The organism is Pseudomonas gebzensis (assembly GCF_034427815.1).
Taxonomy (GTDB): Bacteria; Pseudomonadota; Gammaproteobacteria; order Pseudomonadales; family Pseudomonadaceae; genus Aquipseudomonas.
Window position 1 is genome coordinate 284,633 of the sequence record NZ_JAXQNS010000007.1, and the last position, 57,671, is coordinate 342,303.

Genomic DNA, 57,671 nt, shown 5'->3' on the forward strand with positions numbered 1-57,671 from the left:
GGCGGCAGGAAATACACCACGCTGCCCAGCGGGCGCAATAGCGCGCCGCGGCTCAGGGCGTGCTCGAAGACTTTCATGCCGCGCCGTTCCTGCCAGGGGTAACCAGCCTTGGTGGACTTGTCCTGGACCATCTCGATGGCCAGGGCCATGCCGGTCTGGCGGATTTCTCCGACATGGGCATGGTCGGCCAGGTGCGCCGTGGCGCTGGCCATGCGGCTGGCCAGGGCCTTGTTGGCCTCGATCACGTTGTCTTGTTCGAAGATGTCCAGGGTGGCCAGGGCCGCCGCGCAGGCCAGCGGGTTGCCGGTGTAGCTGTGCGAGTGGAGGAAGGCGCGCAAAGTCGGGTAGTCGTCGTAGAAGGCCTGGTACACCGTGTCGGTGGTCAGGCACGCGGCCAGCGGCAGGTAGCCGCCGGTGAGCGCCTTGGACAGGCAGAGGAAGTCCGGGCGGATGCCGGCCTGCTCGCAGGCGAACATCGTCCCGGTGCGGCCGAAGCCGACGGCGATTTCGTCGTGGATCAGGTGCACGTCATAGCGGTCGCAGGCCTCGCGCAGCAACCTGAGGTACACCGGGTGATACATCCGCATGCCGCCAGCGCCCTGGATCAACGGCTCGACGATCACCGCGCTGATCGTGGCGTGGTGCTCGGCCAGGGTCTGCTCCATGGCCGCGAACATCGTGCGTGAATGGTCTTCCCAACTCACGCCGTCCGGACGGTGGTAGCAGTCCGGGCTCGGCACCTTGAGGGTGTCGAGCAACAGGGCCTTGTAGGTTTCGGTGAACAGCGGCACATCGCCCACCGACATCGCCGCAATGGTTTCGCCGTGGTAGCTGTTGGTCAGGGTGACGAAGCGTTTTTTCTGCGGCTTACCGGTGTTGTGCCAGTAGTGGAAGCTCATTTTCAGCGCCACTTCGATGCACGACGAGCCGTTGTCGGCATAGAACACCCGGTCCAGACCAGCAGGCGTCAGGGCCACCAGGCGCTCGGACAGCTCGATCACCGGCTGATGGCTGAAGCCTGCAAGGATCACGTGTTCGAGCTGATCGACCTGATCCTTGATGCGCTGGCCGATTCGCGGGTTGGCATGGCCGAACACGTTGACCCACCAGGAGCTGACCGCATCGAGGTAGCGCTTGCCCTCGAAGTCCTCGAGCCAGACACCTTCACCGCGCTTGATCGGGATCAGTGGTACGTGCTCGTGGTCTTTCATCTGGGTGCAGGGGTGCCACAGGACCTTGAGGTCGCGTTGCATCCACTGTTGGTTGAGCCCCATGGGCGCTTCTCCTGGCGGTAAGGCGTGTAAGAGCGCGTAAGCCTAAGAGAACAGGCCCGTAGGAACAACCCGCTAGTGGCGCTGGCAGGGCAGCCAGGGCTCACGTATTCTAGGCGGCTCTCTACGAGGGGGCAGTCCGCGCCCTCGCTTCTTCACGTTTTTTCTGATCTGGAGTTCGCCTCAATGGCTGCTGCTTGGGTGCGCGTGTGCGCGGTGATCATGATTGGCCTGTCCAGCACCGCTGCACAGGCGCAGGGCAAGACCCCGACGGCGATCGTCGTCGGTGGCGGCCTGGCCGGCCTGACGGCGGCCTACGAGCTGCAGAACAAGGGCTGGCAAGTGACCCTGCTCGAAGCCAAGGCTGGCGTGGGTGGGCGTTCGGGCCTGGCCACCAGCGAGTGGGTCGGCAACGACAAAGTCCAGCCCGCGCTCAACCAGTACCTGCAGCAGTTCAAGTTGCAGACGCTGCCGGCTCCGGAGTTCGTGCGCACCCCTGGCTACCTGATCGATGGCGACTATTTCAGCGAAGCGGATCTGGCGCTCAAGCAGCCTGCCACCGCCGAGGCCATGAAGCGCTACGAGAAGACCGTCGATGACCTGGCGCGCTCGATCGATGATCCGCTCAACCCGGCAGCCAACAGCACATTGTTCGCGCTGGATCAGATCAACGTTGCCAATTGGCTCGACCGTCTGCAACTGCCGACCACCGCGCGTCAGTTGATCAACCAGCAGATCCGCAGCCGCTACGACGAACCGTCGCGCCTGTCGCTGCTGTATTTCGCCCAGCAGAATCGGGTTTACCGTGGCGTGGATGACCACGACCGTCGTGCGGCGCGCCTGCCTGGCGGCAGCCCGGTGCTGGCTCAGGCCTTCGTCAAACAGATCAAGACCATCAAGACCAACGCGCCGGTCAGCTCTGTCGTGCAGGACAAAAATGGTGTCACGGTCAAAGTCGGTAGCGTTGGCTATTCGGCGGATTACCTGGTCATGGCCGTGCCACTGCGGGCGCTGGCCAAGATCCAGATGACCCCGGCGCTGGACAACCAGCACATGGGCGCCATCAAGGGCACCAACTACGGGTGGCGCGACCAGATTCTGCTGAAGTTCAAGCAGCCGGTGTGGGAAAGCCGCGCGCGGATGTCCGGTGAAATCTTCAGTAACGCCGGGCTCGGCATGCTGTGGATCGAGCCGGCGCTCAAAGGTGGGGCCAATGTGGTGATCAACCTGTCGGGCGACAACGCGCGTCTGCTGCAAGCCTTCGGTGACAAGCAGATGGTCGACCAAGTGCTGATTCGCCTGCACGCTTTCTACCCCAAGGCCCGTGGCGCCTTTACCGGTTACGAAGTGCGTCGTTACAGCACTGACGCGGGCACTGGCGGATCCTACCTGGCGTATGGCCCGGGGCAGATCAGCAAGTACTGGCGGCTGTGGGAGCGGCCCGTGCAACGCGTAGCCTTTGCAGGTGAACACACCGACGCGCTGTACCCCGGTACCCTGGAAGGCGCGTTGCGCAGTGGCCAGCGCGCGGCCAGCCAGGTGCAAGACCTGGCGGCGGGCAAATCCTTCGACCCGGTCAAGGTTGTGCCAGCCACGGCAGCGGCCGCAGCCGGCGCTGTGGCGGCGAAGAAGCCAGGCTTCTTCGCCAATCTGTTCGGCACTGGCGACAAGGCTGAGAAGGCCGCAGCCGCGCCCGAGAACAAGGCGCAAGCGGCGCCTGCTGAACCTGCCAAGGCGGGCTTCTTCTCGCGCTTGTTCGGTGGTGGCGACAAGGCAGAGAACGCCCAGCCCGCTCCTGAGAGCAAGGCGCAGCCGGGTGCTGAGCCGGCGGCCAAACCTGGTTTCTTCTCGCGCCTGTTTGGAAGAGGCGAGCAGCCTGCGGCCAAACCTGCCGAGGTGAACACGCCTGTGGAGGCTGCGCCAGCACCCGCCGTTGCACCGCAGCCGGCGCCAGCCCCAGCCCCAGCCCCAGCCAAACCGGCAGCGCCGACCAGCAAGGCTGCCGCGCCGGCCAAGCCTGCAACCAGCAAGGCGGCAGCGCACAAGGCCCAGCCTGCGCACAAGAAGACCCAGCCTGTACCGGCGAAAAAACCTGCACAGCCCGCCCAGAAGAAACCGGCTGCAAAACCCGCGCCGGCCAAGCAGCCAGCGGCGACGGACACTTCCGCCACCCACTGACAGCCGCGCCAGCCCTGCACGTTCCCGTGCAGGGCTGGCTGCTGGACACGTATCCCTTCGAAAATGCATGACTCGATTCATGCACAACCCTGTGTGGCGTCAGCCGCGCTGTTTCCAGTGCTGCCTGGTGGCTGATCCCACGCGATTGCCGTCACTCGCGCTGCGTCTTGGCTCATCGCAGCTAACGCCCCACAGGGATCTCACCCGGGCAGAAGGCCCTGTCTGCGCGGCCGCGCAGCGTCTTGCGCCAGACGGATGGTAAAAATAAGTCTAGGGTTAACGTTTCCTTAATAGTTCGTGCTGAGAATTACCATCGGCTAATTCGATATATCGCAGCAGTTTTTTCCGCTTTTATCCGATACGTTACGCGGTAGTCTTGGCACAGCTCTTCACGGGGAATCACAGCATCATGCAACTGCGCAATTCATCTTCTCGCTACGGTGTGGTCAGCATTGCGCTGCACTGGGGTGTGGCGTTGACGGTCTTCAGCCTGTTCGGGCTGGGGTTGTGGATGGTCGGGCTGGACTACTACGACCCCTGGCGCAAAGCCGGGCCCGACCTGCACAAGAGCATCGGTCTGGTGCTGCTGGCGGTGATGGCCCTGCGCGTACTGTGGCGCTTGGTCAGCCCGCCGCCACCCGCGCCGGCCACCCACGGGCGCTTGACCCGCGTAGCGGCGACCCTCGGCCACCTGGGGTTGTATGCGGGGCTGTTCGCCGTGATGCTCGCCGGTTACCTGATTTCCACCGCCGATGGCGTAGGCATCCCGGTGTTCAATCTGTTCGAGGTGCCGGCACTGGTGAGCAACCTGCCCGATCAGGCAGACCTCGCCGGCGAGGTTCATTACTACCTGGCCTGGGGGTTGGTGATCTTCGCCGGCCTGCATGGCCTGGCAGCACTCAAGCACCATTTCATCGACCGTGATGCGACCTTGCTGCGAATGCTCGGGCGCAAAGCATGAACCACCCACTCAATTGCAACGGAAGGAATCAAAGGATGTTGAAAAAGACCTTTGCCGCATTGGCGCTCGGTACTGCCCTGTTCGCTGCGGGCCAGGCGATGGCCGCTGACTACACGATCGACAAGGAAGGCCAGCACGCGTTCGTCGACTGGAAGATCAGCCACCTGGGCTACAGCTTCATTCACGGTACCTTCAAGGATTTCGCCGGTAACTTCAGCTGGGACAGCGCCAAGCCTGAAGCGAGCAAGATCAACGTCGACCTGAAGACCGCAAGCCTCTGGTCCAACCACGCTGAGCGCGACAAGCACATCGCCAGCGCCGATTTCCTCGACGTGAAGAAATACCCCGACGCCAAGTTCGTCTCCACCGCTGTCAAATCGACGGGCGAGAAGACCGCCGATGTGACCGGTGACCTGACCCTGCACGGTGTGACCAAGCCGGTGACCTTCAAGGCCACGTTCAACGGCGAGGGTAAAGACCCGTGGGGCGGCGAGCGCGCAGGCTTCAACGCCACCACCACGCTGACCTTGAGCGACTTCGGTATCAAGGGCCCTGGCCCAACGTCGCAGACCCTCGATCTGGACATCAGCCTCGAAGGCACGAAGAACAAGTAATGCGTACGGTGCAATGACAACGGCTGCTCAAGGCCGTCGTTCGACACAAAAAAACCGATGCCAGCGATGGCATCGGTTTTTTTGATCCCGCTCGCGAAACGGTCTTTCGAATCGACGGCGACAGCGATCTCAGAGACATGCAGTGACAGGGTGGGGCGGGTGACCGAGCCTGGCGGGGTGTGATGCTGTGCTGTAAACCGAAACGCCGCTTGCTCGTGATGAGCAAGCGGCGTTTCTCTGGGCTTCAACGATACCGACGGTCAATCGGTTGGCTCGCTAACCGCCCAAGCGCGTGACCGTTCAGGCGGGCATCAATCGCCTTTGCGGGTCAGCAGTGCCGGGCGTTCGCCACGCGGACGGCTAGGCACGTCTTCGAGCTGCTCGGGGGTCGGGTAGCGATCGAGCTTGGATTCCTTGCGGATGATCACCGGCTGGTTCTGCGGCTCGCGCGGATTGCGCACGGCAGGCTCCTGGCGAGGTGCGTCGTCGCGACGGACGCGGCTACCGCCCCCATCACGGCGTGCGCCGCCGGTGTTGCTGCCACTGCGTGGGCGTTTGTCTGCGCCAGCACCTGAACCGTTGGCGCGCGGTTGCCCGGCGCCTTGGGTGCGGCCTTGGCCCTGGCTGGGTGACTGACCCGGCGTGGACGCACCTGGACGGCGATTGCGGCCCTGGTTTTTGGCGTTCTGGTACGGGCTGACGTAGTCAGCGCGGTTGCCGAAGTTGTCGACGTCGTCGTCGAGAAAGGTTTCAGGATCACGGTTGCCGTCGGACTGCGGCTTGCTGGCCGGGGTCGACGCCTGCGAGCGGGGTTTCTGCTCACGCGGCTTGCGCGGCGGCTGCGCCTGGCGCTCGCCAGACCTGGCGTTCTCGGCGGGCTTTTCAGCAGCAGGCTGGCGTGCTTTGCCTTTGTCCTTGCCTTTGTCCTTACGGCCACCGCTGCCAGCATTGGCACCTTCGCCACGGGTCTGGCCGTTACGGCCGCCGCGGGCGTTGGGCTGGGTGCGCTCGCGCACTTCGGGCTTTTCAGCTTCGACCTGGCTGGCGTCAAAGCCCATCCACTCGCCGTCGGCGATCTTCTGCCGAGTGACGCGCTCGATGCTCTTGAGCAGTTTCTCTTCGTCTGGCGCAACCAGCGAAATCGCTTCGCCGGAGCGGCCGGCACGGCCGGTACGGCCAATACGGTGAACGTAGTCTTCCTCGACGTTGGGCAGCTCGAAGTTGACCACGTGCGGCAGCTGGTCGATGTCCAGGCCACGGGCGGCGATGTCGGTGGCGACCAGTACCCGCACGCTGTTGGCCTTGAAGTCGGCCAGGGCCTTGGTGCGCGCGTTCTGGCTCTTGTTGCCATGGATCGCGGCGGCGCTCAGGCCATGCTTCTCAAGGTACTCGGCCAGGCGGTTGGCGCCGTGCTTGGTGCGGGTGAACACCAGCACCTGTTCCCAGGCACCCTGGGTGATCAGGTGAGCCAGCAGTGCGCGCTTGTGCCCCGACGGCAGGCGATACAGGCGCTGTTCGATACGCTCGACGGTGGTGTTGGGCGGCGTGACCTCGATGCGCTCGGGGTTGTGCAGCAGTTTGCCGGCGAGGTCCGTGATGTCCTTGGAGAAGGTGGCCGAGAACAGCAGGTTCTGGCGCTTGCTCGGAAGACGCGCGAGGACCTTCTTGACGTCATGGATGAAGCCCATGTCGAGCATGCGGTCGGCTTCGTCGAGCACGAGGATTTCAACATGGGACAGGTCGATGCTGCCCTGGCCGGCGAGGTCGAGCAGGCGGCCTGGGCAGGCCACCAGCACATCGACGCCCTTGGCCATGGCCTGGACCTGCGGGTTCATGCCGACACCGCCGAAAATGCAGGTGCTGACCAGGCTGAGGTCACGGGCGTACAGCTTGAAGCTGTCGTGGACCTGGGCGGCCAGTTCGCGGGTTGGGGTCAGGACCAGCACGCGCGGCTGGCGCGGGCCGTGACGCTGGGATTTGTCCGGGTGGCCGGCGGGGAACAGTCGTTCCAGGATCGGCAGGGCGAAACCGCCCGTTTTACCCGTACCGGTCTGGGCGGCGACCATCAGGTCGCGGCCCTGCAACGCGGCGGGAATAGCCCGCTGTTGCACGGGAGTGGGCTGGGTGTAGCCCGCGGCCTCGATAGCGCGGACGAGTGCCTCGGAGAGACCGAGGGAAGCAAAGGACATGGGCAATCCTGTTCTGGTGTGGGCTGAGCCCTTTGGGGTGATCTGCCTGGCGCGACGGGCATTTTGAGTAATGCGATCGCGTCCGGTCCAGCTGGGCATGCACTTCGCATCGAGCAAGCGACGTAGAGGCACCGGAGTGCGTTCATGTCGATCGGGATGCCTGTTACGAGGCCGAGCGTCCGGGCGTGAGCCTGGCGGGAAGGCCCGAGTATAGCAGAGCAATCAACGTGTGCTGTCTTCGTGTTGCTCAACGGTGTCGGGAAAGGTCAGATGGGTCTTGGCATACCGCGCTACGATCGCAGCATAGGCCGGTTCGCGCTTGAACTGCCGAAGGGCCTGGGCAAAGGCTTGGGCCAAGCGCTCATGCCCCTGTTTGCGCGCCAGGCCGAGGTATTGCGGTTCGTTGCCGATCATCAGCGGCAGCGGCTCGATCTGCTGCTCGAGGTTCAGGCGCCGCAGCAGATAGCGGCCCGCATTCAGGTCCGTCACCACCAGGTCGACGCGCCCCAGCGCCAGCTTGCCCAGGTTGGCGGCATGGGTGGGGCCGGGTTCTCGGCGAAAGTAACGGGCTGTGTTGAATGCAGAGCTGTAGTTGTAGCCCGGTGATGTGCCAACCGTAAGGCCCTTGAGGTCTTGCAGGGTGTTGACCGAGTGGGGCCGGGCGCGGGCCTGGAACAGCACGAACTGGACCTGCGACAGCGGTTCGTCCGGATAGAGGATGAACGCTTCGCGCGCTGGCAGCTTGAACAGGCCGAGTATGCCATCCACCTGGCCTTGCTCGATCATCGCCAGGCAGCGCTTCCACGGCATGAACACCCAGTCCACATCGATATTCAGCCGCTTGAAGACCTCGTTGGCCACCTCGAAGTGCAGGCCTTTGGGCTGACCGTTTTCCTGATAGATGTAAGGTGCCCAGTCGTCACTGACAATACGCAAACGCTCGGCCTGAGCCAGCGGGCTCAGGCAAACGAGCAGCAGGATGCCAAGCAGGGTGATGAATTTGGGCATGGCGGCAGATTACGCGGCTGATCTGTCGATGACCAGATGCTGCGCAAGCGCACGTGTCAGCCGTGTGAACGGGCCAGCAAAAGCCTCTCGACATCCCGGCGGTGGCTGTCGAGGTCAGGCGCGGACCTCGCTGCGCAAGGTGCGCTCGCACAGGCGCTAGCCGCTGCAGCGGCAAAGGGCGGAAACGGTGTCGGTGTCGATCAGTACCGCCAGCGGATAGTTGCTCAAGCAGGTGGCGTGGCGCAGTCTGCTGGCTGCGTGAAGGCTAGCCAAGGCGCGAGCGCATCGGCCCCGTCTTGGCTATCGGTTCACCCAGGTGGCACAGGCCTCAGGCAAGGGTGCTCAGCGTGGCAGTTGCAGATTCTTCCACACCGCCAAACTCGCTTCAGCCTGGTTCAGCGTATAGAAATGCAGCCCCGGCGCGCCGCCGGCCAGCAGCTGCTCGCACATCCGGGTAATGACCTCTTCGCCGAATGCCTGAATGCTGGCGCTGTCGTCGCCATAGGCTTCCAGCTGCTTGCGCACCCAGCGTGGCAGTTCAGCGCCGCAGGCGTCAGAAAAGCGCGCCAGCTTGCTGTAGTTGGTGATCGGCATGATGCCCGGCACCACGGGAATGTCCACGCCCAGCTTCTGCGCGCGCTCGACGAAATAGAAGTAGCTGTCGGCGTTGAAGAAGTACTGAGTGATGGCGCTGTTGGCCCCAGCCTTGACCTTGGTGGCGAAATTCTTCAAGTCGGACTCGAAGTTCTGCGCCTGCGGGTGCATTTCCGGGTAGGCCGCCACCTCGATGTGGAAATGGTCACCGGTCTCCTCACGAATGAACGCGACCAGATCGCTGGCATGGCGCAGCTCGCCAGAGGCCATGCCCATGCCCGAGGGCAGGTCACCGCGCAGTGCCACGATGCGGCGAATGCCGGCCGCCTTGTATTCGGCGATCAGCGAGCGCAGTTCGGCTTTGGTGTCGCCCACGCAAGACAGGTGCGGCGCGGCAGGCACCTGAACTTCGTTTTCCAGCTGCAGCACGGTGTTCAGCGTGCGGTCACGGGTAGAGCCGCCCGCGCCGTAGGTGCAGGAAAAGAAGTGCGGGTGGTAGGTGGCCAGCTGGCGGGCAACGCTCATCAGCTTTTCATGGCCGGCTTCGGTCTTGGTGGGGAAGAACTCGAAGCTGTAACTGCGTTCTTTGGACATCGGCTGTTCCTGGGCAGCGAGTCGCCAGTTGCAAGCGGCTAGCTGCAAGTAGACGCCAGACCGCGAGGGCGGGTCTGGCTCGATAGCGTTCGAATGGGGCATTCGCGGCAGCACGCTGCACAGGCCCCGCTGCAAGCTGCAGGCAACCGCCAGGTTGCGTGAGCAAGCCTGGCGGTACCCCTCGCAAACCCTGCGGCGGCCGCGACAACCGGCCCAGGCAATCGGTGCCCGGACCTGCCGCGTGCAGCGCGCTGCGCGCTGCTTAGTAGCGGTAAGCCTCTGGCTTGAACGGACCTTCGACGGTCACGCCGATGTACTCGGCCTGTTGCGGGGTCAGCTGGGTAACCACGCCGCCGAAGCCGCGGACCATTTCCAGGGCCACTTCTTCGTCGAGCTTCTTGGGCAGCACCTCGACGGTCAGGCGCTCGACTTTCTTCGCGGCATCCAGTTCGGCGTACTTCTGGTCGAACAGGAAGATCTGCGCCAGGACCTGGTTGGCGAACGAGCCATCCATGATGCGGCTTGGGTGGCCGGTGGCATTGCCCAGGTTCACCAGACGGCCTTCGGCCAGCAGGATCAGGTAGTCATCGTTGTGCGGATCGAAGGTGCCAGCGCCGGTGCGGTGGATCTTGTGCACCTGCGGCTTGACCTCTTCCCACGCCCAGTTCTTGCGCATGAAGGCGGTGTCGATCTCGTTGTCGAAGTGGCCGATGTTGCACACCAAGGCGCGCTTTTTCAGGGCCTTGAGCATGTTGGCGTCGCAGACATTGACGTTACCGGTGGTGGTGACGATCAGGTCGATGCGGCCCAGCAGGTCGGCGTTGATGCCCGCTTCGGTGCCGGTGTTGATGCCGTCCTTGAAGGGGGAGACGACTTCATAACCGTCCATGCACGCTTGCATGGCGCAGATCGGATCGACTTCGGTGACCTTGACGATCATGCCTTCCTGACGCAGCGACTGCGCCGACCCTTTGCCCACGTCGCCGTAGCCGATGACCAGGGCCTGCTTGCCCGACAGCAGGTGGTCGGTGCCGCGCTTGATGGCGTCGTTGAGGCTGTGACGGCAGCCGTACTTGTTGTCGTTCTTGCTCTTGGTGACCGAGTCGTTGACGTTGATCGCCGGGACTTTCAGCTCGCCCTTGGCCAGCATGTCCAGCAGGCGGTGCACGCCGGTGGTGGTCTCTTCGGTCACACCGTGGATCTTCTCGAGCATGGCCGGGTATTTCTTGTGCAGGATTTCGGTCAGGTCACCGCCGTCGTCCAGCACCATGTTGGCGTCCCATGGCTGGCCGTCCTTGAGGATGGTCTGCTCGATGCACCACTCGTATTCCGCTTCGGTTTCGCCTTTCCAGGCGAACACCGGAATACCGGCAGCGGCGATGGCGGCCGCGGCCTGGTCTTGAGTGGAGAAGATGTTGCACGACGACCAACGCACTTCGGCGCCCAGCACGATCAGGGTCTCGATCAGCACGGCGGTCTGGATGGTCATGTGGATGCAGCCGATGATCTTCGCGCCCTTGAGCGGTTGTTCTGCCTGGTACTTGCGACGCAGGCCCATCAGCGCAGGCATTTCCGACTCGGCGATGATGACTTCCTTGCGACCCCAGTCGGCCAGGGACATGTCAGCAACTTTGAAATCGGCAAAACCGGCAGGCGTGTTTACAGCGCTCATCAAGAGCCTCCATTCGTCATGTTCGAATGGGCGCCGTTGTGCGTTTGGACGTCCGCAAAGCGGACAACGCCCCATCCGAGCCTGACAGGAACAACCTGCTGCAGCGCCCCTCGGACAGGTGGCGGGCATGGCCCCGCAGAGGGTGGCCATGTGAAACGGCGGTAATTATAGCTGCGCCGGTGACAGACCCCAAGGTTTTCTGTCGAATCGATCGCGACCATGGTCCAAGTAGGGTGCAGCAGCGCCAGCCGCTCTGCCATCATGGCCCGAGGTGAGTCCTGCCTCTATCCACTGTTCCGAGGAGTACCGATGAATTTCCATACGCGCAAATGGGTCAAGCCCGAAGACCTCAACCCCAATGGCACCTTGTTCGGCGGCAGCCTGCTGCGCTGGATCGACGAAGAAGCGGCGATCTACGCCATCGTCCAGCTGGGCAACCAGCGCGTGGTCACCAAGTACATGTCGGAAATCAACTTCGTCAGCGCCTCGCGCAAGGGCGACATCATCGAACTGGGCATCACCGCCACCGAGTTCGGCCGCACCTCGATCACCCTGCGCTGCGAAGTGCGCAACAAGATCACCCGCAAAAGCATCCTGACGGTCGATCGCATGGTGTTCGTCAACCTGGGTGAAGACGGCCTGCCGGCGGCGCATGGGCGCACGCAGATCAAGTACCTGGAAGATCAGTTTCCGGAGGGTTCGGTGGAGTGAAAGACGAGGGGCCGCATGTGCGGCCCCTGTCGGTTGCGGCTTTCTATTTAGCTGGGACTAGAATTACGATTTGGCGGATAAGTCACGTACGTTTGAAGTCAGGTTTGCCGTTAGCTGCGCGCCACTTCTTAATCTCGCTGATAATGCCGTCAGGGCCCTCAGCACCTGGCTCGGGATAGAAAATCAGATCGCTTCCGCTGGGGTGTTCTGTGATGGTTCTGAAATGGTCGACCAAGCGGTCCTGTTCCGCTTCATAAGCATCGATAGCGTCAAGCGCAGCCTGATCATTTTCATCAAAGTCGTCCTCGTACGAGCCATCTTCTCGCGAAAAGAACTGCTTGATGAGTTCAAGAAACTCAGCTTCCGTGTAGTCTTCGATTTTAAGTTTTTTGTTCATGACAAGCTCACCTTTGTTTGTGGATGCTGATGTGCTGTTTGGGCGTCAGAATTCGTAAGTTGTCCATGTCGTAAACTGCGCCGCCAGCGTGAATGGGGATCACATGGTGAATTTCGTACCGTGAACGACCGCCCACCTGTTCGCTTTCTTTTGTAAACGGAGCAGGTCCAGGCTTTGTTCCAAAAATATATCTATCCATTCCACTTGAAAGCTTCGCCTCTCGATGCATGGCCTTCCAAAGAGCTCGTCGGAATGTGCCAAACGATCGAAACTCTCTACCCCTCAGTGCCTCAGCAACAGATAGCGGGATAGGGGCACCTTGCGAGCTCGCAGCCGCATCTACCCAGCTTCCTACCGACGCTATGCTGCCTCCAGTCGCAACACCAGGCTCATCTCGCCGACTATTAAACATCGTGTAAATCGGCGCAAGACCAGAGTCTGCCGGGAACACGATGATGTAGTCGTCAAAGCTGGCATCTTCCAGCTCCGGGAAGCTGTCGATGCGCAGATCGATAGGCGTGATCGTGGCGCCTGGGTAGGTTGGCGGCTCCGGATTTGCTTCAGGAAGCGTGGTTGAAGCGTTACCTGGGTCTACTGCGGGCGTCCACGTAAGTGTCCGTGGCGGTATATCTGCGGTAACCGTGCTGTACAGCCCGCTAGCCGTGTCGTACACCGCCTCGATGACGCGCACGGCAGAGGGGGCACTGGCGTGATCGGTTCTTGCAACGAAAATCTCGGAATCGCCGGCTGCATTCGACCGCGAGCCGATCCGGTAGGGCAGATCTACCGCATCGCCGGCCCGCAGCGGTTGGGAGCTTGCCCCTGCGCGGTGCGCCAACAGATCGTCGGCAGGCAATTGCAGCGCGTAGCGTTCAGGCGACTTGCCATCGCCAAGGCGCGAGGTGTAGACGAGTGCCGCAACACCCAACACGAATCCAGCAGCCACGACAGGATTTGCGGCGACTACACCAATTGCGGCAGTCACCGCTGCACGCATTGCGGCGCTGGTGATGGTCGAAACAACCAAACCGGTAGGCGTTACGACCGCGACGCCCGCTTTGAGCGGTGCTGCCGACACTGAGTAGGTGTTTGCGAGACGGACCTTCATCGCTTCGGCTTGAGCAACTTCAGCGGCGATGCGCTGGGCTTCAGCTTGTGCAGCTTCAGCGGCGATGCGCTGGGCTTCAGCTTGTGCAGCTTCAGCGGCGATGCGCTGGGCTTCAGCTTGTGCAGCTTCAGCGGCGATGCGCTGTGCTTCGGCTTGTGCAGCTTCAGCGGCGATGCGCTGTGCTTCGGCTTGTGCAGCTTCAGCGGCGATGCGCTGTGCTTCGGCTTGTGCAGCTTCAGCGGCGATGCGCTGTGCTTCGGCTTGTGCAACTTCAGCGGCAATCCGGGCAGCCTCAGTTCTGATGGCTTTTGCGGCGGATCGCGCTTCGACCCTTTCATTTACTCCTTGCCACTGATCCACTGGAATTTGCTGGAAATAAAGCCAGCTTTGCCAAGTGGTAATTCTAAACAAATGAGTAACGATTAACGTGTCAGTAATACGTTGCTTGAAAAGCTCGAGATGGTCGACAGGATTGCCGTGGATGCGCTGATAGTCTGCTAAGTTTAAATGGTTGGGGACGTTATCGATCGTCCTTCCAAGTAGTGCTTTGGCCTGGGCTTCATAGTGTTGGCTAAGGTTGTTTTTCTCAACATATAGGTTTTCGATAGTGGTGTTTCTGCTGACGTCTACCGAAAATGGATCTGCCTGCTCTGCCGTCAAGCGTTCTACGATATTTTGTTCGATCTTGTTGGCAATTTCTTCGTAGGTCAAACCGTGAGTTTTAGCGACCTCTTGCTGCAGGCTGTGCAGATTCTCAATCAGTTGTTTCTGGGCGCTAGGTGATGTGGCGGTTGATGTAGGGGGGCCGAAACCGGGGTTGCGATGTCCGTTTGGGAAGCCTTGATGAGTATAGGGTGGTACGAATTTATGATCATCATGATCAGGATAAACAAATAATGTCGGCAGATCTACGTGGCCTTTCTGCATGGGTGCGCCCCTCGTGTGTTGAGAACGCGAGGATTGTCGGGTTTCCTATTTGATTGCAGAGAGAAGTATTACCCGGGTAGCGAGTGGCATCATGTTCCATAGATTTTTTTAACCTGAAAGTTTTTACGCTAGATAATTTTTGATCGATATTTGGATTGTTTTTTTGAAAATTAAATTTTTAGATATTTTTAATATCGAATTGATAGTTGCATCGTCTCACTTGCTTGATGTAGAGAGATCGCGGATGGGTTTGATAGCGTATTTCTAAATGGTGGGGGTTAGAGGTGAAACCATATAGTGGAAAGCAATATCGCGCGCGGTATTTGCAGCTGAAGTCAGAGTGACTCGCTACAGGTGAAAAGACGCTTATCAATGGCCCGCGATCATTTGCTGCGGCAGTGAGTTGGACCATCCTGCATCAAGGATGGCAGCTCGACCTGAACGAATCCTTCAATAAATGCGTTGCAGTTTTTGCGGCTCAGGTCTGTTTACAATACGCACTATTTTGACCAGCCATTGTGGATGGTGTTTCCAGAAGGGACGGGGTTAACCGCCCCTCATTGGCTTAGGCGATCAGCCTCAGTTGCATGAGCGATCCCATATTGGCTTCCTATCAGAAAGCTACGGCTGCTCGCTCACCCGCCGCACCACGCGCCCTACCGTCAACCCTTGGAACAGAATCGACGACAGCACCACGATGTAGGTAATCGACAGCAACAGGTCCCGCTCTTCACCGGCCGGCAGCGACAGCGCCAGGGCTACCGAGACACCGCCACGCAGGCCACCCCAGGTCAGCACGCGAATGGTGCCCTTGGGCACCGTGCGCCAGCGGCGCAGCAGCAGGATGGCCGGGGCCACGGTCAGCAGGCGCGAGCCCAGTACCGCCACCGCCAGCACGCTGCCGGCGGCCAGGTGCAACCAGTTGAACGGCAGCAGCAACAGTTCCAGGCCGATCAGGGCGAACAGCACGGCATTGAGCATGTCGTCGATCAGTTCCCAGAAACCGTCCATGTAGCGGCGCGTCATGTCGTTCATGGCCAGGTTGCGGCCCAGGTTACCGATGATCAGGCCGGCCACCACCATGGCGATGGGCGCCGAGACGTGCAGTTCGTACGACATGACCGAGCCGCCGAACACCAGCGCCAGGGTCAGCATGACCTCGACCTGGTACTGCTCGATGCCTTTGATCATGCGGTAGGTGGCGTAGCCGATCACCGCGCCGAACACGATACCGCCCACGGCTTCGTGCAGGAACAGCATGGCGGTGTCGGCCAGGCTCGGCGTTTCGCCCAGTTGCAGGATGCCCAGCAGCACGGTGAACACCACCACGGCGGTGCCGTCGTTGAACAGCGACTCACCGACGATGGTGGTCTTCAGCGGCTTGGGCGCATTGGCCGTGCGCAGTGCACCGAGTACCGCAATGGGGTCGGTGGGGGAGATCAGCGCGCCGAACAACAGGCAATAAATGAGGCTCACGTTCCAGCCGAACAGCGCGAACACCCAGTGGGCGAACAGGCCGATCACCACGGTGGCGATCAACACGCCCACGGTGGCCAGCAGGCCGATGGGCCAGCGGTAGCTGCGCAGATCGCCCAGGTTCACGTGCAAGGCACCGGCGAACAGCAGGAACGACAACATCCAGTGCATCAGCAGGTCGTTGAAGTCGATCTGGTTCATCAGGCTTTCGACGCGTGCTTCCAGGCCGGGGAAGCCGATCAGGCTCAGGCCTTGAAGAATCAGCGAGAACAGCAGGGCAGTGACCATCACGCCGATGGCCGGGGGTAACCCGATGAAACGGTAATTGACGTAGGTGAGGAGGGTGGTCAAGCAGATAAACGCAGCTACGAGTTCAAGCATCCTGAATCCTGTGGCAGTGGCTTCCAAGTCGAAACCCGAAGGGTTCGGGGAGTTGTTTGATGATCTGACCAGGCGGTCGGGCACATGCTCTGACCAGAAAACTGGCCAACGTTCCGTTTGTGTCCGGAATCGACTCCCCGTTCCGGCTCGGGGCAGGGTATGGTTACATACGAAACATTCACTTACCTTTCACGCCGTTGTAGAGCCTGATCGGTGCTGGCAACTTCCCACCTGCTGCTCGCTGCCCTTCCCGCGGGCGGCCGGGGTGGCGCAGCGTTCGGCGTTCCTGCTGTTCTGGCGAACGCAGTGGCGGCTGGGGCTTGCGGTGGGGGTGTGCGTGTTGCTCGGTCATGCCCTGGTGCTGTTCGCCAGGCACCTGGGCTCGATCGCCGAAGCGGCGGCGCTGCGTGAGTTGAGCGTGACCCTGGTGGTCGTGCTCGGCATGCGCTGGCTGAAAGAGCCGTTCGGCGGCCCGAGACTTCTGGCCTGTGGGCGGGTCCTAGCCACTGTGCTGGTGATGAAGTTATGACCCCTGTGACCCCTATGACCCTGGAGCTCCCGCTATGACCGTTGCCCTCTGGTGCATCCTGTTCGCCATGATCCTGCCGCCGCTGTGCGCCTTGGGTGCCAAGCTCTCGAGCGGGCGTTTCGGCTTTCGGGAAAACCGCGACCCACGTGCGTTTCTCGACACCCTGTCCGGCCTGCCGCGGCGCCTGCACGCGGCCCAGCAGAACGGCTTCGAGACCTTTCCGGCCTTCGCCGCTGCCGTGCTGGTGGCCGATGTCGTGGGCCATGCCGAGCAGGTGACGCAAGATGTGCTGGGTGTGCTCTACATCACCAGCCGCTTGTTGTTCATCATCTGCTACATGGCCGACCTGGCCGCTTTGCGTTCGTTGGCCTACTTCGCCGGCCTCGCGCTGATCGTGAGCTTGTTCGTCGTCTCGGTCTGAGCTCAGGGCACCTTGGGCACATCGGGCAACGCCTGGCCCTTGGGCCAGAGCATCCAGATCTGCCCTTGCTGCTTCATGTTGCCGGCCAGCTCGCCCGCCTCAGGGCCGGTGCCCCAGAACAGGTCTGCACGCACCTCGCCGGTAATCGCACCGCCGGTATCCTGCGCGCCCACCGGGCGTACCACCGGGCTGCCGTCAGGGCGGGTGGTCGACAGCCAGAGCAGGCTGCCCAGTGGAATCACCTTGCGGTCGATGGCCACGCTGTAACCGGCAGTCAGCGGCACGTTCAGCGAGCCACGCGGGCCTTCGTTGCTGTCTGGCCGGGCGCTGAAGAACACATAGCTGGGGTTGCTCGCCAGCAGTTCCGGGACGCGCTCGGGGTGCGCCTCGCCCCAGGCGTGGATGGCGCCCATGCTGACCTGGTCCTTGCTCAACTCACCCTGCTCCACCAGCCAGCGGCCGATGGGCCGATAGGGATGGCCGTTCTGATCGGCATAGCCCAGGCGCAGTTGACGGCCGTCATCCAGTTGCACGCGGCCCGAGCCCTGGATTTGCAGAAATTGCAGGTCCATGGGGTCGGTCAGCCAGGCCAGCACTGGCGCCTGCACGCCCTCACGGCCGATGACTTCGGCGGTGTCGTAAGGCTTGAGCACACGGCCATCGAGGCGACCGCGCAGGCGTTTGCCCTTGAGTTCGGGGTACACGCTGGCGAGGTCGACCACGATCATGTCGTCGGGAATGCCGTAGACCGGCACCGATGCCTGCGGTGTCTGGGTGAGGCTGCCGCGGTACACCGGTTCGTAGTAACCGGTAATCAGGCCCTTGGCCTGTTGCTCGGCCGAACGCAGGCCGTAGACCTCAAGGGTGCTCTGCAGAAAGGCACGAACCTGTGCAGGATCGCCCGGTACCGCCTGAGCGGCTTCGCAGGTGGGGGCCCAGACCGGGTTGCGGGCGAGCTTCTCACAGCCGTTGCGCCATGCGGTGAATCCGGCCAGCAGGTCAGCGTCAGTGACGCTCGGCAGGTCCTGCCAAGTGCCAGGGACGTAGGTGGCGAGGGCATGGGGGGCGGGCTTGGGCTTTTCCTCGTCGCCGCCGTTGCAGCCCGCCAGCAAGGCCAGGGCCGCAAGTGTGCCGGCGAGGCGGCGTAGGGGGAGCGTCATGGGCAATACCTTCAAGTGGATGCGAACCTGGGAAATTAGCCCTGGCTTCTGTAAGGGGATTGGTCTTTGCGACCGAGACGGGGATACTAGCGGCCTATTTTCGCCAGTCATAGGGATCGGGATGTCCAAGTGTTTCGCCGCAATGCTGTGTGTCGCTCTATTGCTGGTCGGTTGCGACCGCATCGACCCAGATTCGCCGCTGGGCAAGCGCAAGGCCATCTTCAAGGAGATGATGCAGACCAGTGAACACTTGGGCGGCATGTTGCGAGGGCGGGTAACGTTCGACAGCAGGGCCTTTGCCGACGGAGCAGTACGGCTCGACACCCTGGCCCACGCGCCATGGCAGCATTTTCCAGTGATCAGTGAAGGTGATCAGAGCAATGCCCGACCGCAGGTGTGGCAGCAACAGGCCCGCTTCACTGAGCTGGCGGGCCGGTTGGAGCGGGCGACCGCCGCATTGCGCGAGCAGACCCGTGTGCAGCCGCTGGAGGCTGCTCGGCTAAAAGCGCCGATGGACGATGTGGAGCAGGCCTGCACGGCCTGTCATCAGGTCTTTCGTAATCACTGAGACGGCGCCGGGCGCCGGTCGTGTTGTGCTCAGTGGTCAAGCTCGTCGGTGGCTTCCTGCAGTTCTTTTTTCGCTTCGGCGAGCTTGTCTTTGCGCTTGTTGATCTTCTCCGCATCGCCTTTTTTCATGGCTTTGTCGAGGTCTTTGGTGCGCTGAGCCACCTCGTGGCGAGCGTCGAGCACTTTCTGTTCACGCTCTTTGCGCAGGCTGGCGTCGGTGCAGTGCGCAGTGTTTTCCTGAAGCGCTTTTTCCAGTCCGCTGACCTGAAAGCTGTTGCCTTTGTCACGCGCGATCTGCAGCTGATTCTCGATGGCGCTGCGTTTGGCGGCGCAACCGGTCAGGCCGGCATCAGGTTGCGCGGCTTGCACACCTGTAGCGGCGAGTAACAGCGTGGTGAGCAGGGCGAGCGAGTACAGGCGTTTCATGAAGAGCCTCCTTGACGGGGCGAGGTCGCAAAAGTTGGGGGAAATCCTGCCTTGGTTTTCAGGTTTGGGAAAGCTTTGATAGCGGTTTAACCCATTAATCAGACTTTTCTCACATTAGAATTTCCCATCCGCTCTTGCATCGTCGGGTAACGGAGGTGGCGGGAAACCATCGACGCGCAGTTGCCCCAACTGCTCGGCCAGCGCCTGCACCGTGGGGTGTTCAAAGAAAGCGTGCAGTTGTTGCGCCCTGTGCGCGCCGACTCCGCTGAACCCTTGCCACTGTTCGAGCGGGCGGTGGCGCACGCTGGACCAGTCCGGACCCATCGCCAGTGCTTTGACCGGCGGTGCGCCCAAGGCGCGTAGCCATTGTGTGAAGGGTCGTGAGCGCGCGGCCTGGAAGCTGCGCAGCAACTGTTCAGCCCGTGCTTGGCCGATGCCTGGCACCTGGCGCAGCCGCGCGGCATCCAGGGCGAGCCAGTCGACCAGCCCCGTCACAGCGCCTGCCTCGAGCAGTTGCCGCCACGTACCGCTGCCCAGGCCTGGCAAGGCCAGGCCCTGCTTGCCGCTGAGCCAGGTGAGCCGAGCCACGAACTGCGCCTCGCACCCTTCGTCGGGTTGCCAGCAACTGAACGGGTGATAGGCCGCAGGGTCTGGACTCGTCAGCGGCTGACGAATGCTGGCGCGGTGAATCACCTGCTCGAAGCGCGCGATGGTCAGGCCCGCCAGGCTGATCTGCACCTGATCGCCCGGGCGCACGTCCAGGGCTTGCCAGCGTGCCAGCGAGCCAAGGCTGACGCGCGTGATACGCCGGTCATCGAGCTGCACCGGCTGCAGGTGCAACATCGGCGTGATGCGCCCGCTGCGGCCGACGTTGAAGCGCACCTCGCGCACCTCGGCCAGCACCTGGCTGAACGGGTACTTCCAGGCTGCGAGCCAGTACGGCGCTTGCGCCCGCCAGCGCGTGGCGGGTGGACGGTGATCCTGGCGCAGCACCACGCCATCAGTGGCGAACGGCAGTGGCGAGCGGTACCAGTGCTGACGCCAGTGCCCGGCCTGCTCGGGGGTGTCTATGGCGACACTGAAGCGTTGGGTGTCGGTAAAGCCCAGCGCGGCCAGCCGGGCATAACGCGCCTGCTGGGTAGCAGGCCCTTTGGGCCAGTCCCAGACGAACAGCCGGATTTGCGCGCCCTGAACATCGTTCATCTGCTTGCGCCCCAGCAGCCCGGCAACCGTGCCGCGGGCATTGACGCTGCCGCGCCTGGCCTGCACATGGTGGTCGAGGTGCAGGTACAGCTCGGCGTGCAGCACCAGGTCAAGCGGCTCTGGCAGGGTCTGCAGGACCTGGCTCAGCACCGGCAGGTGGCGGCTCCAGTCATGCCCGGCCGTGCCGTTGCCGCGGCTGATCACCTGTCGCAACTGGCCGGCGCGGTACACCAGCGTCGCTGCGACGCCATCGACCTTGGGCTGTAGCCACACGGCCCGCTTGCCGTGCAGCCAACGGCGCACGTGGGCCTGGTCGGTGAGCTTGATCAGCCCGGTGTGCGCAATCGGGTGCAACAACGGGCCACCCGCTGTCGCCAGAGGATCGGCCGCCCCGCGCACGGCGAAGCATGCCTGCAGCCTGTGCAGGCGAGAGCGGCTCTGATCGTAGACCTCGTCGGCGACCAGACCGATGCCCAGGCGGTGGTAGTGGTCGTCCCAACGGGCGAGGGTCGTACGCAGAACATCGATTTCGGTGCTGGCCTGCGCGGCTGGCCAGTCTGGGCAGGCCGAGGGCTCGGCATGGATCTGGCCGTGAACCAGCGCGCAGCAGGCGCACAGCACCCCTGCGATGAATTGTCTGAACGGCATGGCCGGCTTCCTTGCGGCGATGGGAAAGCGGCCAAGCCTAGTCAGCCCCTGCGGCTACGCGAGCCTGAGGTTGTCAGTGCATATGTCATGAAAAAGCCCCTGCCGATTGCTCGGCAGGGGCTTTGATGAACGCCTGTGGGCCGTTTACAGGCCGGCAGCGGTGCGCAGCTGTTCAGCGCGGTCGGTGCGCTCCCAGGTGAAGGTGGTGAAGGTGTCGTCACCCACGGTCTTCTGTTGCGGGGTGCGGCCGAAGTGGCCGTACGCCGCGGTCTCCTGGTACATCGGGTGCAGCAGGTCGAGCATGGTGGTGATGGCGTAGGGGCGCAGGTCGAAGCACTCGCGCACCAACTGCACGATGCGCGTGTCGGAGATCTTGCCGGTACCGAAGGTGTTGACCGCAATCGAGGTCGGCTGCGCGACGCCGATGGCGTACGACACCTGGATCTCGCAGCGCTCGGCCAGGCCCGCCGCCACGATGTTCTTGGCCACGTAGCGACCGGCATAGGCAGCGGAACGGTCGACCTTGGACGGGTCCTTGCCCGAGAACGCGCCACCACCGTGACGGGCCATGCCGCCGTAGGAGTCGACAATGATCTTGCGCCCGGTCAGGCCGCAGTCACCCACCGGGCCACCGATGATGAAGTTGCCGGTGGGGTTGATGTGGAACTGGGTGTCCTTGTGCAGCAGTTCGGCCGGCAGGGTCTGCTTGACGATCAGCTCCATGACGCCGTCGCGCAGGTCTTTGTACGACACATCCGGGTTGTGCTGGGTCGACAGCACCACCGCATCGATCCCGACCACCTTGCCGCCTTCGTAACGGCAGGTGACCTGGGATTTTGCATCCGGGCGCAGCCAGGGCAGCAGGCCGGACTTGCGCGCTTCGGCCTGGCGCTCGACCAGACGGTGCGAGAAGCAGATCGGCGCCGGCATCAGCACGTCGGTTTCGTTGCTGGCGTAACCGAACATCAGACCCTGGTCGCCTGCGCCCTGATCTTCGGGCTTGGAGCGGTCGACGCCTTGGGCGATGTCCACCGACTGCTTGCCGATGATGTTCATCACAGCGCACGTGGCGCCGTCGAAACCGACGTCGGAGCTGTTGTAGCCGATGTCGATGATGACCTTGCGCACCAGGTCTTCGAGGTCAACCCAGGCCGAAGTGGTCACTTCGCCGGCAATGATCGCCACGCCGGTCTTGACCAGGGTTTCGCAGGCCACGCGGGCGTACTTGTCCTGGGTGATGATGGCATCGAGGATCGCATCGGAAATCTGGTCGGCGATCTTGTCCGGATGCCCTTCGGACACGGACTCGGACGTGAAAAGGGAGTATTCGCTCATCTCGAAGGGTTCCTAACGGTATCGGTGAAAGGGGTAAGAGGGGCCCGCTGGAAGTGCCGGACCTGAATCTGGAAGCCGTTGCGCAAGCCCACATAAAGGCTTTCGCCGGGGGTCAGCCCGGCCTCGCTGGCCCAACGGGCCAGGTCGTGCTGGTCAAAGCCCAGCCACAGGTCGCCGCAGGCATCCCGGGCCCAGCGCTGATCATGGCTGCACAGCTCGGTGACCAGCAGGCTGCCGCCGTGGTTCACCCGTTGGGCCAGCTGGCGCAGGGCCAGCGCCGGGTCGCTGAAATGGTGCAGAACCATGTTCAGCACCACGCAGTCGGCCTGGGCCTGGGACGCGTCAAGGGCGTCGGCCAGTTGCAGGGTGACGTTGCCCAGGTGCTCGCGCAGGCACACCTGACGCGCCAGTTCGAGCATGGTCGGGCTGTTGTCCAGCGCCGTGACCTGGGCAAAGCGCCGGGCCAGATCGGGCAGGAAGCCGCCGTCGCCGGGGCCGACTTCCAAGGCCGTGGCCTGAGCTGCAAAGCTGAGTTTGTCGAGCAGCGCCAGCAGGCTTTCGCGGTATTGCGGCAAGCCGGCGATGAGGTCTTGCTGGGCACGAAACTTCTCTTCCACGCGCAGGAAGAAATCCTGACTGGTCACGGCGCGGCGCTGTTGCACCTGCACGATGCGCTGCTGGATAGCGCTGGCCAGGGGCAACTGATCGACTTCTTCGAGCAGCGCGGCATGCACGCGCCCGCCCAGGCGCAGGCCATCGGGCAAGGCACGGCGATAGAAGATGGCGTTGCCCTCGCGGCGCGTGGCCACCAGGCCGGCCTGGGACAATACCTTCAGATGGTGGCTGATGCCGGACTGGCCAATGTCGAAGATCTGCGCCAGTTCCAGCACCCCGAAGGAATCGCTGGCCAGCACCCGCAGCACGTTCAGGCGCAGCACATCGCCGCTGGCCTTGCACAGGGCGGCCAGGTCGTCGGTCGATTGCACGGGGAACGATTGCACGGGTAGGTTCATGGGTGGGCAGTCTAGTCAGGGCGGGCAAGGCTCGCAATAGCAATATCAAAAAGTTTTGATATTGGCGGCTGGCCAGGCGGGTAAGGGCTGAGCGTGGCGCCCTGCGCGCTAAAAAGGCGCGCTCGCTCTGCCGCCGGCCGCCGGGAATGCACGGGCGGCAGGCATAAACCCAGGGAATTTTTCCCCTACTGACCATCCGTCATTGCCCCGGGCACCACCACTAGGCGAAAATGTCCGACTCTTTCCGTGTTACCTCTTTTCCAGCCTTCAGGAGACCAGCGATGCCTAGCCGTCGTGATCGTGCCAATGCCATCCGCGCCCTCAGCATGGATGCCGTGCAAAAGGCCAACAGCGGCCACCCCGGTGCCCCGATGGGCATGGCGGATATCGCCGAAGTGCTGTGGCGTGATTTCCTCAAGCACAACCCGAGCAACCCCAAGTTCGCCGACCGCGACCGCTTCGTGCTGTCCAACGGCCACGGCTCGATGCTCATCTATTCGCTGCTGCACCTGACCGGCTACGACCTCAGCATCGATGACCTCAAGGGCTTCCGTCAGTTGCACAGCCGCACCCCGGGCCACCCCGAGTACGGCTACACCCCCGGCGTGGAAACCACCACCGGCCCGCTGGGCCAGGGCCTGGCCAATGGCGTGGGCTTCGCGCTGGCCGAAAAAGTCATGGCTGCGCAGTTCAACCGTGAAGGCCACGACGTGGTCGACCACCACACCTATGTGTTCATGGGTGATGGCTGCATGATGGAAGGCATTTCCCACGAAGCGGCTTCGCTTGCCGGCACCCTGGGCCTGAACAAGCTGATCGCCTTCTACGACGACAACGGCATCTCCATCGATGGCGAAGTGCACGGCTGGTTCACCGACAACACCCCGGCGCGCTTCGAGGCCTACAACTGGCAGGTGATCCGCAACGTCAACGGCCACGATGCCGACGAGATCAAGACCGCCATCGAGACCGCGCGCAAGAGCGACAAGCCGACCCTGATCTGCTGCAAGACCATCATCGGCTTCGGCTCGCCAGGCAAGCAGGGCAAGGAATCGTCCCACGGCGCCCCGCTGGGCGACGACGAAATCATCCTGTCGCGCAGCGGCCTGAACTGGAGCTACGGCGACTTCGAAATCCCCGCCGACATCTATGCCGAATGGGATGCCAAGGACGCTGGCGCCAAGGCCGAAGCCGAGTGGAACCAGCGCTTCGACGCCTACGCTCAGGCGTTCCCGGAACTGGCTGCCGAGTTCAAGCGCCGCTCCAGCGGTGAGCTGCCAGCCGATTTCGCCGCCAAGGCTCAGGCCTACGTGGAAGAAGTAGCGGCCAAAGGCGAGACCATCGCCAGCCGCAAGGCCAGTCAGAACACCCTCAACGCCTTTGGCCCGCTGCTGCCGGAACTGCTTGGCGGTTCGGCCGACCTCGCCGCCTCCAACCTGACCTTGTGGAAAGGCTGCAAGGGCGTCGAAGCGGGTGATGCCAGCGGCAACTACGTGTTCTATGGCGTGCGCGAGTTCGGCATGACCGCGATCATGAACGGCCTGGCCCTGCACGGCGGCCTGGTGCCGTACGGCGCGACCTTCCTGATGTTCATGGAATACGCCCGCAACGCAGTGCGCATGTCGGCACTGATGAAGCTGCGCGCCATCCACGTCTACACCCACGACTCCATCGGTTTGGGCGAAGACGGCCCGACGCACCAGCCGATCGAGCAACTGACCAGTCTGCGCACCACGCCGAACCTGAACACCTGGCGCCCGGCCGATGCGGTCGAGTCTGCGGTGTGCTGGAAAGAGGCGCTGCTGCGTAACGATGGTCCGTCGGCACTGATCTTCTCGCGCCAGAACCTGCAGCATCAGGACCGCAGCGCCGCGCAGATCGCCGAGATCAGCCGTGGTGGTTATATCCTGCGCGACTGCGCCGGTGAACCTGAGCTGATCCTCATCGCCACCGGTTCCGAAGTGGGCCTGGCGGTCGAGGCGTACACCCAGCTGAGCGAGCAGGGCCGCAAGGTCCGCGTGGTATCGATGCCGTGCACCAGCGTGTTCGACGCCCAGGATGCGGCCTACAAGCAGTCGGTACTGCCGGTTGAAGTGGGTGCGCGGATCGCCATCGAAGCAGCGCATGCCGACTACTGGTACAAGTACGTGGGCCTGGACGGCCGCGTGATCGGCATGACCACCTACGGTGAGTCGGCGCCGGCCGGTGCGTTGTTCGAGGAGTTCGGGTTCACCTTGGAGAACGTGCTGAGCACGGCTGAAGAGCTGCTGGAAGATTGAGGCGTTGGCCTGATGCGAAGGGCAGAGGCTTTTGCCGTCATGGCCCTGCCTGAGCATTGGGCCATCCCTGCTGAATGAGGCTTGCAGTAGCGGTCCGGCGTAGCCGGCCTGATTCAAGCGACGCCGCAACAGCAGGTGGATAGCCATTGCAGTCTGTGGGCGGCCCCCGGCCGCCCCCTCTGTCCAACCACCGCTTCACAACATTCTTTGCCCTACGAGCCCCGAATGCCCCACTCGCGTCCCTACAAAGTTGCACTCAACGGTTATGGCCGCATTGGCCGCTGTGTCCTGCGCGCCTTGGTCGAACGTGGAGCGAGGGCGGGTTTCGAGATCGTTGCTCTGAATGACCTGGCCGATCAGGCCAGCATCGAATACCTGACGCGCTTCGATTCCACCCACGGGCGATTCCCCGGCGAGGTGAAGGTCGAAGGCGACTGCCTGCATATCAACGGTGACTGCGTAAGAGTCTTGCGCAGTGCCACCCCCGAAGGCATCGACTGGGCAGCGCTGGGCATCGACCTGGTGCTTGAGTGCTCCGGTGCCTACACCTCGCGTGCCGACGGCCAGCGCTTTCTCGATGCCGGCGCGCCGCGGGTGCTGTTCTCCCAGCCCATGGCCAGCGAAGCCGACGTGGACGCCACGGTGGTCTACGGCATCAACCAGAATTGCCTGAGCGGCGCCGAGCGGCTGGTGTCCAACGCCTCGTGCACCACCAACTGTGGCGTACCGCTGCTGCGCGTGCTCGACCAGGCGTTTGGCATCGAATACGTACAGATCACCACTATCCACTCGGCCATGAATGACCAGCCGGTGATCGATGCCTATCACCATGAGGACCTGCGCCGCACGCGCTCGGCGTTTCAGTCGGTGATCCCAGTGTCCACGGGCCTGGCCCGGGGCATCGAACGGCTGCTTCCGGAACTTGCCGGGCGAATCCAGGCCAAAGCGGTACGTGTGCCCACGGTGAATGTCTCGTGCCTGGACATCACCTTGCAGACCGCGCGCGACACCACGGCCGCCGAGGTCAATCGGGTGTTGCGCGAGGCCGCCTTGAGTGGCCCGCTGCACGGCCTGTTGGCCTACACCGAACTGCCGCACGCCAGTTGCGATTTCAACCATGATCCGCATTCGGCCATCGTCGATGCCAGCCAGACCCGCGTCTCAGGCCCACGCCTGGTGAACCTGCTGGCCTGGTTCGACAACGAATGGGGGTTTGCCAACCGTATGCTCGACGTTGCCGACCATTACCTGCACGTCGTCCACCAAACCTGCACCCCACAGCCCTGAAGGACCGCATTGATGACCGTGTTGAAGATGACCGACCTCGACCTGCAAGGTAAGCGCGTACTGATTCGCGAAGACCTCAACGTCCCGGTGAAAGACGGCGTGGTGGCAAGCGACGCGCGTATCCAGGCCGCGCTGCCGACCATCAAGCTGGCGCTGGAAAAAGGCGCGGCGCTGATGGTCTGCTCGCACCTGGGCCGGCCGACCGAAGGCGAGTTCTCGGCCGAGAACAGCCTGCAGCCGGTGGCCGACTACCTGAGCAAGGCCCTGGGCCGCGACGTACCGCTGATCAAGGACTATCTGGGCGGCGTCGAGGTCAAGGCCGGCGACCTGGTCCTGTTTGAAAACGTGCGCTTCAACAAGGGCGAGAAAAAGAACGCCGACGAGCTGGCGCAACAGTATGCGGCGCTGTGCGACGTGTTCGTCATGGATGCCTTCGGTACTGCCCACCGCGCCGAAGGCTCGACGCACGGGGTTGCCAAATTCGCCAAGGTCGCGGCGGCAGGCCCGCTGCTGGCCGCCGAGCTGGAGGCCCTGGGCAAAGCTCTGAAAGCCCCGGCTCAGCCGATGGCGGCCATCGTTGCCGGCTCCAAAGTGTCGACCAAGCTCGACGTGCTGAACAGCCTGAGCCAGGTGTGCGAGCTGCTGATCGTCGGTGGCGGCATCGCCAATACCTTCCTCGCTGCCGCTGGCCACCCGGTTGGCAAGTCGCTGCACGAGCCTGACCTGGTCGAGACCGCCAAGGCCATCGCCGCCAAGGTCAACGTGCCATTGCCGGTCGATGTGGTGGTGGCCAAGGAGTTCGCCGAAAGCGCCGAAGCCACCGTCAAGGCCATCGCCGACGTCGCCGCCGACGACATGATCCTGGACATCGGCCCACAGACCGCTGCCCACTTCGCCGAGCTGCTGAAAACCTCGAAAACCATTCTGTGGAACGGCCCGGTCGGCGTGTTCGAGTTCGATCAGTTCGGCAATGGCACCAAAGTTTTGGCCCAGGCCATCGCTGCCAGCACTGCGTTTTCCATCGCTGGCGGTGGCGACACCCTGGCGGCCATCGACAAGTACGGCGTCAGCAGCGATATTTCCTACATTTCTACGGGCGGTGGCGCCTTCCTCGAATTCGTCGAGGGCAAGGTGCTGCCGGCCGTTGCCATCCTGGAAGAGCGGGCCAAGGCCTGATAACGCTGGCGCCTGGCAAAGGGAGCGACCCGATGGTCAAGCAATTGCCCGTGATGCTCATGGCAGGTCTGCTCGGCGCGTGCGCCAGCAGCCCGGCCCCCGACGTCGACTCGCCGCAAGCGCCCAAGGGCGGTTGCTACCAGTCGCAATGGCAGGCCGAGACGGTTCCGGTGATCAGCAAGCGCCTGGGCCAGGAAGGTCTGGAGAAGTACGACGACGAGCATCAACGCAAGGCGCCGGGGTGCCCGTGAGGGGCCCAGGCCGCCAGGCACGGATTCGACGAGCCGGGAGAGGTTTATGAAAGCATTGATGGCCGCCGTGGCCTTCACGGCCCTGGCCGGTTGTTCGTTGCTGCAACCGTCCACGCCTGAAGGGGCGGCGGACAACTGGACGCGCTGGGTCTGCGACAGCCAGACCGAAGTGCTCTGGCGCTTCACCGACAGCTCGCGCAAGGCTGTCGATGTGCGTCTGGGCAGCCGTGCCTACCGGCTGCTGTCCGAGCCGAGCGGTTCCGGCACACTGTACAGCGATGGCGTGCTGGCCCTGCACACCAAAGGCGATGAAGGCCTGGTGTACTGGGTGGCAACCAACTATCTGATTGGGCGGGGCTGCAAGGCACCGTGAATGGCCGGGCTGCCCTACCGAGCGCGGCCCACATAACATGAACAGCAACCGCCCCAGCGGCAGGCTTGCACGACACTACGACGCTTGTCGGGAGAGAGAGACACCATGGCACTTATCAGCATGCGCCAGATGCTGGACCACGCCGCCGAATTCGGCTACGGCGTTCCAGCTTTCAACGTCAACAACCTTGAGCAGATGCGCGCCATCATGGAAGCGGCCGACAAGACCGACTCCCCGGTCATCGTCCAGGCCTCGGCCGGTGCGCGCAAATACGCCGGCGCTCCGTTCCTGCGCCACCTGATCCTGGCAGCGATCGAAGAATTCCCGCACATCCCGGTGTGCATGCACCAGGACCACGGCACCAGCCCTGACGTCTGCCAGCGCTCGATTCAGCTGGGCTTCAGCTCGGTGATGATGGATGGCTCGCTCAAGGCCGACGGCAAGACCCCTGCCGACTACGACTACAACGTGCGCGTCACCCAGCAAACCGTCGCCTTCGCTCACGCCTGCGGCGTGTCGGTCGAGGGTGAGCTGGGTTGCCTGGGCAGCCTGGAAACCGGTCAGGCCGGTGAAGAAGACGGCATCGGTGCCGAAGGCACCCTGGACCACAGCCAGATGCTGACCGATCCGGAAGAAGCCGCCGACTTCGTCAAGCAGACCCAGGTCGACGCCTTGGCCATCGCCATCGGCACCAGCCACGGCGCTTACAAGTTCACCAAGCCGCCGACCGGTGACATCCTCGCCATCGACCGCATCAAGGAAATCCACAAGCGCATCCCCAACACCCACCTGGTGATGCACGGCTCTTCCTCGGTGCCGCAAGAGTGGCTGGCGATCATCAACCAGTACGGCGGTGACATCAAGGAAACCTACGGCGTGCCGGTCGAAGAGATCGTCGAAGGCATCAAGTACGGCGTGCGCAAGGTCAATATCGACACCGACCTGCGCCTGGCCTCCACCGGTGCCATGCGTCGCCACATGGCGGTGAACCCAAGCGAGTTCGACCCGCGCAAGTTCTTCGGTGAAACCGTGAAGGCCATGCGTGACGTGTGCATCGCCCGTTACGAAGCCTTCGGCACCGCCGGCAACGCCTCGAAGATCAAGCCGATCACCCTCGAAGCGATGTTCCAGCGTTATGCCAACGGCGAGCTGGCTGCCAAGGTCAACTAAGCTGGCCGCATCACCAGAAACCCGCAGCGATGCGGGTTTTTTTATGCCCGGGCTTTGCCCCGCAAAGCCGCGCCATAGACCGTTAGTCGCCTGCTCGGTCCAGCGCTGGCTTAATGCTATCGGGCATGTTGCGTCCCGCCTGCCGCTGGCTAGAGTTGTAAGCGCAAGCCCGGCGCATGTTGTAGCGGGTCATAACAAGAGAAGCAGCATGGATTGCGCGCAAACACACTGTCCGGACGGCATGCCCGTCCTCTTGGTCGTTGACGATTACCCGGAAAACCTCATCAGCATGCGTGCCCTGCTGGCCCGCGAAGACTGGCAGGTCCTGACCGCCAGCTCTGGGGTAGAAGCGCTGGAGACCTTGCTCAGCGAAGAGGTCGACCTGGTCATCCTCGATGTGCAGATGCCGGACATGGATGGCTTCGAGGTGGCCCGCCTGATGCGTGGCAGCCAGCGCACGCGCCTGACCCCGATCATCTTCCTCACCGCCAATGAACAGTCCAGCGCTGCGGTGCTCAAGGGCTACCAGAGCGGCGCGCTCGATTACCTGTTCAAGCCGTTCGACCCGCAAGTGCTCAAGCCCAAGGTGCAAGCCTTGCTCGAACAGCAGCGCGACCGACGCCTGTTGCAGCAGCTGGCCCGCGAACTGGAGCAGGCCAAGGCGTTCAACGCCTCGATTCTCTGCCACGCCGCCGAGGGCATCCTGGTGGTGGAGCAGACCGGCACCATCAGTTTCGCCAACCCTGCCATCGCCGCTTTGCTGCAGCGGCCCGTGGAGACGTTGCAAGGCGCGCAGGTGCTCGACCTCATCCAGCTGCCCGGCAACGGCGCCTGGTACGACTGCGATCTGTACCAGGCCTACCGCAACCGGCAGACCCTCCGGGTGCCTGAGGCTCATGTGCGGACCTCATCCGAGCATCTGCTGCCGGTTGCGCTGTCGTGCGCGCCGCTGCCGCAGGAGCAAGTGGCCATGGTCGTGACGGTGCTGGACATGTCGATGGTGCGCCACCTGCATGAGCAGCTGGAGCAACAGGCGGTGACCGACCCGCTGACCGGGCTGCTCAATCGCCGCGGCTTCTACCAGTGTGCAGAGCGCACACTGCTGCGCCTGGAGCGTCAGGCAAACGCTCAGGCCTTGCTGTACATGGACCTGGACGGCTTCAAGCGGATCAACGATGCGGTCGGCCATGACGCAGGCGATACCGTGCTGCGCTGGGTTGCGCAGCAACTGCGCGAGTGCCTGGGCGGCCATGTGCTGCTGGCCCGCATGGGCGGTGACGAGTTCACCGCGTTGCTCGAAGACTTGCCGTACCCCGAACAGGCCGGTCGCTTTGCCGAACAGCTCATCGAGCGGATGTCGAGCTTTCAGCAGGTCGAAGGCGTGGAGGTGAACCTTGGCATCAGCATCGGCATCGCCACCTACCCCGACTGCGCGGCGCAGGTCGACAGTCTGGTCCAGGCCGCAGACCAGGCGATGTATGCCGCCAAGCGCGCAGGTCGCCAGCAGTACCGCTTCTACGACAGCGAGCTGAACGGCCGCGCGCGCTCGCGCATGTTGCTCGAAGACAGCGTGCGCACGGCCATCGACCAGCAGGACTTCAGCCTGGTCTATCAGCCCCAGGTGGCCTTCGCCGATGGCCGGCTGCGCGGCTTCGAGGCTTTGCTGCGCTGGCAGCATCCCAGCGTCGGCGATGTGCCGCCGGGGCTGTTCATCCCGTTGCTCGAGGAGGTCCGGTTGATCAACCGGTTGTCCAGCTGGATCTACCGCAAGGGCGCTGCGCAGCGACGCGCGTGGCAGCAGCGGTTTGACCCTTCGCTGGTGCTGGGCATCAGCCTGTGCCGCACGCAGTTCTTCACGCCGGGGCTGGCGCACGCGCTGCTGCAGGTGCGCCAAGAGCACGGGCTGCTGCCGGCGCAGCTCGAAGTGGAGGTGGCCGAGAAATCGCTGATGTACAACCTCGATGAAGCCATCAGGCAGGTACAGTGCCTGCGTGAGCAGGGCATGCGTGTGGCCCTGGATGATTTCGGGGCGGGCGATTGCTCGCTGCGCATGCTGCGCGAGCTGCCGGTCGATACCCTCAAGCTCGATCGCCACGTGATCGCCCGCTTGCCGTCCTCGGTGATCGACTGCACCTGGGTGCGCGGGGTCATCGAGCTGTGCGCGCAGCTGGGCGTCACGGTCATCGCCGAGGGCGTCGAGACCCTGGCCCAGGCCCTGTGGCTGCGTGACAACGGTTGCGCCTACGTGCAGGGGTTTCTGGTGGCGCGCCCCTTGACCGTGGGCGATGCCAGCGACTTTCCGACATTCGCGCCCTGCCCATGGCAATGATTGGCTAGAATCGGCGACCCCTTTCGTTGAATGTTCGCCATGACCGTACTGCGCTATCTGCAAGCCTACCCTCAGCACCTGCAGGACCAGATCCGCCAGTTGATTGCCAGCGACCGTCTGGGGGCCTACCTGCAGCAGCGCTATACCGAGCAGCATGCGGTGCAGAGCGACAAGGCACTGTATGCCTATGCCCAGGACATCAAGCAGCAGTACCTGCGCACGGCGCCGCCGCTGGACAAGGTGCTGTTCGACAATCGCCTGGACCTCACTCACCGCGCCCTGGGCTTGAACACGGCGGTGTCGCGGGTACAGGGCGGCAATCTCAAGGCGAAGAAGGAAATCCGCATCGCCTCGCTGTTCAAGACGGCCGCGCCGCAATTTCTGCGCATGATCGTGGTCCACGAGCTGGCGCACCTGAAAGAGCGTGACCATAGCAAGGCGTTCTATCAGCTCTGCGAACACATGGAGCCGAGCTACCACCAACTGGAATTCGACCTGCGCGTGTACCTGACCTATCGGGAACTGCCGGGCAGCGTTTAAAGGAACGAGCAGCATGCAGGTCAGCAAAACCAAAAGCAGTTTCTACCGCCGCCTGTACGTGGCCTGGTTGATCGACAGCCAGGCCGCCGCCACGGTGCCGGCGCTGGTCGATGCCACCGGCATGCCGCGGCGCACCGCGCAAGACACCATCGCCGCCCTGGCCGACCTGGACATCGTCTGTGAGTTCGAGCAGGCGCCGGGCGCGCGCAACCACGCCGGGCAGTACCGCATTCGCGACTGGGGCGCCATCGACCGGCAGTGGATCGCGGCGCATCTGCCGGCTCTGCGCGAGGTGCTGGGTTACCCCTGAGCGGTGTCGGCGGGGCCGACCTGCTTGATCAGGTGGCCGGCCAGGGTGCGCAACGGGCCCAGTTGCCGGCAGATCAGCGCCAGTTGCGTCTGCACCAGGCGCTGATGTTCGTCGAGCTCTTCGGGCATCTGCTCCAGCGCTGCGGCCAGGGCCTCTTCGGCGTCGCTCTGGATGGCCACCGCCGTGCGCGCCTCAAGGCCGCTGGCGATTTCGTCCAGGCTGTTGGCCAGGGCCTGCCCCGCACCGTCGATCAGTTGCTCGTGCACCTCTGCCGGCAGGGCGGTTTCGCGGTGCGCGCCGAGGCCTGACAGGTAGCTGAGCAAGGTGTGCGAGAGCACCAGGAAGCGGAAACCGACATCGGCCTCCTTACGGAAATGCCCCGGCTCCATGAGCATGTTGGCCAAGGTGGTCGACAACGCCGCATCGGCGTTGTGTGCGTTGCGCCGGGCCAGGCGGTAGGCGAGGTCATCGCGCTTGCCATGGGCGTACTGCTGCATGATCTGACGCAGGTAGGCACTGGCGCAGGTGAGGGTGGTGGCCAGCACCTTGTTCAGACGTCGGCCCTGCCAGTCCGGCAGGAACAGGAACACCGCCAGAATCGCGATCAAGCTGCCCACCAAGGTATCGAACAGCCGCGGCAGGAACAGGCCGTAGCCATCACCGATCTGGTTGAAGCAGAACAGCACCATCAGCGTGATGGCGGCGGTGGCGAGGGTGTAGCGGCTGGTACGGTTGACGAAGAACACCACGCCCGCAACCACCGCGAACAGCGATTGCACGATGGGGTTGGGGAACAGATCGAACAGCGCCCAGCCGGCGGTCAGGCCGATGGCCGTGCCGAAGATCCGTTGCACCAGCTTGCGCCGGGTAGCGCCGTAGTTGGGCTGGCAGACGAACAACGTGGTGAGGATGATCCAGTAGCCTTGGCTGGGGTGGATCAGGTGCACCATGCCGTAGCCGATCGACAGCGCCAGAGGCAGACGCAGGGCGTGGCGGAATAGCAGCGACGTAGGCGTGAGCTGGGTGCGCAGGCGTTTCCAGACATCCTTGAAGGTGCGCGGCGAGCGGTCCAGCAGGCTGCTGTCGCTGGCATCGGCCAGGGTTTCTGGATTGCTCGCGGCGGCCAGCAGCCGTTCCAGCGTGCCCAGGTTGGCCGCCAGCGCCCGCAGGGAACGCAACAGGCCGCGCCAGGCGGGATTGTTCTGCGCGCGCAGGTAGTCGAGCGAGGCGTGCAGGTCTTCGAGCGTTTCGGCGAACTGCGTGTCGTACTCGAACGGCTGACGCAGACGAATCGAGTGCGCCAGCCGCTGGCAGGCCGAGCCTTGCTGGCGCAGCAGGCGCTGGCAGCGGAACATCACATCGCTGTGGAAGAAGGCGTCGGCCAGGGCGTTGTAGGGGTAGTGCGACGCGCTGACCCGCTCGTGAATGTCCTGGGCGAGGAAATACAGTTTCAGGTAACGGCTGACTTTTGAGTTGGGCTGGGTATTGCCGACCCGGTGCAGGATGATTTCCTTGGCCACGTTGAGCGCCGCCACCACCTTGCCATTTTGCTGCGCCAGCTCCAGGCGCCGGGCTTCGAGGTCCACGTGGCGGACTGGCTCGAACAGTGCGGCCTTGAGCTTCAGGTAACGCCCCAGCTCGAAGAACAGCTTGGCCAGGCTCTGCTGCACCGGCTGGTTGGAGAACAGCAACTGCCACAGCACCGACAGCAATCCGTACCATGCCGCGCCGGCCACCAGCAGCAGTGGCTCGTGCCAGAAGTCCGTGAGTTGCCCGCCGCGCTGGTCCACCGCGATCATGGTGTACACCGCCAGGATCAGCGTGGCCGAAGCGATGGCGCCATAGCGTTCGCCCAAGGCGCCGAGCATGGTCAAGGCGAAGGTGGCCACGGCCAAGGCCACGGCGAATAGCCACGGGTAGGGGAACAGCAGTTCCACCGACAATGCGGCAATGGCAAAACACACCAGGGTGACCGACAGTGCACTGAGCCGGCCGCGCCACCCGTCGTCGGTTTCGGCCAGGGCGCTGGCGATGATGCCAAGAAACAGCGGGATCAACAGGCTCATTTCGTTCTGGTACCAGCACCAGGCCATGCTCCCGGTGAGCGCGACGGTCACCCGGATGCTGTAGCTGAACTTGTCTTGGCCCCACAGGCGACGCAGTGAATGGCGCAACGAACTCGATGACATGAAAGGACCTGGGCCGTGATCGGAAACGTGTCGTCCAGCAAGAACCGTTCCCGGCGGCTGGACGGGGGCTACTTTACCTGAAGTAGACCGTTTCCACGGCTGGCATCTAAACGAACTGCGCCGCTGCGTTAGCCGAGGCCCAGGCCCATTGGAAGTTGAAGCCGCCCAGGTGGCCGCTGACGTCCAGCACTTCGCCGATGAAATACAACCCAGGGGCCTTCAAGGATTCCATGGTCTTGGACGACACCTCGCGGGTGTCCACGCCGCCCAAGGTCACCTCGGCCGTGCGATACCCCTCGGTGCCTGCCGGAATCACCTGCCAGGCGCTCAGTCGCTCGGCGATCTGCACCAGCTCCGCCGGGGTGTACTGCTTCAGCGGGCGCGACTCGAACCACTGCTCGGCCAGCAAGGTCGCCAGCTTGCGGGTGAAAACCTCGGCCAGCACGGTTTTCAACTCGCTGTTGCCGCGCTCGCGTTGCAGGGCCTGCAGCCACTCCAGCGCATCACGGTCGGGCAGCAGGTTGATTTCTACCGTATCTCCGGCCTCCCAGAACGACGACACCTGCAGAATCGCCGGGCCGCTCAGGCCGCGGTGGGTGAACAGCAGGTTCTCGCGAAAGTGCACGTCATTGCAGCTGGCGATGCAATCCAGCGAGGTGCCCGACAGCTCCGTGCACAGTGCCTTGAGTTGGGGCTCGGTGATGGTGAATGGCACCAGTCCGGCGCGGGTTGGCAGCAGGCTGTGGCCGAACTGGCGTGCCACCTGGAAACCGAAACCCGTGGCGCCGAGGGTGGGGATCGACAGGCCACCGGTAGCGATCACCAGTGACTGGCAGGCCATTGGCCCGGCACTGGTCTGCAGGGCGTAGCCGCTCTGGGTCTTGTCGATCCGAGTGATTTCAGTGTGCATGCGCAACTCGGCACCCGCCTCGGCACACTCGCTGAGCAGCATGTCGAGAATGTCGCTGGCCTTGTTGTCGCAGAACAGCTGGCCGAGCTTCTTCTCGTGATACGGCACGCCGTGCTTGCTGACCAGGGCGATGAAATCCCACTGGGTATAGCGGGCCAGTGCCGATTTGCAGAAGTGCGGGTTGTGCGAGAGGAAATTGCCAGGCTCGGTGTACAGGTTGGTGAAGTTGCAGCGCCCGCCACCGGACATGAGGATCTTCTTGCCCGGTTTGTTGGCGTGGTCGAGCAGCAGCACCCGGCGCCCGCGACGGGCGGCAAGTTGGGCGCACATGAGGCCGGCAGCGCCGGCGCCGAGGATGATCACGTCGGTGGTGGTCAAAAGTAGAACCTTCAAACGGTGGATGCGGGTGATAGGGTGCGTGGCTTACAGAATCCGCACCTTCAACACACGGCCCTTGATCTTGCCGCTGTTCAACCGCTGCATGGCCGCCTTGGCCACGGCGCGCTCGACGGCCACGAAGGCCTGGAAGTCGAAGATGGCGATCTTGCCAACCTGCGTGCCGGGAATTCCGGCGTCACCGGTCAGTGCCCCGAGGATATCGCCCGGGCGCAATTTATCTTTGCGTCCGGCCGCGATGCACAAGGTGCTCATCACCGGCAGCAAGGGTTCGCCCCCCTTTTGCTTGAGGCTGTCGAGCTGTTCCCAGCGCAGCGGATGGCCCTGCAGCACTTCGATGGCCTGGGCGCGATGGCCCTCGGCAGGCGCCACCAGGCTGATCGCCAGGCCCTTCTCGCCAGCCCGACCGGTACGGCCTACGCGGTGGACGTGGATCTCGGCATCGCGCGCCAGCTCGGCGTTGATGACCATGTCCAGGCCATCGATGTCCAGGCCGCGCGCGGCCACATCTGTGGCCACCAGCACCGAAATGCTGCGGTTGGCGAACATCGCCAGCACCTGGTCGCGGTCACGTTGCTCCAGGTCGCCATGCAGCGCCTGGGCCACGATGCCCTTGGCGTTGAGGTGCGCGACCACCTCTTCGCATTGCTGTTTGGTGAAGCAGAACGCCACGCACGACTGCGGGCGGTAGTGACCCAGCACACGGGTCACGGCCTCCAGGCGCTGCTCTGCGTCGATCTCGATGAAGCGTTGTTCGATCTGGCTGTCGCTGTGCTGGCTCTCGACCTTGACCTGCTGCGGCTTGCGCATGAAGTTCGCGGCCAGTTGCTCGATCCCGGCCGGGTAGGTGGCTGAGAACAGCAGGGTCTGGCGGCGCGCAGGGGTCTTGCCGAGGATGCTGGCGATGGCGTCGAAGAAGCCCATGTCGAGCATGCGGTCGGCTTCATCGAGCACCAGGGTGTTGAGGCCATCGAGCACCAGGGTGCCTTTGTCCAGGTGCTGCTGGATGCGCCCAGGCGTGCCGACGATGATGTGCGCGCCGTGCTCCAGCGAGGCGATCTGCGGGCCGAGCGAAACGCCGCCGCAGAGCGTGAGGATCTTGATGTTGTCCTCGGCGCGGGCCAGCCGGCGCAGCTCTTTGGCCACCTGATCGGCCAGCTCGCGAGTCGGGCACAGCACCAGGGCCTGGCAGCCGAAAAAGCGCGGGTTGATCGGGTTGAGCAAGCCGATGCCGAATGCGGCGGTCTTGCCGCTGCCGGTCTTGGCCTGGGCGATCAGGTCCAGGCCGCGCAGGATGACTGGCAGGCTTTGTGCCTGGATCGGGGTCATCGCGCTGTAGCCCAGGGCGTCGAGGTTGGCCAGCATGGCGGAGGACAGCGGCAGAGTGGCGAAAGCGGTGGAGTCGGTGGTCACGGGGCAGGCCTGTGGTGATGGCGCGTAAAAATGCCGCACAGTCTACCAGCCCCGTGACGTAGCGCCTAAGACTCCAGGTCCTGTTCCGGACGCCGAGCACGCCGTCCGTCCGTGGGCGCCAGCTGCAGGAAGATCGCCGCCGCCAGCATGGCCATCACACCGATGGTCACGAAGGTCAGCTGGAACGCCTCTAGCGTGGTTTCCACCGCATCACCGCTGCCCGCTGCGGTGAAACCGCCGAGCAAGGCCCCTGCGCAGGCCACCCCAAGGCTCAGCGACAGCTGCGCCACCACCGACAGCAGGCTGTTGCCGCCGCTGGCATTGTCATCGTCCAGATCGATCAGCGTGACGGTGTTCATGGCGGTGAACTGCAGCGAATTGATCGCCCCGAGCACGCCCAGGTGGGCCAGCAGCAGCGGGTAGGGCGTCTGCGCATCCACCAGCGCCAGGCTGGCCAGGCCAATCCCCAACAGCAGGGTATTGCCGGTCAGCACAACCCGATAGCCCAGGCGCTCGATCAGCGGCCGCGCCACCCATTTGGCCAGCATCGCCGCGGCCGCCAGGGGAATCATGCTCATGCCCGCCTGCATCGGCGAGTAGCCCAGCGCCACTTGCAGTAGCAGCGGCACGAGGAAGGGCAAGGCACCGCTGCCCAGGCGGGCGAACAGGTTGCCGAGAATGCCGATGGCGAAGGTCCGTACGCGGAACAGATTGGGCGAGAACAGCGGTTCCGGGTCGCGGCCCGCGCGCAGCCAGTAGGCGGCCAGGCACGCCATACCGGCGAACAGCAGCAGCATCACGCGCAAGTGCGGCAGGTGCAGCTCGCCCAGCCCTTCCATGGCGATGGTGATCAGCACCATCGCCGCGCCGAACAGCAGAAAGCCCGGCCCGTCGAAGGAGGTGCGCTCGGCACCGCGCAGGTCAGGGATGTACTTCCACACCGCCCAGCAGCCCAGCGCACCCACGGGAAGATTGAGCAGGAAGATCCAGTGCCAGCTGAGCACCTCCACCAGCCAGCCGCCCAGGGTCGGGCCCAGTAGCGGCCCGAGCAGCGCGGGGATGGTGATGAAACTCATGATGCGCACCAGTTCCGAGCGCGGATAGGCGCGCAGCACCACCAGCCGCCCGACCGGCAGCATCAACGCGCCGCCCAGGCCCTGCACGATCCGCGCGCCGACCAGAAAGCCCAGGCTGTTGGCGACTGCGCACAGCAGCGAGCCGAAGCTGAACAGCACAATGGCGCTGAAGAACACATGCTTGGTGCCGAAGCGGTCGGCGATCCAGCCGGACGCCGGGATCAATAGCGCCACGGTGAGCATGTAGGCGATGATCACGCCCTGCATGCGCAGGGGGTCTTCGGACAGCGAGCGGGCCATGTCGGGCAGGGCGGTGTTGAGGATGGTGCCGTCCAGGGCCTGCATGAAGAAGGCAATGGCCACCACCCAAGGGATCAGGCGTGCGGTGGCGGCATCGAGTGGAGCGCGTTCGGGCATGGAGAACCTCACTGTTCTGAAGGGCCTGGACTGGCCGCACCCGGGTCTTGCGAGGGTGGCGGCAACCGCGCAGGCCCTGGCGCTTGTCCGTCGTGCAGCACGCCGCGTGGCCGCGGCCGTGCCTCACAAGGTCAGGGTCAACGCTTTGACCAGCGCACCGGGCAGATGATTCGACCCGGTGCTGCGTTCGCTGTAAGTGCTGGTCGAGAGGATCATTTCGCGTTCCTCGGTCAATGCCTCCAGCTGGCTGCCGAGCAGGCTGTACAGCGTGTCGTCAAAGCGCATGGTGCGCACCGGTCCCTGGATCTGGCCGTTTTCCACCCAGAAAGTGGCGAAACGGGTCAGGCCGGTCATGCGCGCTGCGGGCAGGTCGGAGTAATTCAGGTACCAGAGGTTGCTGATGTACAGACCGGTGCCCAGGCGTTCCAGCACCGCTGCACTGGGCAGGTCACCGGGCGCCAGGCTCAGCGCGCAGGGCGCCTCATGGCTGTCGGCACCATTGGCTTGCAACCCGAACTCGACCGCACTGCGGGCACTGACCAGGCGGGCCTGGGCCGTGCCTTGGTGAATCAGGCGTACATCCTGGCGCGGCGAGCCCTCATTGGAGAAGGCCGGGCTCAAGGAGCCACTGACCTGCTCGCTGAAGCTCACCTGAGGGCTGAGCTGCGCATCCCCGCTATACAGACGCTGCAGAGCGCTGGCGCCGGTCGCCAGCCCTTGTGCGGAGAAACCGCCCCAGGCAAGCATGCCGGCGATTTCGTCCATCGCTGCTGGCGCCAGGTAGGCGCGGTATTGGCCGGGCTTCAAGGTCACGGCAGGGCGACCGAGGACATCCAGCTGTTCACGCGCCAGACGCAGACGCGCGGCGAACAGCTCGGCGTTCCAGTCCTGACCCGCGTAGTTGGCCTTGACGGCCTCGCCATTGGCATGGAACAGGCTCCAATCCATGTTGAAACTGTTCGCCTGGTGCCAGCCGAAGGCGCCGAACGAGGTGGCGAAGCCGCGGCAGATCGGTCCGGCAGCGTAGATGCCGACGAGGTCCAGGTCACCGGCTTCACGCTCGATCAGCGCCAGCACCTGGTCCAGTGCGGGCAGTGGGGCGCTCAGCAGGCTGTGGCTGTGCCAGGCGTTGGCATCCAGGCTCAGGTACGGGTCGACGGGCAGCAGCGGCAAGGTTTGCCGCAGTTGCCTCAGCCCGGCCATGAGCCGCTGGCGATCCACGGCATCGTCGTCGCTCAGGGTGATGTGCTGCTCGGCCTGGCGGCCTGCGCTGACCAGGCGCAGTTGCACGCTGGCCTGGCTGACCTCCCCGGCCTGGCGCACCTTGGCGTGGTTGAGGCGCACGAACTGCGAATGCTCGGCGTTGTAGCTCAGGGTGAACTGCTCGTCGGCGGTCACGGCTGCGCGCAGTGCGCCGAGCAAGGCCTGAAAACGATCCTGGTACGCGCTCATCAGGCGTCTCCTCCGAACACATCGATCTGACTGAACACGCAGGCCGGTGACGCATGGCCGACGCGAATCACTTGGTTGGGCTCGCCCTTGCCGCAGTTGGGTGTGCCCAGCACCTGGAACGTGCTGCGATCACCGACGGCGCTCAGGTTGCGCCAGAATTCGGCGGAAATGCCGCGGTAATTCGGGTTCTTCACCACGCCTTTGAGTTGGCCGTGCTCGATGAGCTGGCCCCATTCGCAGCCGAACTGGAACTTGTTGCGTGCATCGTCGATGGACCAGGAGCGGTTGGTACGCATCAGGATGCCGTGCTCGATGCCGCCGATCAGTTGCTCCAGCGGCTGATCACCGGCTTCGATGTTGAGGTTGGCCATGCGGTCGATCGGCGCACGGTTCCAGCCGCACGCCCGGCTGTTGGCGACACCTTCCAGGCCGCTGCGCCATTGCGACAGGGCACCGCCGAGCGGGCGCAGCAAGGCGCCATCGCGAATCAGGAACTGCTTGCTCGCGGCGCTGCCGTCGTCATCGAAGCTGTAGCTGGCCAGCTCCTCGGGCAAGGTCGGGTCGAACGTCACGTTGAGCAGCGGTGAGCCGTACTGCAAATGGCCGAAGTCGCTGGCCTTGACGAAGCTGGTGCCGGCGTAATTGCGCTCATCGCCGAGGATGCGGTCCATCTCCAGCGGGTGGCCGATGGATTCGTGTATCTGCAGCATCATCTGGTCGGGCATCAGCAGCAGGTCGCGCCGGCCGCTTGGGGTGTTGGGCGCCAGCAGCAGTTGCAGCGCTTCGTCTGCCACGCGCGGCGCAGCGCCCACCAGGGCGCAGCGCTCGATCACGTCGAAGCCGCCTTGCTGGCCAAAGTTGTCGCGGCCCAGGGTACGGCTCTGGCTGTCCTGGCCATCACTGGCGGTGACGCCCAAGCCCGGGAACATGAAGCGCTGGGCATGGCGCAGCTCGGCGCCGGCCGAGTTCAGGTAGGTCTGTTCGACCACGGTGATGCCCAGGTTCAGTTGCCAGTCCACCAGGCGCGCGTCGTTGGGTACGCTGGCTGACTCACGGGCCAGCAGGGCCAGGCAGTCGGCGAGGTCGGGCAGGGTCTGCTCGAAGTTCGGCGAGACATGGTCGTGGCGCCCGCTGGGCACCGGTTGCTCGCTGAGGTCCAGCAGGCTGTGCGCCTTGATCTGCCGCGCCAGCGCCTCGGCCCGTTCCAGCGCACGCTGCAAGCCGCTTTGCGACAGGTCTGCCGTGGCCGCGTAGGCCTCCACGCCAGCCAACCGCACCGTGAGCATGGCGCCTTCGTCCTGGCTGAAGTACGGCGGTTCGGCCACATTACGGCGCACAGCAAGGGACTGGTGCGATTGTTTCACATGGCGCAGGGAAAACAGCTCCGCGCTGCTGCGCAATGCAGCGAAGCGCTGGCGCAGCAAGGTGCTGGCGTCGAACATGAGCGAGGCTCCGTTAGGCGGGGTATAGAGAGCGATAGAGTATCAGGGTCAAGGGTCAGGGAATGTGCAGGCGGGGGCGGCGTTGACGTGCCGTTTGTGCCACACAAAAAAAAGGAGCGCCGAAGCGCTCCTTTGTCGTCATGGTCAGCCTTCAACCAATGGTCATCAGGCTCGCATTACCGCCCGCGGCTGCGGTGTTGACGCTCACCGCGCGCTCGATCACCAAGCGCTCCAGGGCGATCTGGGTTTCGCCAGACGACAGTCCATGAACCCCGATGATCGCTCCGCCGCGCTTGGCTACCTGCTCGCAGACGCCGCGCAGCTGGTCGCAATCACCGTGGTGCAGCACAGCGTCGAAGGCCACTTCATCCTTCTGCCAGTCGGCCACCAGAGCGACCTTGGCCTGCACGTCTTTGGGCAGGCGCGCGCGCAAGGCCTTGCCCGGTTCGCCGTCCAGCCACAGCGCTGAACTGCCCACGGCCAGCACCGCCGCCAGTTGGCTGAGCAGGTCCTGTTCGTGGTCGGCCAGGCACAACACGTGCTCGCGCGGCAGAATGGTGTAGCTGTTGCGCTCACCCGTCGGGCCGGGCAGCAAGCGGGTCACGCCACTTTGCGACTGCTCGGCGAACTGCTCGCAGAGGCTGGCGAGTTCGCCGTGCTGGTTGCTGCTGGCCCACGCCTTTAAGGCCTGCAGCGGCTTGAGCTGCTGCTGACGCAAGGTGTCGTCGACCTGGCCTGCGACATCGCTGCGCTCGAAGTGGCGAGCGATGGCGTCGCTTGGGCGGGTCGACAGCAGGCGATACAGGTACAGCGGGCCGCCGGCTTTCGGGCCAGTGCCCGAGAGGCCTTCGCCACCGAAGGGTTGTACCCCGACCACAGCGCCGACGATGTTGCGGTTGACGTACAGGTTGCCGGCGTTGACGTTGTCCACCACCTGGGCGATGGTCTCGTCGATGCGGGTGTGCACGCCGAGGGTCAGGCCATAGCCCGAGGCGTTGATCTGCTCGATCAGCGCACCGAGGTTGCGCCGGTTGTAGCGCACCACGTGCAGCACCGGGCCGAAGATCTCCCGCTGCAGCTCGTCGAGGCTGTCCAGCTCGATCAGCGTTGGCATCACGAAGGTGCCGCGCTTGCACTCGGCGCCATCGGCGATGGCCACCTGGTACACCGAGCGGCCTTTTTCACGCATGCCCTGGACGTGTTTCTCGATGCCGGCCTTGGCCTCAGCGTCGATCACCGGGCCGATGTCCACCGACAAGCGCTCCGGGTTCCCCAGACGGCTCTGCGCCATGGCGCCCTTGAGCATGTCGATCACCCGGTCTGCACAGTCTTCCTGCAGGCACAGCACGCGCAGGGCCGAGCAGCGTTGGCCGGCGCTGTCGAAGGCCGAAGACACCACGTCGATCACCACCTGCTCGGTCAGCGCCGAGGAGTCGACGATCATCGCGTTCTGCCCGCCGGTTTCGGCGATCAGCGGAATCGGCCGGCCTTGGGCATCCAGACGGCCGGCGACGTTGCGTTGCAGCAGGCGAGCGACTTCGGTGGAGCCTGTGAACATCACGCCCTTGACCCGCTCGTCACCGACCAAGCGCGCACCGACCGTCTCGCCGCGCCCTGGCAGCAGTTGCAGCACGCCTTCGGGAATGCCGGCTTCAAGTAAAAGGCGCACGGCCTGGGCGGCGATCAGTGGGGTTTGTTCGGCGGGCTTGGCCAGCACCGGGTTGCCGGCCGCCAGTGCGGCGGCCACCTGGCCGGAGAAGATCGCCAGCGGGAAGTTCCAGGGGCTGATGCACACCACCGGGCCCAGCGGGCGGCAGTCGGCGTTGCTCAGGTCGGTGCGCGCCTGCACGGCGTAATAGCGCAGGAAATCCACGGCCTCGCGCACTTCGGCGATCGCGTTGGCGAAGGTCTTGCCGGCTTCGCGCACCAGCAGGCCCATCAGCGGCTGGATCTCGGCCTCCATGGCGTCGGCCGCACGTTCCAGAATGGCAGCGCGCTCGGCGGGCGGGGTGGCCTGCCAGATCGGCGCTGCATTGATGGCGCACTGCACCGCGTTGTCGGCGTCGGCCACGGTGGCTTCCTGAACCTGGCCGACCACGTCACGGTGATCGGACGGGTTGAGCACGTTCACGGCTGCTTCATCGGCGGCCGCGCAGGCCAGCATGGGCGCGGCATGCCAGTCGTGGTGCGCGGTCGACAGCAGCGCGCAGGACAGCGACGCCAGGCGATGTTCGTTGGCCAGGTCGATACCGGCCGAGTTGGCGCGCTCGGTGCCATACAGGTCACGCGGTTGCGGGATGCGCGGGTGTGGCAGGCCGATGCTGCCTTCCTGAGCCGCCATGCGCTCGATGCTGGCAACCGGGTCGGCCACCAGTTCCTGAATCGAAATCGAATGGTCGGCGATGCGGTTGACGAACGAGGTGTTGGCGCCGTTTTCCAGCAAGCGACGCACCAGGTAGGCCAGCAGCGTTTCGTGGGTGCCGACCGGGGCATAGACCCGGCAGGGTCGGTTCAGCTTGCCTTCGGAAATCTTGCCGACCACTTGCTCATAGAGTGGCTCGCCCATGCCGTGCAGGCATTGGAATTCGTACTGGCCGGGGTAATAGTTCTGACCGGCGATCTGGTAAATGGCCGACAGCGTATGGGCGTTGTGGGTGGCGAACTGCGGATAGATGGCTTCCGGCACCGCCAGCAGCTTGCGGGCGCAGGCGACGAACGAAACGTCGGTGTACACCTTGCGGGTATAGACCGGGTAGCCCTCCAGGCCTTCGACCTGGGCGCGCTTGATCTCGCTGTCCCAGTAGGCGCCCTTGACCAGGCGGATCATCAGGCGATGGCGGCTGCGCTTGGCCAGGTCGATGACGTAGTCGATCACGTACGGGCAGCGCTTCTGATACGCCTGGATGACGAAACCGATGCCGTTCCAGCCGGCCAGCTGCGGCTCGAAGCACAGGCGCTCGAGCAGCTCCAGCGAGAGCTCCAGGCGGTCGGCTTCCTCGGCGTCGATGTTCAGGCCGATGTCGTACTGTTTGGCCAGCACGGTCAGGGCCAGCAGACGCGGGTACAGCTCGTCCATGACACGCTCGTACTGCGCGCGGCTGTAGCGCGGGTGCAGAGCCGAGAGCTTGATCGAGATGCCTGGGCCTTCATAGATGCCGCGGCCATTGGAGGCCTTGCCGATGGAGTGAATCGCCTGTTCGTAGGACGCCAGGTATTTCTGTGCGTCGTGTTCGGTCAAGGCGGCTTCGCCGAGCATGTCGTAGGAGTAGCGGAAACCCTTGGACTCGAAGCGGTTGGCGTTGGCCAGGGCTTCGGCGATGGTCTCGCCAGTGACGAACTGCTCGCCCATCAGGCGCATGGCCATGTCGACGCCCTTGCGGATCATCGGCTCGCCGCTCTTGCCGATGATGCGCGTGAGCGAGGAGGTGAGGCCGGATTCATTGTGGGTCGAGACCAGCTTGCCGGTCAGCAGCAGGCCCCAGGTGGCGGCGTTGACGAACAGCGACGGGCTGTTGCCCAGGTGTGGCTGCCAGTTGCCGGTGCTGATCTTGTCGCGGATCAGGGCGTCACGGGTGCCCTTGTCGGGGATGCGCAGCAGCGCCTCGGCCAGGCACATCAGTGCCACGCCTTCCTGGGACGACAGCGAGAATTCCTGCAGCAGGCCTTGCACCACACCGGCACGGCCACCGGCGCTCTTCTGGTTGCGCAGCTTCTCGGCGATGCCGGCGGCCATCTTGTGGGTGGCCTCTGCCTGAGTGCTGGTCAGGCGCGCCTGCTCCAGCAGCATGGGCACCATTTCCTGTTCCGGGCGGCGGTAGGCAGCGGTGATGGCCGAGCGCAGCACCGACTGCGGCAGAATGCTTTCTGCGAACTCCAGGAAGCATTGCAGGCTCTGTTCGGCAGGCAGTTCGCCGATGTCTTCGGCCAGTGCAGCAGCCTGGCCGTTGAGGTCTTGCAGGGTGGCGCCCCCCTCGAGCTTCTCCAGGTAGTTGAAGATGGCCTGCTTGATCAACCAGTGCGGCGTGCGGTCGATGGAGTGCGCAGCGGCCTTGAGTCGCTCACGGGTAGGGTCGTCGAGTTTGACCCCGAGGGTGGTGGTCGCCATTTCTTGTCCTCTTTATTGCCACGGCGTGGCTTGTGCAGGCGGCAAGATTAGCGCCAAGCAGCGCGAAGGTGCAACCGGGTGCAACCCGTTTTTTCAAGGGTCGGGAGTGCTGTTCGTCTGCCGCTGACAACTAATGTCTGAAAGCGGCATAAAAGCGTCGTTTTACGGTCTGGGCGCGCAAACGTGCACGAAAGTGGGGCGAAATACTCAGGGTTTTTTCAGAAAATTCCGAAGGTGCAACTGTCAAATGAAAAATGGTTGCACCTGATTTGAGTTGTCACCTAGGATGCGTCGCCAGGTGCAACCGTGTCATCACGGGTCGCTGTTTTCATAACAACAAACGCCAGGACACCACCACATGAGTAATCCAATCACGATCACCTTTGTGATCTACATCGCGGCGATGGTTCTCATCGGCTTCGCCGCCTATCGCGCTACCAACAACCTCTCCGACTACATTCTGGGCGGCCGCAGCCTCGGCAGCGTCGTCACCGCGCTGTCGGCCGGTGCTTCAGACATGAGCGGCTGGCTGCTGATGGGCCTGCCGGGCGCCATCTACATGTCGGGCTTGTCGGAAATCTGGATCGCCATCGGCCTGACCGTGGGTGCCTATCTGAACTGGCTGTTCGTTGCCGGGCGCTTGCGCGTACAGACCGAGCACAACGGCGATGCGCTGACCCTGCCGGACTACTTCGCCAGCCGTTTCGAAGACCGTAGCGGTCTGCTGCGGATCATCTCGGCCATTGTCATCCTGGTGTTCTTCACCATCTATTGCGCCTCGGGCATCGTCGCCGGTGCGCGGCTGTTCGAAAGCACCTTCGGCATGTCGTATGAAACGGCGCTGTGGGCCGGTGCGGCGGCGACGATTGCCTACACCTTCGTCGGTGGTTTCCTGGCAGTGAGCTGGACCGACACGGTGCAGGCCTCGCTGATGATCTTCGCGCTGATCCTCACGCCGATCATCGTGCTGCTCTCCACCGGCGGTATCGACACCACGTTCCTGGCCATCGAGGCGCAGAACCCTGCGAACTTCGACATGTTCAAGGGCGCGACCTTCATTGGCATCATTTCGCTGATGGGCTGGGGCCTGGGCTACTTCGGTCAGCCGCACATCCTGGCGCGCTTCATGGCTGCCGATTCGGTGAAGTCGATCGCCAAGGCGCGTCGCATCTCCATGACCTGGATGATCCTCTGCCTGGCCGGTACTTGCGCCGTCGGCTTCTTCGGCATCGCCTACTTCGCGGCCAACCCTGAGCTCGCCGGGCCGGTGAACGACAACCCTGAGCGGGTCTTCATCGAGCTGGCCAAGATCCTGTTCAATCCGTGGGTCGCCGGTGTGCTGCTGTCGGCCATCCTGGCTGCGGTGATGAGCACCTTGAGCTGCCAGTTGCTGGTGTGCTCCAGCGCGCTGACCGAAGACTTCTACAAGGCCTTCCTGCGCAAGAACGCTTCGCAGGGCGAGCTGGTCTGGGTCGGCCGCCTGATGGTGCTGGGCGTGGCGCTGATAGCCATCATGCTCGCGGCCAATCCGGAAAACCGCGTGCTGGGCCTGGTGGCCTACGCCTGGGCCGGCTTCGGTGCAGCGTTCGGTCCGGTGGTGCTGATCTCGGTAGTGTGGAAGGGCATGACCCGTAATGGCGCCCTGGCCGGTATCGTGGTCGGTGCACTGACCGTGATCCTGTGGAAACGCTACGACACCCTGGGCCTGTACGAAATCATTCCAGGCTTCCTGCTGGCCAGCATCGCCATCATCGTGGTGAGCAAGCTGGGCCGTCCGTCCAAAGACATGGTGTCGCGCTTCGAGGCGGCCGATAGGGCCTACCACATCGGTAAGTGACACCTCCCTCGGGGCGCGTACCGACGCCCCGTCTTGCCTGCGCTGGGCCGTGCCACGGCCCCAGCCGCAGCGTCTGTCTCAAGGATGCCTGCACAGCCGTTGTGCCTGATTCGCAGGGGCTTGGCGTTCGTCATCTCCCTGCCACCTGACTCCGCCTTTGCGACAAGGTAAACTTGCCGGCCGCGCAGGAGTTGCCATGAACTATCGTCACGCCTTTCACGCCGGCAACCATGCCGACGTCTTCAAACACATCGTGCTCACCCGCCTCATCGCCCTGATGTCGCGCAAGGAACAGCCATTCGCCTACCTCGACACCCACGCCGGCCTTGGTCTGTACGATCTGCAGGGTGACCAGGCAACGCGCACCGGTGAGTACCTCGAAGGGGTCGCCCGGCTGTGGGGGCGGGAGGATCTCCCCGAGGTGCTCGCTGACTACCTGCGCATCATCAAGCGCCTGAACCCTGAGGGTGAACTGCGCTACTACCCCGGCTCTCCCGAGCTTGCCCGGCGCCTGATGCGCCAGCAGGACCGCGCCCTGCTCAACGAGAAGCATCCCGAAGACGGGCAGCTGCTCAAGGACAACATGAAGAAGGACCCGCGTGTGGCAGTCCATCTCGGCGAGGGCTGGCACGTGCCGCGGGCGCTGCTGCCGGTGCAGGAAAAGCGCGCCATCATGCTCATCGACCCGCCGTTCGAGCAGGCCGACGAGCTCAAACGCTGTACCCTGGCCATGAAAGAGGCCATTGCCCGCATGCGTCAGACCGTGGTCGCCCTCTGGTACCCGATCAAGGACCAGCGCGCGTTGACCCGCTTCTACCAAGACCTCACCAGCACCGGCGCGCCCAAGCTGCTGCGGGTGGAGCTGTACGTGCACCACCAGGACAGCCCACAGGGCCTGAACGGCTCGGGCCTGGCCATCGCCAACCCGCCGTGGGGCCTGGAAGAGGAGCTGCGCAGCCTGCTGCCGTGGCTCGCCCAGGAGCTTCAGCAAACGGCGGGCAGTTTCCGCATGGACTGGCTGATCGCCGAATAAAGCCTGCCGCTGCCACGCCTTCGGGGGGTGGCGATGCGGCGGTACGTCCGTGCCGCTGGTAAGGCCAGCCCCCATTGTTTGCGTTATAATCCCGCGCTTTAGCCGCCGGTGGCCGTTGTCGTCGCCAGCGCACCTTTACCGATTGAAGAGGCGAGTCCCTTGGCATTGACGATTCTTGGCCTGTCCGGCGCCCTTAGCCATGACCCTTCCGCGGCCTTGTACATTGACGGCAAGCTGGTTGCCGCCGCCGAAGAAGAGCGCTTCGTGCGTGACAAGCATGCGAAGAACCGCATGCCCTACGAGTCGGCGAAGTTCTGCCTGGAGCAAGCCGGCATCAAGCCGTCCGACGTCGATGTGGTAGCGATTCCCTTCGCCCCCATCAGCCTGTTCGGCAAGGCTCGCTGGCACTACGCCAAGCGCTACTGGTACGCGCCAGACCGCGCACTCGATGCCATTCTCATGGGTAACCGCCGCTACAAGCGCTACCGCAACAAGATCGTCTGGTGCCTCGAGCAGCTGGGCTTCGATCCGAAGAAAATCAAGATCGAGCCGGTCGAGCACCACCTGGCGCACGCCTCCAGTGCCTACCACTGCTCGGGCTTCAAGGAAAAGACCGCCATCCTCGGCATCGACGGCAAGGGCGAGTACGCCACGACCTTCTTTGGCTACGGCGAGAACGGCAAGATCCACAAGATCAAAGAGTTCTTCGACCCGGATTCGCTGGGTGGCCTGTATGGCGCGATCACCGAGTTCCTCGGCTTTGAAATGCTCGACGGCGAGTTCAAGGTCATGGGCATGGCGCCGTATGGCGATGCCAGCAAGTACGATTTCTCGCGTTTGGCCAGCTTTGAAAATGGCGAGTTGGTCATCAATACCGAGTACGCCAACGTCATTGGCCTGCGCCGCTATAAAGAGAAGGGCAAAGGCTTCTACTTCTCGCCCAAGCTGATCGAGTGGCTGGGCCCCAAGCGCGAAGGCGACATCGCCGACGAGCCGTACATCCACTACGCCGCCAGCATGCAAGCGCTCTTCGAAAAGCTGGCGCTGCAGATGATCGACCATTACCTGGGCGACATCCTGCGTGAAACCGGCAAGCTGGCCTTTGCCGGCGGCTGTGCGCTGAACGTCAAGCTGAACCAGAAGATCATCGCTCGGCCAGACCTCAAGGAGCTGTTCGTTCAGCCCGCTTCGGGTGACGCCGGCACCGCCGTTGGCGCGGCGGCCTATGTCTCCCACGCCCGTGGCGTGCCGGTCGAGAAGATGGAGCACGTCTACCTCGGCCCAGCCTATTCCAACGAAGACGTCATCGCCGCCTGTGCCCGCCATCCGAGCGCGCCGACGTGGCGCAAGCTCGACGACATGCCGCAGCGCATCGCCAAGATCATGGTCGACGGCAACCCGGTGGCCTGGTTCCAGGGCCGTATGGAATTCGGTCCACGTGCCTTGGGCGGCCGCTCCATCGTCGGCTGCCCGAGCGTGCCGGATGTGGCCAACCGCATCAACGAACAGATCAAGTTCCGCGAGCGCTGGAGGCCTTTCTGCCCCTCGATGCTCGACACCGTCGCCCCGCAGATGATCAAGATCGATCACCCCGCACCCTTCATGACCTTCACCTTTGAAGTCGCCGAAGAGTGGAAGACCCGCGTGCCAGAAGTGGTCCATGAAGACGGCACCTCCCGCGCCCAGGTGCTCAAGCGCGAGTACAACCCGCGCTACTACGACATGATGAAGGCGCTGGAAACCCTGACCGGCAACGGCGTGTCGCTGAACACCTCGCTCAACCGTCGCGGCGAGCCGATGATCTGCTCGCCAACCGATGCGTTGAACATGTTCTACGGCTCTGATCTGCAGTACCTGATCATGGAAGACATTCTCGTGGTCAAGGACGGCGCCGCCGCGTATGACCAGCCGCTCTGAACGTCGCGTCCTGCAGTTCTGCCACGGCTATGACGGCCCGTTCCTGGACTGCGCGCGGCAGTACGCGAGCCTGTTCCAGGGGCGTGGCTATCAGGTCACCACGGTCTTTCTGACCGGCCGCGCTGACCCGGCGGTGGCCGCAGGCTGCGCCTCGGACGAGGTGTTGTTTCTCGAATTCAGCTCCAAGGCCGTGCGCGGCCTCAAGCTGGGTGCGATTGCGGCGCTGCGCAAGATCGCCGCACAGCGCCACTTTGCGTTCTGCATCGCCCACCGGTTCAAACCCCTCTATGTTGCGCTGCTGGCCACCGATTTACCGGTGATCGGCGTGCACCATGCGTTTGGTGACTATGAGCGCAAGGGCCGCCGGCTGTTTGCCAACCTGTTTTCCAAGCGCCTGAGCCTGCTGGGCGTATCGAACGCGGTGCGCGACGACATGCGCCGCTGCCTGCCCGGCTGGCCGGCCGAGCGTATCCAGACCTTGTACAACCGCATCGATGTGGCGGCCCTGCACGCTGCGCTGCTGCCGCGCCAGGCAGCCCGCGAGGCGCTGGGCCTGGATGCGCAGGCATGGATTGTCGGCAACGTGGGCCGGCTGCATCCCGACAAGGACCAGGCCACCCTGCTGCGTGGCTTCGCCCAGGCTCTGCCGCAGTTGCCGGCCGCTGCGCGGCTTGCGGTGCTGGGCGAAGGCCGCCTGGAGCAGCAGCTCAAGGCGCTGGCGGTCGAGTTGGGCATTCACGAGCGGGTCGATTTCCTCGGCCAGGTCGCTGACGCCCGGCGCTATTTCGCAGCATTCGACGCATTTGCGTTGAGTTCCGACCACGAACCCTTTGGCATGGTCTTGCTCGAAGCCATGGTGGCGGGTGTGCCGGTGCTGGCGACTGCCTGTGGCGGCGCGCTGGAGGTGGTCGAGGGCGTGGGCGAGCTGTTCCCGCTCGGCGACGCCGGCCAGCTGGCCGCGGTGCTGCAGCGCCTGGCCGTGATGGATCAGGCGCAACGTGATGCCTGCGCCAGCGCCATGCACCAGCGTTTGCAGCAACGCTTCTCGGACCACGCCGTGCGGGAAGCCTTCTGGCAGCTCCCGCAGGTCAAAGCGCTTGAGGCAGCCAACTGATGCTCAATTCCATTCAGGCCTGGCGCGAGCGCGGCTGGACGCCCATCGATGCCGACGCCTATGCGCAAGCCTGGCAGCGTTTCGGCGGCAGCGTCGCGACCTACCCACAGGTGGTTGCGCAACTGGCCGAGCTCGCAGAGATTCCGGTGCGTTACCTGGGCTGGTGCGAAAACGGTGAGTTGAAGGCGGCCATCCCCACCTGGGGGCGGTACTTGGCGCTGTCCAAGGACATGCTCAAGCGCCATGGCAAGAAAGGCCTGTTCGACCTGGGCAACGCTGAAATCATCTTGCCGGCCGATGCTCAGGCCGCCGCGCCATTGCGGCACAAGGCGCGCTACCTGTCGGAACTGAATCAAGGCCGTTTCAGTGGCCTCAAGCCGCAGGCCGAGCAGTTGGCGATGGCCCGCGCCCACGAAGACTTGTCGAAGAAGTTTCGCTATAACCAGCGCCGCGAACTGCGTCTGCTGGAAGAGGCGGGCGGTGAAGTGCGGGCCATTGCCGACTATGCGGCGAGTGACATCGCTGCGATCTACTGTGACCTGTTCCTGCGCCGCTGGGGGTTTGCTGCCACCGGTGCCGAGCGCATGGCCGAGGTGGTCGAGCGGTTGCGTGAGCTGCTGATCGGTTCGGTGTTGCTGCTGGAGGGCAAGCCGATTGCCATTCAGCTGGTGTATCGGGTCGAAGCGCCGCAGTGGGTCAGCGTCGAATACGTCAATGGCGGCGTCGACCCCGACACCAAGGCCTTCAGCCCCGGTAGCGTGCTGAGCTTTCTCAACACCCAGGCCGCCTGGGAAGACGCCAAGGCGCTCAACAAGCCGCTGCGCTTTTCTTTCGGTCGTGCCGACCGCGAGTACAAGGACCGCTGGTGCACGCCGGTCTCGGTGCTGCAGTCGTGAGTCGCAAGCAGGCATTGCTCAAGCGTCACCGGCGCAACAAGCGTATCGGGCTGCTCGTGGCGCTGGTGTCGCTGCTGGCGTTGGGCGTGCTGGGCCCTTGGTGGCTGCCGTGTGCGGTGCTGCCGCTGCTCTGGATTGCCCACGAAGCCTGGCTGGCCGATCACCTGTTCTACGACCCAGGTGACGACTACGTGTACGACTTCCCGCCAGCGGCCGAGGTGACAGGTATCAGCCTGGTCTCAGGGCGCTTGCAGGTACCGTCGCTGCCTGTGCAAGGCAACGAGACCCTGCTATTGCAAGTGCGCCTGCGCGCGAGCTGGCTGGGCCGTTTGTTCGACCCGGCGGTGCGCCTGCACGGGGGGGCGCAGGACGACCTGCAAGTGTTCGAGCGCGGTGTCCGTGGCGTGCGCTATCTCAATCTCAGCGACCGCGCCGAGGCCGTTGCCGCCAGTGAACTCCAGCTCAGTGGGCGCTTCTGCCGGCTGTTGGGCCAACCGCGGCTGTGGCTGTTCCGCCAGGCTGATGCCCGCCAGCAACGGGTGATGGTCATTGCGCCGCATGCCGATGATGCAGAGCTGGCCGCCTATGGGCTGTACAGCCAGGCCAGGGAGACCTGGATCGTCACCCTGACGGCCGGCGAAATCGAGGCGGAGCACTATCAGCGCATGGGCCTGACCAAGGCCGAGGCCGCTCGCCTCAAGGGTCGGCTTCGGGCCTGGGACAGCCTGGCGGTGCCGCGCTGGGCGGGTGTTCCAGAGGCCCAGTGCGTGCACCTTGGCTATTTCTGCTTGCAACTGCCAACCATGCGCCAGCGCCCGGACCAGCCGGTCGCCTCGCGCGAGGCCGAGCTTGCCGACACGCGCCTGTTCCGCCAGCTCAATACGCTGGCCCTGCCGGGCGATGATGGCGTACCGAGCTGGAACAACCTGCTGGCCGACCTGCGCGCGGTGTTGCGTGAGGCCCGCCCGCAGGTGATCGTACTGCCCCACCCGGTGCTCGACCCGCACCCTGATCACGTCTGCGCGCAGCAAGCCGTTCTGCAAGCTCTGCAAGGCTTGGAGTGGCAGCCCGAGACGCTGTTGGGCTATGCCAACCATCTGCACGACAACGATCGCTGGCCGATGGGTGGCAGTGGCGCTGGCGTCGCCTTGCCACCGGTGTTGCAGGCGCAGGCGATGGGCCAGCCCTACAGCCTGACCCTGCCCACTGCGCTGCAGCACGACAAAGCCATGGCCTTGGGCATGATGCACGACCTGCAACCACGCCTGCCGTTCAAGCGCCGCCTGCGTCGGCTGATCCAGCGCTACCTGGCCGGGCGCCGCGCATCGCCCTACGGCGAAAACGAATTCTTCCGTAAAGCGGTCCGTCGCCATGAGCTGTTCTGGATTCTCGAATCACCAGCGCATTCAGGCGATATCGACCCCGAGTAGCATCGACATGAAGTCACCGACACCGAGCGTTGTTTTCGTCATTCCCTATTTCGGCAAATGGCCGTTCTGGATGCCGTTCTTTCTGGAAAGTTGCCGCCGCAACCCGGACATCGACTGGCTGCTGTTCAGCGACTGCGGCGTCGTCGAAGACCTGCCGGCAAACGTGCACATCGAGCCGATCAGCTACGCTGCGTACTGTCGGCTGGTCTCGCGTCGGCTCGACATCGACTTTGCCCCCGTCAACGCCTACAAGCTCTGTGATATCAAACCTGCGTTGGGTTACATCCATGAAGAACACCTCAAGGGCTATGACTTCTGGGCCTTCGGTGACCTTGACCTGGTGTACGGCGATCTACGCGCCTATTTCACCAACCAGCGTCTGGCCAGCCGCGACTTTTTTTCCACCCATGCGCGTCGTGTGGCAGGCCATCTGTGCCTGATGCGTAATACCCCGTGCAAGCGTGAGTTGTTCATGCGCATGCCCAACTGGCGCGAGCGTTTCTGCGACGAGACCCACCACGCGCTGGACGAAGGCACGTTCAGCCGGCTGTTCCTGCGCCGCAAGAACCTGCCCGAGCCGCTGTTCACACTGCTCGGCCAGTTCAACTCGCTGCGTCGACGCAGTGAATTCGTCGAGGCCTACAGTACCCCCAATGGGTGCATTCCCTGGCACGACGGCAGCAAGACCTTTCCCACGCGCTGGTATTGGAACGACGGGCGAGTGAGCAACGATCTGGACCGCCAGCGGCTCTATCCTTATTTCCATTTCGCGTGCTGGAAACGTAACCAGTGGTCAGCACTCGCGCAACCCGATGCGGACGACGTGCGTCGGCTTGCGGCGTCGGCACGTTGGGTCATCAGTGACCGCGGCTTTCATCAGGACGACCTATGAAACAGCGTTACAAAGTCCTGCAACTGCAGCCGGACTACAACATCAAGCAGCATGATTTCGCCGACCTCGCCGAACAGGTGTTCAAGGCGCTGCCAGCCGAGCGCTTCGCGACCACCATGGCCTTTCTCAAGGGCAGGCCCGAGCCCGGCCAGCCGGTCAGCCGCGCCGATCACTCGGTGTATTTCGAGTTTTCCGACAAGGCGCTCAAAGGCATGCGCCTGAAGGCGCTCTGGCAGGTGTTCAAATTCTGCCGTCGAGAGCAGTTCGACGTGGTCATCTGCAACCGCTTCAAGCCGGTGAACATGATGCTGCAGCTCAACCGCTGGTTGAAGATCCCACTGTGCATCGGGATCTCCCACGGTTTCGGCGAATACGACAGGCTCTATCGCCGCCGTCAAACCCGGCGCCTCATCGATCGGCGCTGGCAGTTCGTCGGTGTTTCCCCAGCGGTCAGGCAGTACCTGATCGATTGCCAGTGCGGCTTTACCGAGCACAACACCCATGGCATCACCAATGCCATCGACATCGAGCAGGCCGCAGGGCTGCAGCTGTCGCGCAGCGAGGCGAGGACGCAGTTGGGGCTGTCTCAGGACGCACGGCTGATCGGTGCGCTGGGCCGTCTGGTGCCGGTGAAAGGGCACACGTACCTGATCCAGGCGTTCGCCGCCTTGCAGGGTAAATACCCTCAAGCGCAGTTGGCGATCATCGGCGCGGGCCGTGAACAAGCCCGCCTGCAGGCTGAAATCGAGCGTCTGGGCCTGGCCGGGCGCGTTCATCTACTGGGGTTTCGCGAGAACGCCCTGCAGTACGTGCGCGCCTTCGACCTGTGGGCCATGCCGTCGCTGGCAGAGGGGTTGGGGCTGGCGCTGCTCGAAGGCATGAGCGGCCATCTGCCGGTGATCGCCAGCGATGTGCCGGCGATGCTGCCGTTGATCCAAGGCGCAGGAGGGTTGGCGGTCAAGCCTGCCGATGTCGATAGCCTCACGGCGGCGTTGGACAGCTACCTGGCCCTCGACGACCAGGCCCTGCGCAGCAAAGGTGAGCAAGCCTATGCCTACCTGACCCAAGAACACGATATCGAGGTCTTCCGCCAGCACTACCTGCGGCTGATCGAGTCTGGATTGTCTGCTGCCAAGGAGCCGCAATGAGTACCCAGCGACCCCTGGTGACGGTGATCATCGCCTCCTACAACCACGGCCCCTATATCGAGGAAAGTATCCTCAGCGTGCTGGGCCAGACCTACCCCAACATCGAGCTGCTGGTGATCGACGACGGCTCGACCGATGACAGCGTCGAGCGCATCGAGCGCCTGCAGGCGCAACACGGCTTCGATTTTCGCGTACAGCAGAATCAGGGGCTGACCTACACGCTCAACGCTGCCGTCGAGCGGGCACGTGGCGAGCTGGTCGCCCCGTTCGGCTCCGATGACGTCATGCTCCCCGAGCGTATCGCCGTGCAGGTCGACTACATGGCTGACAAGCCAGAGGTTGGCATCTGCTGCGGCAACATCGAGCTGATCGACAGCGAAGGCAAGCTGTTCCCCGAAGCCCGTCAACGGCGCGACATTGCGTTCCGACGCATGGACTTCGACGATATGTTCCTCGAGCGCAAGGCCTATCCGCCCGCCCCGACGCTGTTGCTGCGCCGCCAGGCGTTGTTGGACGTCGGTGGCTTCGACCCGCAGATCCGTCTGGAAGACCTGCTGATCGAACTGAAGATCACCCGCGCCGGTTACTTCATCGATGGTCTGAACGTGGTGATGGCGCGCTATCGCAAACACGCGACCAACTCCTATCGCAATCATCGCTTCATGATCGAGAACATCCTGCGCACCTATGCGCTGTTCGCCGATCACCCGGCCTACGAACAGGTCAAGTTCAAAGCCCTGAACTCGATGTTCCTGAAAGTCGCCAACCGTGATCGGCAGCTGGCCCGCGAGCTGCTGGCGCAGATTCCGTTGCGCGCGTTCAACCGCAAGACCTGGCGGGGGCTGGGTCGGCTGTATTTTTCCCCGCTCGAACGGCACTAAACGAGGACACAGCAGTGGGATGGTG

At 63.7% G+C, this 57,671-nt stretch carries 45 protein-coding genes, 1 pseudogene and 1 riboswitch (2 of these 47 running past the window's edge); of the genes and pseudogenes, 26 read left to right on the forward strand and 20 right to left on the reverse strand.

Annotation, left to right across the window (positions count from 1 at the left end; genetic code table 11):
• Positions 1–1,274, reverse strand: the 5' portion of a protein-coding gene (locus SJI00_RS15540) for an adenosylmethionine--8-amino-7-oxononanoate transaminase (RefSeq protein WP_322462587.1). It extends 133 nt beyond the left edge of the window; only the first 1,274 of its 1,407 coding nucleotides appear in the window; it begins with the start codon at positions 1,272–1,274; the stop codon falls past the left edge of the window.
• Between the two features lie 183 nt (positions 1,275–1,457).
• On the opposite strand from SJI00_RS15540, the gene SJI00_RS15545 reads away from it, so the two are divergent.
• The 3 genes from SJI00_RS15545 (at position 1,458) to SJI00_RS15555 (ending at position 5,024) form a co-directional block, all read left to right on the forward strand.
• Entirely contained in the window at positions 1,458–3,449 is a 1,992-nt protein-coding gene (locus tag SJI00_RS15545) for a flavin monoamine oxidase family protein (RefSeq protein ID WP_322462588.1), read from the forward strand.
• Positions 3,450–3,858: 409 nt separating this feature from the next.
• Positions 3,859–4,410, forward strand: coding sequence for a cytochrome b (locus SJI00_RS15550; protein WP_322462589.1), 552 nt, complete (start codon positions 3,859–3,861; stop codon positions 4,408–4,410).
• 35 nt (positions 4,411–4,445) lie between these two features.
• Complete coding sequence (locus SJI00_RS15555; protein ID WP_322462590.1) at positions 4,446–5,024, forward strand: YceI family protein; 579 nt, start codon at positions 4,446–4,448, stop codon at positions 5,022–5,024.
• A 311-nt stretch (positions 5,025–5,335) separates the two neighbouring features.
• Here SJI00_RS15555 and rhlE2 read toward each other — a convergent pair whose 3' ends face one another.
• The 4 genes from rhlE2 to ahcY all read right to left on the reverse strand — a co-directional run bounded on the left by rhlE2 (position 5,336) and on the right by ahcY (position 11,081).
• Complete coding sequence (gene rhlE2, locus SJI00_RS15560) at positions 5,336–7,213, reverse strand: RNA helicase RhlE2 (protein ID WP_322462591.1); 1,878 nt, start codon at positions 7,211–7,213, stop codon at positions 5,336–5,338.
• Between the two features lie 222 nt (positions 7,214–7,435).
• Entirely contained in the window at positions 7,436–8,221 is a 786-nt protein-coding gene (locus SJI00_RS15565) for a substrate-binding periplasmic protein (protein ID WP_322462592.1), read from the reverse strand.
• Positions 8,222–8,563: 342 nt separating this feature from the next.
• Positions 8,564–9,409, reverse strand: coding sequence for a methylenetetrahydrofolate reductase [NAD(P)H] (metF, locus tag SJI00_RS15570; RefSeq protein ID WP_322462593.1), 846 nt, complete (start codon positions 9,407–9,409; stop codon positions 8,564–8,566).
• 262 nt (positions 9,410–9,671) lie between these two features.
• A complete protein-coding gene (gene ahcY, locus SJI00_RS15575) occupies positions 9,672–11,081 on the reverse strand; it encodes an adenosylhomocysteinase (protein ID WP_322462594.1) in 1,410 nt (469 codons plus the stop codon).
• Positions 11,082–11,102: 21 nt separating this feature from the next.
• Positions 11,103–11,199, reverse strand: a riboswitch (S-adenosyl-L-homocysteine riboswitch).
• 191 nt (positions 11,200–11,390) lie between these two features.
• On the opposite strand from ahcY, the gene SJI00_RS15580 reads away from it, so the two are divergent.
• Positions 11,391–11,792: an acyl-CoA thioesterase gene (locus SJI00_RS15580; protein WP_322462595.1), complete on the forward strand. Its 402-nt coding sequence runs from the start codon at positions 11,391–11,393 to the stop codon at positions 11,790–11,792.
• A gap of 82 nt (positions 11,793–11,874) precedes the next feature.
• Here the strand turns inward: SJI00_RS15580 and SJI00_RS15585 are convergent, their stop codons facing one another.
• The 3 genes from SJI00_RS15585 to SJI00_RS15595 form a co-directional block, all read right to left on the reverse strand.
• Entirely contained in the window at positions 11,875–12,189 is a 315-nt protein-coding gene (locus SJI00_RS15585) for a bacteriocin immunity protein (protein ID WP_322462596.1), read from the reverse strand.
• A gap of 7 nt (positions 12,190–12,196) precedes the next feature.
• Positions 12,197–14,224 carry an S-type pyocin domain-containing protein gene (locus SJI00_RS15590; protein ID WP_322462597.1) on the reverse strand — a complete coding sequence of 676 codons (2,028 nt, stop codon included), beginning with the start codon at positions 14,222–14,224 and terminating at the stop codon, positions 12,197–12,199.
• Positions 14,225–14,845: 621 nt separating this feature from the next.
• Positions 14,846–16,081 (reverse strand): cation:proton antiporter, encoded by a 1,236-nt coding sequence (locus tag SJI00_RS15595; RefSeq protein ID WP_322462598.1) that lies wholly within the window; start codon positions 16,079–16,081, stop codon positions 14,846–14,848.
• Between the two features lie 247 nt (positions 16,082–16,328).
• On the opposite strand from SJI00_RS15595, the pseudogene SJI00_RS15600 reads away from it, so the two are divergent.
• Positions 16,329–16,610 (forward strand): annotated as a pseudogene (locus SJI00_RS15600) (EamA family transporter); the annotation flags it as partial.
• Positions 16,611–16,644: 34 nt separating this feature from the next.
• On the forward strand, positions 16,645–17,031 hold the full coding sequence (locus SJI00_RS15605) for an MAPEG family protein (protein ID WP_322462599.1): 387 nt from the start codon (positions 16,645–16,647) through the stop codon (positions 17,029–17,031).
• Positions 17,032–17,033: 2 nt separating this feature from the next.
• Here the strand turns inward: SJI00_RS15605 and mltA are convergent, their stop codons facing one another.
• The gene (gene mltA, locus SJI00_RS15610; RefSeq protein ID WP_322462600.1) at positions 17,034–18,191 is read right to left on the reverse strand and encodes a murein transglycosylase A; all 1,158 of its coding nucleotides are present in this window, start codon (positions 18,189–18,191) and stop codon (positions 17,034–17,036) included.
• A gap of 121 nt (positions 18,192–18,312) precedes the next feature.
• Here mltA and SJI00_RS15615 point away from each other — a divergent pair, with 121 nt between their 5' ends.
• On the forward strand, positions 18,313–18,759 hold the full coding sequence (locus SJI00_RS15615; RefSeq protein ID WP_322462646.1) for a c-type cytochrome: 447 nt from the start codon (positions 18,313–18,315) through the stop codon (positions 18,757–18,759).
• Positions 18,760–18,788: 29 nt separating this feature from the next.
• Here SJI00_RS15615 and SJI00_RS15620 read toward each other — a convergent pair whose 3' ends face one another.
• From SJI00_RS15620 to SJI00_RS15635, 4 genes are all read right to left on the reverse strand, one after another.
• Positions 18,789–19,184, reverse strand: coding sequence for a DUF1090 domain-containing protein (locus SJI00_RS15620; RefSeq protein ID WP_322462601.1), 396 nt, complete (start codon positions 19,182–19,184; stop codon positions 18,789–18,791).
• A 114-nt stretch (positions 19,185–19,298) separates the two neighbouring features.
• Entirely contained in the window at positions 19,299–21,035 is a 1,737-nt protein-coding gene (gene ligB / locus SJI00_RS15625) for an NAD-dependent DNA ligase LigB (RefSeq protein WP_322462602.1), read from the reverse strand.
• Positions 21,036–21,179: 144 nt separating this feature from the next.
• Positions 21,180–22,370, reverse strand: coding sequence for a methionine adenosyltransferase (gene metK, locus SJI00_RS15630; RefSeq protein WP_322462603.1), 1,191 nt, complete (start codon positions 22,368–22,370; stop codon positions 21,180–21,182).
• Positions 22,367–23,383 carry an ArsR/SmtB family transcription factor gene (locus SJI00_RS15635; RefSeq protein ID WP_322462604.1) on the reverse strand — a complete coding sequence of 339 codons (1,017 nt, stop codon included), beginning with the start codon at positions 23,381–23,383 and terminating at the stop codon, positions 22,367–22,369. Before SJI00_RS15635 ends, metK begins: the two co-directional genes overlap by 4 nt.
• Positions 23,384–23,664: 281 nt before the next feature.
• On the opposite strand from SJI00_RS15635, the gene tkt reads away from it, so the two are divergent.
• The 9 genes from tkt (at position 23,665) to SJI00_RS15680 (ending at position 33,098) form a co-directional block, all read left to right on the forward strand.
• The gene (tkt, locus tag SJI00_RS15640; protein WP_322462605.1) at positions 23,665–25,662 is read left to right on the forward strand and encodes a transketolase; all 1,998 of its coding nucleotides are present in this window, start codon (positions 23,665–23,667) and stop codon (positions 25,660–25,662) included.
• 225 nt (positions 25,663–25,887) lie between these two features.
• Positions 25,888–26,949 carry an erythrose-4-phosphate dehydrogenase gene (gene epd / locus SJI00_RS15645; protein ID WP_322462606.1) on the forward strand — a complete coding sequence of 354 codons (1,062 nt, stop codon included), beginning with the start codon at positions 25,888–25,890 and terminating at the stop codon, positions 26,947–26,949.
• A gap of 12 nt (positions 26,950–26,961) precedes the next feature.
• Positions 26,962–28,125 carry a phosphoglycerate kinase gene (locus SJI00_RS15650; protein WP_322462607.1) on the forward strand — a complete coding sequence of 388 codons (1,164 nt, stop codon included), beginning with the start codon at positions 26,962–26,964 and terminating at the stop codon, positions 28,123–28,125.
• On the forward strand, positions 28,125–28,376 hold the full coding sequence (locus SJI00_RS15655; RefSeq protein WP_322462647.1) for a hypothetical protein: 252 nt from the start codon (positions 28,125–28,127) through the stop codon (positions 28,374–28,376). The genes SJI00_RS15650 and SJI00_RS15655 overlap by 1 nt, the downstream gene beginning before the upstream one ends.
• Positions 28,377–28,422: 46 nt before the next feature.
• The gene (locus SJI00_RS15660) at positions 28,423–28,749 is read left to right on the forward strand and encodes an MliC family protein (RefSeq protein WP_322462608.1); all 327 of its coding nucleotides are present in this window, start codon (positions 28,423–28,425) and stop codon (positions 28,747–28,749) included.
• Between the two features lie 105 nt (positions 28,750–28,854).
• A complete protein-coding gene (fba, locus tag SJI00_RS15665) occupies positions 28,855–29,919 on the forward strand; it encodes a class II fructose-bisphosphate aldolase (protein ID WP_312936221.1) in 1,065 nt (354 codons plus the stop codon).
• 208 nt (positions 29,920–30,127) lie between these two features.
• Positions 30,128–32,248: a putative bifunctional diguanylate cyclase/phosphodiesterase gene (locus SJI00_RS15670; protein WP_416221051.1), complete on the forward strand. Its 2,121-nt coding sequence runs from the start codon at positions 30,128–30,130 to the stop codon at positions 32,246–32,248.
• A 39-nt stretch (positions 32,249–32,287) separates the two neighbouring features.
• On the forward strand, positions 32,288–32,788 hold the full coding sequence (locus SJI00_RS15675; RefSeq protein ID WP_322462610.1) for a M48 metallopeptidase family protein: 501 nt from the start codon (positions 32,288–32,290) through the stop codon (positions 32,786–32,788).
• A gap of 13 nt (positions 32,789–32,801) precedes the next feature.
• The gene (locus SJI00_RS15680) at positions 32,802–33,098 is read left to right on the forward strand and encodes a winged helix-turn-helix domain-containing protein (RefSeq protein ID WP_322462611.1); all 297 of its coding nucleotides are present in this window, start codon (positions 32,802–32,804) and stop codon (positions 33,096–33,098) included.
• On the opposite strand, the gene yccS is transcribed toward SJI00_RS15680, so the two are convergent.
• The 7 genes from yccS to putA form a co-directional block, all read right to left on the reverse strand.
• Entirely contained in the window at positions 33,089–35,287 is a 2,199-nt protein-coding gene (gene yccS / locus SJI00_RS15685) for a YccS family putative transporter (RefSeq protein ID WP_322462612.1), read from the reverse strand. The genes SJI00_RS15680 and yccS overlap by 10 nt on opposite strands.
• Positions 35,288–35,393: 106 nt before the next feature.
• Positions 35,394–36,575 (reverse strand): BaiN/RdsA family NAD(P)/FAD-dependent oxidoreductase, encoded by a 1,182-nt coding sequence (locus SJI00_RS15690; protein ID WP_322462613.1) that lies wholly within the window; start codon positions 36,573–36,575, stop codon positions 35,394–35,396.
• A 45-nt stretch (positions 36,576–36,620) separates the two neighbouring features.
• Positions 36,621–37,958, reverse strand: a complete 1,338-nt coding sequence (dbpA, locus tag SJI00_RS15695; protein WP_322462648.1) for an ATP-dependent RNA helicase DbpA — start codon at positions 37,956–37,958, stop codon at positions 36,621–36,623.
• A 113-nt stretch (positions 37,959–38,071) separates the two neighbouring features.
• Positions 38,072–39,499, reverse strand: coding sequence for a multidrug transporter subunit MdtD (gene mdtD / locus SJI00_RS15700; RefSeq protein ID WP_322462614.1), 1,428 nt, complete (start codon positions 39,497–39,499; stop codon positions 38,072–38,074).
• A 123-nt stretch (positions 39,500–39,622) separates the two neighbouring features.
• On the reverse strand, positions 39,623–40,951 hold the full coding sequence (locus tag SJI00_RS15705) for a TldD/PmbA family protein (protein ID WP_322462615.1): 1,329 nt from the start codon (positions 40,949–40,951) through the stop codon (positions 39,623–39,625).
• Complete coding sequence (locus SJI00_RS15710; RefSeq protein WP_322462616.1) at positions 40,951–42,393, reverse strand: TldD/PmbA family protein; 1,443 nt, start codon at positions 42,391–42,393, stop codon at positions 40,951–40,953. The genes SJI00_RS15705 and SJI00_RS15710 overlap by 1 nt, the downstream gene beginning before the upstream one ends.
• Positions 42,394–42,544: 151 nt before the next feature.
• The gene (gene putA, locus SJI00_RS15715) at positions 42,545–46,498 is read right to left on the reverse strand and encodes a trifunctional transcriptional regulator/proline dehydrogenase/L-glutamate gamma-semialdehyde dehydrogenase (RefSeq protein WP_322462617.1); all 3,954 of its coding nucleotides are present in this window, start codon (positions 46,496–46,498) and stop codon (positions 42,545–42,547) included.
• Between the two features lie 358 nt (positions 46,499–46,856).
• Here putA and putP point away from each other — a divergent pair, with 358 nt between their 5' ends.
• The 10 genes from putP to SJI00_RS15765 all read left to right on the forward strand — a co-directional run.
• Positions 46,857–48,335 (forward strand): sodium/proline symporter PutP, encoded by a 1,479-nt coding sequence (gene putP, locus SJI00_RS15720; RefSeq protein WP_322462618.1) that lies wholly within the window; start codon positions 46,857–46,859, stop codon positions 48,333–48,335.
• Between the two features lie 196 nt (positions 48,336–48,531).
• Positions 48,532–49,368 (forward strand): 23S rRNA (adenine(2030)-N(6))-methyltransferase RlmJ, encoded by an 837-nt coding sequence (locus SJI00_RS15725; RefSeq protein ID WP_322462619.1) that lies wholly within the window; start codon positions 48,532–48,534, stop codon positions 49,366–49,368.
• 159 nt (positions 49,369–49,527) lie between these two features.
• Positions 49,528–51,285 (forward strand): carbamoyltransferase family protein, encoded by a 1,758-nt coding sequence (locus tag SJI00_RS15730; RefSeq protein ID WP_322462620.1) that lies wholly within the window; start codon positions 49,528–49,530, stop codon positions 51,283–51,285.
• A complete protein-coding gene (locus SJI00_RS15735) occupies positions 51,269–52,399 on the forward strand; it encodes a glycosyltransferase (protein WP_322462621.1) in 1,131 nt (376 codons plus the stop codon). The genes SJI00_RS15730 and SJI00_RS15735 overlap by 17 nt, the downstream gene beginning before the upstream one ends.
• Positions 52,399–53,295 carry a GNAT family N-acetyltransferase gene (locus SJI00_RS15740; protein WP_322462622.1) on the forward strand — a complete coding sequence of 299 codons (897 nt, stop codon included), beginning with the start codon at positions 52,399–52,401 and terminating at the stop codon, positions 53,293–53,295. The genes SJI00_RS15735 and SJI00_RS15740 overlap by 1 nt, the downstream gene beginning before the upstream one ends.
• On the forward strand, positions 53,292–54,725 hold the full coding sequence (locus SJI00_RS15745; RefSeq protein ID WP_322462623.1) for a PIG-L deacetylase family protein: 1,434 nt from the start codon (positions 53,292–53,294) through the stop codon (positions 54,723–54,725). Before SJI00_RS15740 ends, SJI00_RS15745 begins: the two co-directional genes overlap by 4 nt.
• A gap of 7 nt (positions 54,726–54,732) precedes the next feature.
• The gene (locus SJI00_RS15750; RefSeq protein WP_322462624.1) at positions 54,733–55,617 is read left to right on the forward strand and encodes a DUF6625 family protein; all 885 of its coding nucleotides are present in this window, start codon (positions 54,733–54,735) and stop codon (positions 55,615–55,617) included.
• Positions 55,614–56,765 carry a glycosyltransferase gene (locus tag SJI00_RS15755; RefSeq protein WP_322462625.1) on the forward strand — a complete coding sequence of 384 codons (1,152 nt, stop codon included), beginning with the start codon at positions 55,614–55,616 and terminating at the stop codon, positions 56,763–56,765. The genes SJI00_RS15750 and SJI00_RS15755 overlap by 4 nt, the downstream gene beginning before the upstream one ends.
• A complete protein-coding gene (locus SJI00_RS15760) occupies positions 56,762–57,646 on the forward strand; it encodes a glycosyltransferase (protein ID WP_322462626.1) in 885 nt (294 codons plus the stop codon). Before SJI00_RS15755 ends, SJI00_RS15760 begins: the two co-directional genes overlap by 4 nt.
• Positions 57,647–57,660: 14 nt before the next feature.
• Positions 57,661–57,671 carry the beginning of a CatB-related O-acetyltransferase gene (locus SJI00_RS15765; RefSeq protein ID WP_322462627.1) on the forward strand. 628 nt of this gene lie beyond the right edge of the window, so only the first 11 of its 639 coding nucleotides appear in the window; the start codon lies at positions 57,661–57,663; the stop codon falls past the right edge of the window.

What these genes read in the sequence shown, in the direction of transcription:
- SJI00_RS15545 (WP_322462588.1), top strand. Translation starts at nt 1,458, where the DNA reads ATGGCTGCTGCTTGGGTGCGCGTGTGCGCGGTGATCATGATTGGCCTG.
- SJI00_RS15550 (WP_322462589.1), top strand. Translation starts at nt 3,859, where the DNA reads ATGCAACTGCGCAATTCATCTTCTCGCTACGGTGTGGTCAGCATTGCG.
- SJI00_RS15555 (WP_322462590.1), top strand. Translation starts at nt 4,446, where the DNA reads ATGTTGAAAAAGACCTTTGCCGCATTGGCGCTCGGTACTGCCCTGTTC.
- rhlE2 (WP_322462591.1), bottom strand. Translation starts at nt 7,213, where the DNA reads ATGTCCTTTGCTTCCCTCGGTCTCTCCGAGGCACTCGTCCGCGCTATC.
- SJI00_RS15565 (WP_322462592.1), bottom strand. Translation starts at nt 8,221, where the DNA reads ATGCCCAAATTCATCACCCTGCTTGGCATCCTGCTGCTCGTTTGCCTG.
- metF (WP_322462593.1), bottom strand. Translation starts at nt 9,409, where the DNA reads ATGTCCAAAGAACGCAGTTACAGCTTCGAGTTCTTCCCCACCAAGACC.
- ahcY (WP_322462594.1), bottom strand. Translation starts at nt 11,081, where the DNA reads ATGAGCGCTGTAAACACGCCTGCCGGTTTTGCCGATTTCAAAGTTGCT.
- SJI00_RS15580 (WP_322462595.1), top strand. Translation starts at nt 11,391, where the DNA reads ATGAATTTCCATACGCGCAAATGGGTCAAGCCCGAAGACCTCAACCCC.
- SJI00_RS15585 (WP_322462596.1), bottom strand. Translation starts at nt 12,189, where the DNA reads ATGAACAAAAAACTTAAAATCGAAGACTACACGGAAGCTGAGTTTCTT.
- SJI00_RS15590 (WP_322462597.1), bottom strand. Translation starts at nt 14,224, where the DNA reads ATGCAGAAAGGCCACGTAGATCTGCCGACATTATTTGTTTATCCTGAT.
- SJI00_RS15595 (WP_322462598.1), bottom strand. Translation starts at nt 16,081, where the DNA reads ATGCTTGAACTCGTAGCTGCGTTTATCTGCTTGACCACCCTCCTCACC.
- SJI00_RS15605 (WP_322462599.1), top strand. Translation starts at nt 16,645, where the DNA reads ATGACCGTTGCCCTCTGGTGCATCCTGTTCGCCATGATCCTGCCGCCG.
- mltA (WP_322462600.1), bottom strand. Translation starts at nt 18,191, where the DNA reads ATGACGCTCCCCCTACGCCGCCTCGCCGGCACACTTGCGGCCCTGGCC.
- SJI00_RS15615 (WP_322462646.1), top strand. Translation starts at nt 18,313, where the DNA reads ATGTCCAAGTGTTTCGCCGCAATGCTGTGTGTCGCTCTATTGCTGGTC.
- SJI00_RS15620 (WP_322462601.1), bottom strand. Translation starts at nt 19,184, where the DNA reads ATGAAACGCCTGTACTCGCTCGCCCTGCTCACCACGCTGTTACTCGCC.
- ligB (WP_322462602.1), bottom strand. Translation starts at nt 21,035, where the DNA reads ATGCCGTTCAGACAATTCATCGCAGGGGTGCTGTGCGCCTGCTGCGCG.
- metK (WP_322462603.1), bottom strand. Translation starts at nt 22,370, where the DNA reads ATGAGCGAATACTCCCTTTTCACGTCCGAGTCCGTGTCCGAAGGGCAT.
- SJI00_RS15635 (WP_322462604.1), bottom strand. Translation starts at nt 23,383, where the DNA reads ATGAACCTACCCGTGCAATCGTTCCCCGTGCAATCGACCGACGACCTG.
- tkt (WP_322462605.1), top strand. Translation starts at nt 23,665, where the DNA reads ATGCCTAGCCGTCGTGATCGTGCCAATGCCATCCGCGCCCTCAGCATG.
- epd (WP_322462606.1), top strand. Translation starts at nt 25,888, where the DNA reads ATGCCCCACTCGCGTCCCTACAAAGTTGCACTCAACGGTTATGGCCGC.
- SJI00_RS15650 (WP_322462607.1), top strand. Translation starts at nt 26,962, where the DNA reads ATGACCGTGTTGAAGATGACCGACCTCGACCTGCAAGGTAAGCGCGTA.
- SJI00_RS15660 (WP_322462608.1), top strand. Translation starts at nt 28,423, where the DNA reads ATGAAAGCATTGATGGCCGCCGTGGCCTTCACGGCCCTGGCCGGTTGT.
- fba (WP_312936221.1), top strand. Translation starts at nt 28,855, where the DNA reads ATGGCACTTATCAGCATGCGCCAGATGCTGGACCACGCCGCCGAATTC.
- SJI00_RS15670 (WP_416221051.1), top strand. Translation starts at nt 30,128, where the DNA reads ATGGATTGCGCGCAAACACACTGTCCGGACGGCATGCCCGTCCTCTTG.
- SJI00_RS15675 (WP_322462610.1), top strand. Translation starts at nt 32,288, where the DNA reads ATGACCGTACTGCGCTATCTGCAAGCCTACCCTCAGCACCTGCAGGAC.
- SJI00_RS15680 (WP_322462611.1), top strand. Translation starts at nt 32,802, where the DNA reads ATGCAGGTCAGCAAAACCAAAAGCAGTTTCTACCGCCGCCTGTACGTG.
- yccS (WP_322462612.1), bottom strand. Translation starts at nt 35,287, where the DNA reads ATGTCATCGAGTTCGTTGCGCCATTCACTGCGTCGCCTGTGGGGCCAA.
- dbpA (WP_322462648.1), bottom strand. Translation starts at nt 37,958, where the DNA reads ATGCTGGCCAACCTCGACGCCCTGGGCTACAGCGCGATGACCCCGATC.
- mdtD (WP_322462614.1), bottom strand. Translation starts at nt 39,499, where the DNA reads ATGCCCGAACGCGCTCCACTCGATGCCGCCACCGCACGCCTGATCCCT.
- SJI00_RS15705 (WP_322462615.1), bottom strand. Translation starts at nt 40,951, where the DNA reads ATGAGCGCGTACCAGGATCGTTTTCAGGCCTTGCTCGGCGCACTGCGC.
- SJI00_RS15710 (WP_322462616.1), bottom strand. Translation starts at nt 42,393, where the DNA reads ATGTTCGACGCCAGCACCTTGCTGCGCCAGCGCTTCGCTGCATTGCGC.
- putA (WP_322462617.1), bottom strand. Translation starts at nt 46,498, where the DNA reads ATGGCGACCACCACCCTCGGGGTCAAACTCGACGACCCTACCCGTGAG.
- putP (WP_322462618.1), top strand. Translation starts at nt 46,857, where the DNA reads ATGAGTAATCCAATCACGATCACCTTTGTGATCTACATCGCGGCGATG.
- SJI00_RS15725 (WP_322462619.1), top strand. Translation starts at nt 48,532, where the DNA reads ATGAACTATCGTCACGCCTTTCACGCCGGCAACCATGCCGACGTCTTC.
- SJI00_RS15735 (WP_322462621.1), top strand. Translation starts at nt 51,269, where the DNA reads ATGACCAGCCGCTCTGAACGTCGCGTCCTGCAGTTCTGCCACGGCTAT.
- SJI00_RS15740 (WP_322462622.1), top strand. Translation starts at nt 52,399, where the DNA reads ATGCTCAATTCCATTCAGGCCTGGCGCGAGCGCGGCTGGACGCCCATC.
- SJI00_RS15750 (WP_322462624.1), top strand. Translation starts at nt 54,733, where the DNA reads ATGAAGTCACCGACACCGAGCGTTGTTTTCGTCATTCCCTATTTCGGC.
- SJI00_RS15755 (WP_322462625.1), top strand. Translation starts at nt 55,614, where the DNA reads ATGAAACAGCGTTACAAAGTCCTGCAACTGCAGCCGGACTACAACATC.
- SJI00_RS15760 (WP_322462626.1), top strand. Translation starts at nt 56,762, where the DNA reads ATGAGTACCCAGCGACCCCTGGTGACGGTGATCATCGCCTCCTACAAC.